Annotated in this window: 52 protein-coding genes and 1 tRNA gene (1 of these 53 cut by a window edge); 33 read left to right on the top strand and 20 right to left on the bottom strand. The window is 71.5% G+C overall.

What is annotated here, in order from left to right; genetic code table 11:
• Positions 1-614, bottom strand: the 5' portion of a protein-coding gene (locus ACFWRO_RS29925; protein ID WP_384515463.1) for a low temperature requirement protein A. Its footprint begins 577 nt before the window's first position; the window shows 614 of its 1,191 coding nt (coding positions 1-614); it begins with the start codon at positions 612-614; its stop codon lies off the left edge, out of view.
• Positions 611-1,363 (bottom strand): sirohydrochlorin chelatase, encoded by a 753-nt coding sequence (locus tag ACFWRO_RS29920; RefSeq protein WP_384515460.1) that lies wholly within the window; start codon positions 1,361-1,363, stop codon positions 611-613. The genes ACFWRO_RS29925 and ACFWRO_RS29920 overlap by 4 nt, the downstream gene beginning before the upstream one ends.
• A 226-nt stretch (positions 1,364-1,589) precedes the next feature.
• Between ACFWRO_RS29920 and nirB the strand changes: the two genes are divergently transcribed.
• The 10 genes from nirB to ACFWRO_RS29870 all read left to right on the top strand — a co-directional run bounded on the left by nirB (position 1,590) and on the right by ACFWRO_RS29870 (position 14,878).
• On the top strand, positions 1,590-4,361 hold the full coding sequence (gene nirB / locus ACFWRO_RS29915) for a nitrite reductase large subunit NirB (protein ID WP_384515458.1): 2,772 nt from the start codon (positions 1,590-1,592) through the stop codon (positions 4,359-4,361).
• 148 nt (positions 4,362-4,509) lie between these two features.
• Positions 4,510-5,934 carry a NarK family nitrate/nitrite MFS transporter gene (locus ACFWRO_RS29910; protein WP_384515455.1) on the top strand — a complete coding sequence of 475 codons (1,425 nt, stop codon included), beginning with the start codon at positions 4,510-4,512 and terminating at the stop codon, positions 5,932-5,934.
• A gap of 187 nt (positions 5,935-6,121) precedes the next feature.
• Positions 6,122-8,401, top strand: coding sequence for a formate C-acetyltransferase (gene pflB / locus ACFWRO_RS29905; RefSeq protein WP_384515453.1), 2,280 nt, complete (start codon positions 6,122-6,124; stop codon positions 8,399-8,401).
• A gap of 92 nt (positions 8,402-8,493) precedes the next feature.
• The gene (pflA, locus tag ACFWRO_RS29900) at positions 8,494-9,360 is read left to right on the top strand and encodes a pyruvate formate-lyase-activating protein (RefSeq protein WP_384515451.1); all 867 of its coding nucleotides are present in this window, start codon (positions 8,494-8,496) and stop codon (positions 9,358-9,360) included.
• A 160-nt stretch (positions 9,361-9,520) separates the two neighbouring features.
• Positions 9,521-10,543, top strand: a complete 1,023-nt coding sequence (locus tag ACFWRO_RS29895) for an MFS transporter (RefSeq protein WP_384515506.1) — start codon at positions 9,521-9,523, stop codon at positions 10,541-10,543.
• The gene (locus ACFWRO_RS29890; protein WP_384515448.1) at positions 10,540-12,858 is read left to right on the top strand and encodes a molybdopterin oxidoreductase family protein; all 2,319 of its coding nucleotides are present in this window, start codon (positions 10,540-10,542) and stop codon (positions 12,856-12,858) included. The genes ACFWRO_RS29895 and ACFWRO_RS29890 overlap by 4 nt, the downstream gene beginning before the upstream one ends.
• 8 nt (positions 12,859-12,866) lie before the next feature.
• Positions 12,867-13,466, top strand: coding sequence for a 4Fe-4S dicluster domain-containing protein (locus ACFWRO_RS29885; protein WP_384515446.1), 600 nt, complete (start codon positions 12,867-12,869; stop codon positions 13,464-13,466).
• The gene (locus tag ACFWRO_RS29880) at positions 13,463-14,119 is read left to right on the top strand and encodes a ubiquinol-cytochrome c reductase iron-sulfur subunit (protein WP_384515443.1); all 657 of its coding nucleotides are present in this window, start codon (positions 13,463-13,465) and stop codon (positions 14,117-14,119) included. Before ACFWRO_RS29885 ends, ACFWRO_RS29880 begins: the two co-directional genes overlap by 4 nt.
• Positions 14,116-14,613 (top strand): hypothetical protein, encoded by a 498-nt coding sequence (locus ACFWRO_RS29875; protein WP_384515440.1) that lies wholly within the window; start codon positions 14,116-14,118, stop codon positions 14,611-14,613. The genes ACFWRO_RS29880 and ACFWRO_RS29875 overlap by 4 nt, the downstream gene beginning before the upstream one ends.
• Before the next feature lie 43 nt (positions 14,614-14,656).
• Complete coding sequence (locus ACFWRO_RS29870; protein WP_384515437.1) at positions 14,657-14,878, top strand: hypothetical protein; 222 nt, start codon at positions 14,657-14,659, stop codon at positions 14,876-14,878.
• A 19-nt stretch (positions 14,879-14,897) separates the two neighbouring features.
• On the opposite strand, the gene mscL is transcribed toward ACFWRO_RS29870, so the two are convergent.
• The 6 genes from mscL to ACFWRO_RS29840 all read right to left on the bottom strand — a co-directional run bounded on the left by mscL (position 14,898) and on the right by ACFWRO_RS29840 (position 20,757).
• Complete coding sequence (gene mscL, locus ACFWRO_RS29865; RefSeq protein WP_384515435.1) at positions 14,898-15,425, bottom strand: large conductance mechanosensitive channel protein MscL; 528 nt, start codon at positions 15,423-15,425, stop codon at positions 14,898-14,900.
• A 123-nt stretch (positions 15,426-15,548) separates the two neighbouring features.
• Positions 15,549-16,094 carry a hypothetical protein gene (locus tag ACFWRO_RS29860; protein WP_384515433.1) on the bottom strand — a complete coding sequence of 182 codons (546 nt, stop codon included), beginning with the start codon at positions 16,092-16,094 and terminating at the stop codon, positions 15,549-15,551.
• 155 nt (positions 16,095-16,249) lie between these two features.
• Positions 16,250-17,110: an S-methyl-5'-thioadenosine phosphorylase gene (locus ACFWRO_RS29855; RefSeq protein WP_384515430.1), complete on the bottom strand. Its 861-nt coding sequence runs from the start codon at positions 17,108-17,110 to the stop codon at positions 16,250-16,252.
• A gap of 89 nt (positions 17,111-17,199) precedes the next feature.
• Complete coding sequence (locus ACFWRO_RS29850; protein WP_384515428.1) at positions 17,200-17,544, bottom strand: FmdB family zinc ribbon protein; 345 nt, start codon at positions 17,542-17,544, stop codon at positions 17,200-17,202.
• 68 nt (positions 17,545-17,612) lie between these two features.
• A complete protein-coding gene (locus ACFWRO_RS29845; RefSeq protein ID WP_384515425.1) occupies positions 17,613-18,917 on the bottom strand; it encodes an MFS transporter in 1,305 nt (434 codons plus the stop codon).
• Between the two features lie 274 nt (positions 18,918-19,191).
• The gene (locus ACFWRO_RS29840; RefSeq protein WP_384515504.1) at positions 19,192-20,757 is read right to left on the bottom strand and encodes a potassium/proton antiporter; all 1,566 of its coding nucleotides are present in this window, start codon (positions 20,755-20,757) and stop codon (positions 19,192-19,194) included.
• A gap of 224 nt (positions 20,758-20,981) precedes the next feature.
• Here ACFWRO_RS29840 and ACFWRO_RS29835 point away from each other — a divergent pair, with 224 nt between their 5' ends.
• On the top strand, positions 20,982-23,750 hold the full coding sequence (locus ACFWRO_RS29835; protein ID WP_384515422.1) for a penicillin acylase family protein: 2,769 nt from the start codon (positions 20,982-20,984) through the stop codon (positions 23,748-23,750).
• 3 nt (positions 23,751-23,753) lie between these two features.
• Here ACFWRO_RS29835 and ACFWRO_RS29830 read toward each other — a convergent pair whose 3' ends face one another.
• Positions 23,754-24,341 carry a 5-formyltetrahydrofolate cyclo-ligase gene (locus ACFWRO_RS29830; RefSeq protein ID WP_384515501.1) on the bottom strand — a complete coding sequence of 196 codons (588 nt, stop codon included), beginning with the start codon at positions 24,339-24,341 and terminating at the stop codon, positions 23,754-23,756.
• A 116-nt stretch (positions 24,342-24,457) separates the two neighbouring features.
• Here ACFWRO_RS29830 and galU point away from each other — a divergent pair, with 116 nt between their 5' ends.
• From galU to ACFWRO_RS29795, 7 genes are all read left to right on the top strand, one after another.
• Positions 24,458-25,360, top strand: a complete 903-nt coding sequence (gene galU, locus ACFWRO_RS29825; protein WP_384515419.1) for a UTP--glucose-1-phosphate uridylyltransferase GalU — start codon at positions 24,458-24,460, stop codon at positions 25,358-25,360.
• Between the two features lie 133 nt (positions 25,361-25,493).
• A complete protein-coding gene (gene glp, locus ACFWRO_RS29820; protein WP_384515498.1) occupies positions 25,494-26,774 on the top strand; it encodes a gephyrin-like molybdotransferase Glp in 1,281 nt (426 codons plus the stop codon).
• 57 nt (positions 26,775-26,831) lie between these two features.
• Positions 26,832-27,317 carry a cyclic pyranopterin monophosphate synthase MoaC gene (gene moaC, locus ACFWRO_RS29815; RefSeq protein ID WP_384515417.1) on the top strand — a complete coding sequence of 162 codons (486 nt, stop codon included), beginning with the start codon at positions 26,832-26,834 and terminating at the stop codon, positions 27,315-27,317.
• Between the two features lie 71 nt (positions 27,318-27,388).
• Complete coding sequence (locus ACFWRO_RS29810; protein ID WP_384515495.1) at positions 27,389-28,012, top strand: molybdenum cofactor biosynthesis protein B; 624 nt, start codon at positions 27,389-27,391, stop codon at positions 28,010-28,012.
• Positions 28,009-28,632 (top strand): GNAT family N-acetyltransferase, encoded by a 624-nt coding sequence (locus ACFWRO_RS29805; protein ID WP_384515414.1) that lies wholly within the window; start codon positions 28,009-28,011, stop codon positions 28,630-28,632. The genes ACFWRO_RS29810 and ACFWRO_RS29805 overlap by 4 nt, the downstream gene beginning before the upstream one ends.
• Before the next feature lie 142 nt (positions 28,633-28,774).
• A complete protein-coding gene (locus ACFWRO_RS29800; protein ID WP_384515411.1) occupies positions 28,775-29,854 on the top strand; it encodes a hypothetical protein in 1,080 nt (359 codons plus the stop codon).
• 96 nt (positions 29,855-29,950) lie between these two features.
• A tRNA-Ala gene (locus ACFWRO_RS29795) sits at positions 29,951-30,024 on the top strand.
• Between the two features lie 382 nt (positions 30,025-30,406).
• Here the strand turns inward: ACFWRO_RS29795 and ACFWRO_RS29790 are convergent.
• Positions 30,407-30,892, bottom strand: coding sequence for a GNAT family N-acetyltransferase (locus ACFWRO_RS29790; protein WP_384515409.1), 486 nt, complete (start codon positions 30,890-30,892; stop codon positions 30,407-30,409).
• A gap of 49 nt (positions 30,893-30,941) precedes the next feature.
• Here ACFWRO_RS29790 and ACFWRO_RS29785 point away from each other — a divergent pair, with 49 nt between their 5' ends.
• From ACFWRO_RS29785 to ACFWRO_RS29775, 3 genes are all read left to right on the top strand, one after another.
• Entirely contained in the window at positions 30,942-31,739 is a 798-nt protein-coding gene (locus ACFWRO_RS29785; RefSeq protein ID WP_384515406.1) for an exodeoxyribonuclease III, read from the top strand.
• A gap of 95 nt (positions 31,740-31,834) precedes the next feature.
• A complete protein-coding gene (locus tag ACFWRO_RS29780) occupies positions 31,835-32,551 on the top strand; it encodes a response regulator transcription factor (protein WP_384515403.1) in 717 nt (238 codons plus the stop codon).
• Positions 32,548-34,212, top strand: a complete 1,665-nt coding sequence (locus ACFWRO_RS29775) for a sensor histidine kinase (RefSeq protein WP_384515400.1) — start codon at positions 32,548-32,550, stop codon at positions 34,210-34,212. Before ACFWRO_RS29780 ends, ACFWRO_RS29775 begins: the two co-directional genes overlap by 4 nt.
• A gap of 55 nt (positions 34,213-34,267) precedes the next feature.
• On the opposite strand, the gene ACFWRO_RS29770 is transcribed toward ACFWRO_RS29775, so the two are convergent.
• The 6 genes from ACFWRO_RS29770 to ACFWRO_RS29745 all read right to left on the bottom strand — a co-directional run bounded on the left by ACFWRO_RS29770 (position 34,268) and on the right by ACFWRO_RS29745 (position 39,567).
• Complete coding sequence (locus ACFWRO_RS29770) at positions 34,268-34,630, bottom strand: hypothetical protein (protein ID WP_384515397.1); 363 nt, start codon at positions 34,628-34,630, stop codon at positions 34,268-34,270.
• 380 nt (positions 34,631-35,010) lie between these two features.
• Entirely contained in the window at positions 35,011-36,228 is a 1,218-nt protein-coding gene (locus ACFWRO_RS29765; protein WP_384515395.1) for an ABC transporter permease, read from the bottom strand.
• The gene (locus ACFWRO_RS29760; RefSeq protein WP_384515392.1) at positions 36,225-36,935 is read right to left on the bottom strand and encodes an ABC transporter ATP-binding protein; all 711 of its coding nucleotides are present in this window, start codon (positions 36,933-36,935) and stop codon (positions 36,225-36,227) included. Before ACFWRO_RS29760 ends, ACFWRO_RS29765 begins: the two co-directional genes overlap by 4 nt.
• Positions 36,932-38,278: a peptidoglycan-binding protein gene (locus ACFWRO_RS29755; protein WP_384515389.1), complete on the bottom strand. Its 1,347-nt coding sequence runs from the start codon at positions 38,276-38,278 to the stop codon at positions 36,932-36,934. The genes ACFWRO_RS29760 and ACFWRO_RS29755 overlap by 4 nt, the downstream gene beginning before the upstream one ends.
• A gap of 5 nt (positions 38,279-38,283) precedes the next feature.
• Positions 38,284-38,862, bottom strand: coding sequence for a hypothetical protein (locus tag ACFWRO_RS29750; RefSeq protein WP_384515386.1), 579 nt, complete (start codon positions 38,860-38,862; stop codon positions 38,284-38,286).
• Positions 38,863-38,946: 84 nt separating this feature from the next.
• Positions 38,947-39,567, bottom strand: coding sequence for a MerR family transcriptional regulator (locus ACFWRO_RS29745; RefSeq protein ID WP_384515492.1), 621 nt, complete (start codon positions 39,565-39,567; stop codon positions 38,947-38,949).
• Positions 39,568-39,850: 283 nt separating this feature from the next.
• On the opposite strand from ACFWRO_RS29745, the gene ACFWRO_RS29740 reads away from it, so the two are divergent.
• The 5 genes from ACFWRO_RS29740 (at position 39,851) to ACFWRO_RS29720 (ending at position 44,173) form a co-directional block, all read left to right on the top strand.
• Positions 39,851-41,389 (top strand): flavin-containing monooxygenase, encoded by a 1,539-nt coding sequence (locus tag ACFWRO_RS29740; RefSeq protein WP_384515383.1) that lies wholly within the window; start codon positions 39,851-39,853, stop codon positions 41,387-41,389.
• Positions 41,386-42,324, top strand: coding sequence for an alpha/beta fold hydrolase (locus tag ACFWRO_RS29735; RefSeq protein ID WP_384515381.1), 939 nt, complete (start codon positions 41,386-41,388; stop codon positions 42,322-42,324). Before ACFWRO_RS29740 ends, ACFWRO_RS29735 begins: the two co-directional genes overlap by 4 nt.
• Positions 42,321-43,202, top strand: a complete 882-nt coding sequence (locus tag ACFWRO_RS29730; protein ID WP_384515378.1) for an SDR family oxidoreductase — start codon at positions 42,321-42,323, stop codon at positions 43,200-43,202. The genes ACFWRO_RS29735 and ACFWRO_RS29730 overlap by 4 nt, the downstream gene beginning before the upstream one ends.
• Before the next feature lie 93 nt (positions 43,203-43,295).
• Positions 43,296-43,484 (top strand): hypothetical protein, encoded by a 189-nt coding sequence (locus ACFWRO_RS29725; protein WP_384515375.1) that lies wholly within the window; start codon positions 43,296-43,298, stop codon positions 43,482-43,484.
• A 146-nt stretch (positions 43,485-43,630) separates the two neighbouring features.
• Entirely contained in the window at positions 43,631-44,173 is a 543-nt protein-coding gene (locus ACFWRO_RS29720) for a GNAT family N-acetyltransferase (protein WP_384515372.1), read from the top strand.
• Here ACFWRO_RS29720 and ACFWRO_RS29715 read toward each other — a convergent pair.
• Positions 44,119-47,418, bottom strand: a complete 3,300-nt coding sequence (locus ACFWRO_RS29715) for a S41 family peptidase (protein ID WP_384515370.1) — start codon at positions 47,416-47,418, stop codon at positions 44,119-44,121. The two genes, ACFWRO_RS29720 and ACFWRO_RS29715, sit on opposite strands and share 55 nt — an antisense overlap.
• A gap of 187 nt (positions 47,419-47,605) precedes the next feature.
• Between ACFWRO_RS29715 and ACFWRO_RS29710 the strand changes: the two genes are divergently transcribed.
• Both ACFWRO_RS29710 and ACFWRO_RS29705 read left to right on the top strand, forming a co-directional pair.
• A complete protein-coding gene (locus tag ACFWRO_RS29710) occupies positions 47,606-48,178 on the top strand; it encodes a TetR/AcrR family transcriptional regulator (protein WP_384515368.1) in 573 nt (190 codons plus the stop codon).
• A 118-nt stretch (positions 48,179-48,296) separates the two neighbouring features.
• Entirely contained in the window at positions 48,297-50,510 is a 2,214-nt protein-coding gene (locus ACFWRO_RS29705) for an MMPL family transporter (protein WP_384515365.1), read from the top strand.
• A 210-nt stretch (positions 50,511-50,720) separates the two neighbouring features.
• Here ACFWRO_RS29705 and ACFWRO_RS29700 read toward each other — a convergent pair whose 3' ends face one another.
• Both ACFWRO_RS29700 and ACFWRO_RS29695 read right to left on the bottom strand, forming a co-directional pair.
• Entirely contained in the window at positions 50,721-51,677 is a 957-nt protein-coding gene (locus ACFWRO_RS29700; protein WP_384515363.1) for an endonuclease/exonuclease/phosphatase family protein, read from the bottom strand.
• Between the two features lie 41 nt (positions 51,678-51,718).
• Positions 51,719-52,078, bottom strand: a complete 360-nt coding sequence (locus tag ACFWRO_RS29695; protein ID WP_384515360.1) for an SsgA family sporulation/cell division regulator — start codon at positions 52,076-52,078, stop codon at positions 51,719-51,721.
• A gap of 133 nt (positions 52,079-52,211) precedes the next feature.
• Between ACFWRO_RS29695 and ACFWRO_RS29690 the strand changes: the two genes are divergently transcribed.
• The 4 genes from ACFWRO_RS29690 to ACFWRO_RS29675 all read left to right on the top strand — a co-directional run bounded on the left by ACFWRO_RS29690 (position 52,212) and on the right by ACFWRO_RS29675 (position 56,051).
• Positions 52,212-53,249: an energy-coupling factor ABC transporter permease gene (locus ACFWRO_RS29690; protein ID WP_384515358.1), complete on the top strand. Its 1,038-nt coding sequence runs from the start codon at positions 52,212-52,214 to the stop codon at positions 53,247-53,249.
• Position 53,250: 1 nt separating this feature from the next.
• Complete coding sequence (cbiQ, locus tag ACFWRO_RS29685) at positions 53,251-54,015, top strand: cobalt ECF transporter T component CbiQ (protein ID WP_384515355.1); 765 nt, start codon at positions 53,251-53,253, stop codon at positions 54,013-54,015.
• Positions 54,000-54,758, top strand: a complete 759-nt coding sequence (locus ACFWRO_RS29680; protein ID WP_384515353.1) for an energy-coupling factor ABC transporter ATP-binding protein — start codon at positions 54,000-54,002, stop codon at positions 54,756-54,758. The genes cbiQ and ACFWRO_RS29680 overlap by 16 nt, the downstream gene beginning before the upstream one ends.
• Before the next feature lie 117 nt (positions 54,759-54,875).
• Positions 54,876-56,051 carry a serine hydrolase domain-containing protein gene (locus ACFWRO_RS29675; RefSeq protein ID WP_384515350.1) on the top strand — a complete coding sequence of 392 codons (1,176 nt, stop codon included), beginning with the start codon at positions 54,876-54,878 and terminating at the stop codon, positions 56,049-56,051.
• On the opposite strand, the gene ACFWRO_RS29670 is transcribed toward ACFWRO_RS29675, so the two are convergent.
• Entirely contained in the window at positions 56,023-56,313 is a 291-nt protein-coding gene (locus ACFWRO_RS29670) for a hypothetical protein (protein WP_384515348.1), read from the bottom strand. The genes ACFWRO_RS29675 and ACFWRO_RS29670 overlap by 29 nt on opposite strands.
• Positions 56,314-56,514: 201 nt before the next feature.
• Here ACFWRO_RS29670 and ACFWRO_RS29665 point away from each other — a divergent pair, with 201 nt between their 5' ends.
• The gene (locus ACFWRO_RS29665) at positions 56,515-57,030 is read left to right on the top strand and encodes a DinB family protein (protein WP_384515345.1); all 516 of its coding nucleotides are present in this window, start codon (positions 56,515-56,517) and stop codon (positions 57,028-57,030) included.
• Positions 57,031-57,205 lie beyond the last annotated feature (175 nt).

Below are 57,205 nucleotides of genomic sequence, written 5' to 3'. Positions count from 1 at the left end.
CGCTCGGAGACGTGGTGCGGGTGCCATTGGCTGCTGACGTCCTTCTCCGCGAACGCGGGGACGGCCAGCTCGGCGACGACCCCGGCCAGGAAGATCCAGGGCTGGGCGGATTCGGGTGCCCAGAGGAAGGCGATCCAGCCGAGCTGGACGAGCAGCACCCCGCCCGCGTACCGGCGGCACATCCTGCGCTCGCCGGGGTCCGTGGCGTGGTGGGCGGCGCGGAGCCACTGGGAGGCGAGGGCGATCCGCATCACGATGTAGCCGAGGACGGCGACGGAGAAGTCGTCCTCGAAGACCCGGGAGATACCGGCGGCGAGGATCAGGACGCCGGCGATCTGGATGAGCGTGACGACGCGGTAGAGGACGTCGTCGTTGTCGTACGCGGAGGCGAACCAGGTGAAGTTCATCCAGGCCCACCAGATCGCGAAGAAGACCATCGCGTAGTGGGCGATCCCGTCGGCGGCGTGGTGCTCGGCGATCGCGTGCACGAGCTCGGCACCGGCCTGGGAGACGGCGACGACGAAGCAGAGGTCGAAGAAGAGCTCGAGCGGCGTGGCGGAGCGGTGCGCCTCGTCGCGCGACCGCGCGGTGAGCGGCAGGAACGGTTGCGTCATGCGCCCCAGGACACCAGAGCGGGAGCCCGGCCGGGGCGATTGGCACGCGGACCGGCTTCCGGGACCGGCGGGGAGCCGTCCGCCGCGAGGGTACGCGCCTCGCGGTACCGCCAGGCCACCGTGTGGGCCAGGCCCGGGTGGGCGCCCAGGGGAGCCGCGACCGTCCAGGCGCCCGGCACGGCGGCGAGCGCGTGCGTGAAGCGGCCGGGGGCCAGCAGGTGCGTCGCGATCGCCACGCGCGCGTGGCCGGCCGCCCGCAGCCCCGCCACCGCGTCCCGCACCGACGGCTCCGAGGCCGAGCAGTACGCCGTCACCACCGGCACCCCCACCCGTCGGGCAAGGAGTCGCGCCGCCGCCTCCGTACCGCCGTTGCCGCCCGGGCGGGATGAGCCGGCCCCCGCCACCACCACCGCGTCCCCGGGCCCGCCCGCCTCCACGAGGCGGTCGTGCAGGGCGAGGCCCACGGCGGGGACGCCGCTGAGCCCGGGCGTGACCACGCAGTCGTGGCGGCGGGCGACCGCCGGGATGTCCACGGTCCGGTGGTAGCCGTCGCCCAGGAGCAGTGGGACGACCACCGCACCCGGGCAGGAGGCGAGCACCTCCGCCAGCGAAGGCGCCTGGTGGCCGAGGTCGCCGAGGTGTCCGACCACGACCCGCGTGCCCGTGAGCCGCCGCACCGACTCCGCGAGCCGCTCGATCGTCGCCCCCGCCTCGGGGACCGCGCTGCCGTGCACGGCGAGGACCAGCATCCGTACGCACCTCCAAGAAGGTCGGGGCCGTGGCCGGCGGTGTCGTACGCCCCACGGCCCCCACCCGTTCACGCTAAGCCGGGCCGCCCCTCCGGGAGCACCGCCATCGGTCCCGCTCCGACGGGCCACAAGTCCCCTCTGCTCGGGCCCTTCACGGCCCCGAACCGCCCCCCGGGCCCGCCTACGGTCGGAGACGGACATCCCTCTACCGCTCGGAGAGCCCGCCATGGCCACCCCCACCCAGACCCTCGTGCTGATCGGCCACGGCATGGTCGGCCACCGTCTCCTGGAGGCGCTCGCCGAGCGTGGCGCGCTCGCCGACCCCGCCGACCCGGGCGCGCCCGGCTGGCAGGTCGTCGTGCTCGCCGAGGAGGACGTCCCGGCCTACGACCGGGTCCACCTCTCGTCCGTCTTCACGGGCACGGACCCGAACCAACTCGGTCTCGCCGACGCCGAGTTCCTCGAAGCGCACGGCATCGACCTGCGCCTGGGCGACCCCGCCGAGCAGATCGACACGGCCGCCCGCACGGTCACCACCACCTCCGGCGCAGTCGTCGCGTACGACGCGCTGGTCCTGGCCACCGGCTCGTACCCCTTCGTCCCGCCCATCCCCGGCGCCGACGCGCCCGGCTGCTTCACGTACCGCACGCTCTACGACGTCGAGGCCCTCACCTCGTACGCCGAGAACCGCCGCGCCGAAGGCCGCCGTACCGGCGTCGTGGTCGGCGGCGGGCTCCTCGGCCTGGAGGCGGCGGGCGCGCTGAGGACCCTCGGACTGACCACGCACGTGGTCGAGTTCGCGCCCCGGCTCATGCCGCTCCAGGTAGACGACGGCGGGGCCGCCGCGCTGCGGGCCACCATCGAGTCGATGGGCGTCGCCGTGCACACGGGCGTCGGCGCCGCCGAGATCGAGACGGACGCGGACGGGCGGACGCGCAGCCTGAAGCTCTCCGACGGCAACCGCGTCCCCGCCGACCTGGTCGTCTTCTCGGCCGGTGTACGGCCGAGGGACCGGCTCGCGCGGGAGTCGGGGCTCGCGGTCGGCGACCGCGGGGGCGTGGCCGTCGACGAGCACTGCCGCACCACGGACCCGTACGTCTACGCGATCGGCGAGTGCGCCCAGACCTGCGACGGGCGGGTCTACGGGCTTGTGGCGCCCGGCTACCAGATGGCCGAGACGGTCGCGGACCGGCTCGGGGGGGAGGGCGACCTCGTCTTCACCGGCGCCGACACGTCCACCAAGCTGAAGCTCCTCGGCGCGGACGTGGCCTCCTTCGGCGACCCTTTCGCCGCCGGGCCGCAGGCCACCGAGATCGTCTTCTCGGACGGCCGTGAGGGCGTGTACAAGAAGCTGCTGCTCGGCCCCGACGGGCAGTTGCTCGGCGGCATCCTGGTCGGTGACGCGGAGGCGTACGGTTCGCTGATGCCGCACGCCGGGCGGCAGCTCCCGGCTCCTCCGGAGGCGTTCCTGCTGCCCGCGGGCGGTGGCGGCGAGCTGCCCGGCGCGGACAGCCTGCCCGACGACGCCGTCGTCTGCTCGTGCCACAACGTCACCAAGGGCGCGGTGCGCGCCGCCGTCGCCGAGCACGGCCTGACCGACGTCGGCGGAGTCAAGCGCTGTACGAAGGCGGGCACGGGCTGCGGCGGCTGCGTGAACACCCTCCAGGCCGTCCTCGACGCCGCCGGGGTCGAGAAGCCGCGCGGGCTCTGCGAGCACTTCCCCGACCTCTCCCGGTCGGAGCTCTACGCGCGCGTGCGGGACGAACACATCCGGTCCTTCAGCGAGCTGATCGAGAAGTACGGGAAGGGTGAGGGGTGCGTCGTCTGCAAGCCGGTCGTCGCGAACGTCCTCGGCACGCTCGGCCCCGAGCTCGGGCTGCCGCACATCCTCCACGGCGAGCAGGCCGCGCTGCAGGACTCCAATGACCTCTTTCTCGCCAATCTCCAGAAGGACGGCACGTATTCGGTCGTGCCGCGCGTTCCTGGCGGTGAGATCACCGCCGAGCAGCTGATCGTCATCGGTGAGATCGCCCGCGATCACGGCCTGTACACGAAGATCACCGGCGGCCAGCGGATCGACCTCTTCGGTGCGCGGAAGGCCGAACTCCCCGGTATCTGGCGGAGGTTGATCGACGCGGGCTTCGAGTCGGGGCACGCGTACGGCAAGTCCCTGCGGACGGTGAAGTCCTGCGTCGGGTCGAAGTTCTGCCGCTTCGGGCAGGGCGACTCGGTGCAGCTCGCCATCGACCTGGAGCTGCGCTACCGGGGGCTGCGCGCCCCGCACAAGATCAAGGGCGGGGTGTCGGGCTGTCTGCGCGAGTGCGCGGAGGCGCGCGGCAAGGACATCGGCGTGATCGCCACCGCCGGCGGCTGGAACCTGTACGTCTGCGGCAACGGCGGTACGAGCCCCCGCCACGCCGATCTGCTCGCCTCCGACCTGTCGGCGGCCGAACTCTTCGCGCTGATCGACCGGTTCCTCATGTACTACGTACGGACCGGGGAGCGTCTGGAGCGTACGTCGGCGTGGCTGGAGCGGCTCGAAGGCGGCCTCGACCATCTGCGGGAGGTGCTCGTCGAGGACCGGCTCGGGATCGGCGCGGAGCTCGAGGCCCAGATGGAGCGGCACGTGGCGGCCTACCGCGACGAGTGGCGCGCGGTCCTCGACGACCCGGCGGCGCTGGCCCGCTTCGGCCCGTACGGCGATGGGGTCGAGTTCCTGGAGCCGGGGCGCGGGCGGACGGCGGTGCTGGAGGACGGCAGCGAGGCGGCGCTCTTCAAGGACGGGACGGGTGAGGTGTACGCGGTGGGCAACCGCGACCCGTTCTCCGGGGCGGACGTGCTCGCCGACGGGATCATGGGGACGCGGGACGGGGAGCCGGTGGTGGCCTCGCCGATGCTCAAGCAGGAGTTCTCCCTGCGGACCGGCGTCTGCCTGGACGACCCGTCGGTCGCGCTGCCGGTGCACGAGGCCGGGGCGGTGCGTACGGCCCGCGACTGACGGGGCCCGCGACTGACAGGAGACCCGTGACTGACGGGACCTCCGCCCGCTCAGGTCGCGACCATGGCCTCTGACCTACCCCTGATGCGGGAGCGCACGGTGGAGGAGCAAGGAAAATCCGGAAAGTCCCCACCCCCATGGAAGCGCCATGAGTTCCGTAGTCCAGGACAGCAGAGCGGCGACGAGCGGGCCGGCACCCTCGTACGACGCGGAGCAGTACCGCCCCGGCAGGCCGATCAACGACTGGGAGCCCGAGAACGAGCTCTTCTGGAAGTCGATCGGCAAGCGCGTCGCCAACCGCAACCTGTGGATCGCGGTCCCGGCGCTCCTGGTGGCCTTCGTCGTCTGGCAGGTGTGGAGCGTCACCGCCACCAACCTGAAGGACGTCGGCTTCGGCTTCTCGACCTCGCAGCTGTTCTGGCTGACGGCGATCCCCGGTCTGACCGGCGGCACCGCCCGGATCTTCTACACCTTCCTCGGCCCGCGCATCGGCCAGCGCCGCTTCACGGCGCTGTCGACGGTCGTGCTGATCGTGCCGCTGATCTGGCTGGGCATCGCGATCCAGAACCCGTCGACCCCGTACACCGTGATGGTCGCCATCGCCGCCCTGTGCGGCATCGGCGGCGCCAACTTCGCCTCCTCGCTCGCCAACATCGGCTTCTTCTTCCCGAAGTCGAAGAAGGGCAGCGCGACCGGCATCAACGGCGGCCTGGGCAACCTGGGCGTCTCGGTGGTCCAGCTGCTCACGCCGATCGTCATCACCTTCTCGACCATCGCGATCGGCTCGGCCCAGCACAAGGCCGACGGAACCCCGGTCTACCTGCAGAACGCGGCCTTCATCTGGGTCCCGGTGCTGCTGGTCCTCGCGGCGATCGCCTGGTTCGGCCAGAACGACCTGAAGGTCGCCTCCACCCCGTTCAGCAAGCAGAAGGTCATCTTCAAGCGCAAGCACAACTGGGTGATGACCTGGCTGTACGTCGGCACCTTCGGCTCCTTCATCGGCTTCGCCGCCGCGCTGCCGATGCTGATCAAGACCACCTTCCCGGACTACTCCGTCGCCACCTACGCCTGGATGGGTCCCGCGGTCGGTGCCCTGGCCCGGTGGGCGGGCGGCTGGGTCGCGGACAAGCTGGGCGGCGCCCGGGTGACGATCCTGTCCTACGTGGGCATGGCCGCCTCGATCATCGGCGTCATCACCTTCCTGCCGTCCGGGTCTGACGCGGGCAGCTTCTACGGCTTCTTCTTCTGCTTCCTCGCCGCGTTCTTCTTCTCGGGCCTCGGCAACGGCTCGACCTTCCGCCAGATCCCGGTGATCTTCCGCTCGACCCATCTGAAGGGGCTCACGGAGGGCACGCCGGAGTACACGAAGGCGCTGAAGCAGTCGGAGATGGAGTCCGGCGCCGTCACCGGCTTCACCTCGGCCATCGCCGCCTACGGCTTCTTCTTCATCCCGGCCCTCTTCGGCTCGGTGGCCGTGACCAGCGCGATGTGGGGCTTCGTCGCCTTCTACGCCAGCTGCATGGTTGTGACCTGGTGGTTCTACGCCCGCAAGGGCGCGGAGGCGCCCAGCTGACCGGCGTAACCCCCAGCTGACAGGCTGCTGATCCGCTCGCGAAAGGCCCCGCTCACGCGGGGTCTTTCCGCATGCCCGGAGCGGGACCAATGGCCGTCGACTGGTGACCAATGCCGAGCCTTTTGATCGATCAAAAGGCGTGCAATGGAGGTAGGCAACGACGCGATCGAATGATTCGAAGAAGGCGGTGCGGGCAGTGACTGCGACCCCTGCTGAGGCAACGGTGGACGAGCGGGCCTGGAAGGGCTTCAAGGGCGGGCTGTGGCGCGATGCCGTCGACGTCCGCGACTTCATCCAGCAGAACTACACGCCGTACGAGGGCGACGACACCTTCCTCGCCGGCCCCACCGAGCGGACCACCGCCGTGTGGAAGGCCATCACCGACCGCTTCCCGGAGGAGCGCGCCAAGGGCGTGTACGACGTCGCCCACGACATCCCCTCCACCATCACCTCCCACGCCCCCGGCTGGATCGACCGCGACAAGGACCTGATCGTCGGCCTGCAGACCGACGCCCCGCTCAAGCGCGCGATCATGCCGAACGGCGGCTGGCGCATGGTCGCCGGCGCCCTGGAGACCTACGGCTACCCGGTCTCGGCCGAGCTGGAGCAGGTCTTCACCGAGTACCGCAAGACGCACAACGCCGGTGTCTTCGACGCCTACACCCCCGAGATCCGCGCCGCCCGCAAGGCCGGCATCGTCACCGGTCTCCCCGACGCCTACGGCCGCGGCCGCATCATCGGCGACTACCGCCGTGTCGCCCTCTACGGCGTCGACCGCCTGATCGCGGTCAAGCAGGAGGAGAAGGAGGGGCTCAACTCCCTTCCCGCCGAGCGCCGTTCGCTGGAGGAGACCATCCGGCTGCGCGAGGAGCTCGCCGAGCAGATCCGCGCGCTCGGCGAACTGAAGACGATGGCCGCCGCCTACGGGTACGACATCTCCGGCCCGGCGACCACCGGCCGCGAGGCCGTCCAGTGGCTGTACTTCGCCTATCTCGCCGCCGTGAAGGAGCAGAACGGCGCGGCGATGTCGCTCGGCCGCACCTCCACCTTCGTGGACGTCTATCTCCAGCGCGACATCGAGGCCGGGCTCCTCACCGAGGAGCAGGCCCAGGAACTGGTCGACGACTTCATCATCAAGCTCCGCATCGTCCGCTTCCTGCGCACCCCCGAGTACGACGAGCTGTTCTCCGGCGACCCGACGTGGGTCACCGAGTCCATCGCGGGGATGGGCGAGGACGGCCGTCCGCTGGTCACCAGGACCTCCTTCCGCTACCTCCAGACCCTCTACAACCTCGGCCCGGCGCCCGAGCCGAACATGACCGTCTTCTGGTCGCCCCGGCTGCCCCAGGGCTTCAAGGAGTTCTGCGCCAGGGTCTCGATCGACACCTCCTCCGTGCAGTACGAGTCGGACGAGCTGATGCGGCCGCGCTTCGGCGACGACACCGCGATCGCCTGCTGTGTCTCGGCGATGCCCGTCGGCAAGCAGATGCAGTTCTTCGGCGCCCGCGTGAACGTCGCCAAGACCCTCCTGTACGCGATCAACGGCGGCCGGGACGAGAAGTCCGGCGCGCAGGTCGGCCCGGCGACCGGCGCGATCACCTCGGAGGTCCTGGAGTACGACGAGGTCCTCGCCCGGTTCGACGAGCAGATGGAGTGGCTCGCGAGCGTCTACGTCCACGCCCTGAACGTCATCCACTACATGCACGACAAGTACGCCTACGAGCGCATCGAGATGGCGCTCCACGACCGCGACGTGCGCCGCACCATGGCCTGCGGCATCGCCGGCCTGTCCGTTGCCGCCGACTCGCTGGCCGCCGTCAAGTACGCCAAGGTCACCCCGGTCCGGGACGAGACCGGTCTCGCGACCGACTACGTGATCGAGGGCGAGTACCCGGCGTTCGGCAACAACGACGAGCGGGCCGACGAGATCGCGGTCTGGCTGGTCGAGGAGTTCATGAAGAAGGTGCGCAAGCACCCGACCTACCGGAACGCCGAACACACCCAGTCCGTCCTGACCATCACCTCCAACGTCGTCTACGGGAAGAAGACCGGCAACACCCCCGACGGGCGCCGCGCCGGTGAGCCGTTCTCGCCGGGCGCCAACCCGATGAACGGCCGCGACACCCACGGCTACGTCGCCTCGGCCCTGTCGGTCGCCAAGCTCCCGTACGAGGACGCCGAGGACGGCATCTCGCTGACCAACACGGTCACCCCCGACGGCCTGGGCCGCACCCCCGAGGAGCGGATCAGGAACCTGGCCGGTGTCCTGGACGGCTACATGGCCAGCGACGGCTTCCACATGAACGTCAACGTCCTCAACCGGGATGTGCTGATGGACGCCATGGAGCACCCGGAGAGCTACCCGCAGCTGACCATCCGGGTCTCCGGATACGCGGTCAACTTCGTCCGGCTCACCCGCGACCAGCAGCTCGACGTCCTCAACCGCACCTTCCACGGCGCGCTGTAGCCGCCGGCGCGCCCCCGATCGCGCCCCCAGGGCCGGACCTACCCTCACCTCGGCCCCGGGGCCGCTCCCCTTCGGAACGGAGAGGTCCTGCCATGACCACGACGACCACGACGCCCGTCACAGCGCCGACGATGCCGCTCGCCGCCACCACACCCGGCACCACACCCGCCACCACACCCGGCACCACACCCGGTCCCGCGACGCCGGCCGCCGCGGCGACCCGCCGTCCTTCCGAGGGCTCGGTGCACTCCTGGGACCTGTCGACCGGCGTCGACGGCCCCGGCACCCGCTTCGTCACCTTCCTCTCCGGCTGCCCGCTGACCTGTCTCTACTGCCACAACCCCGACACCTGGCGGATGCGCGGCGGCACCCGCACCTCCGCCGACGCCGTGATCGCCGAAGCCGCGAAGTGCACCCGCTTCATCCAGGCGTCCGGCGGCGGGGCCACCGTCTCCGGCGGCGAACCCCTCCTCCAGCCCGTCTTCACCGGCGAGCTGCTCCACCGGATGAAGCACGAGCTCGGCTTCCACACCGCCCTCGACACCTCCGGCTTCCTGGGCGTACGCGCCACCGACGCCCTGCTGCGCGACACCGACCTCGTCCTCCTCGACATCAAGTCCTGGGACCCGGACACGTACAAAAAGGTCACCGGCCGGCCGCTGCGGCCGACCCTGGACTTCGCCCGCCGCCTCGCCGACCTCGGCCAGGAGGTCCACGTCCGCTTCGTGCTCGTCCCGGGCCTCACCGACGACCCCGACAACATCGAGGGGGTCGCCGCCTTCGCCGCCGGCCTCGGCAATGTCTCGCGCGTCGACATCCTCCCCTTCCACAAGCTCGGCGAAGCGAAGTGGCAAGCACTCGCCATGCCGTTCGCGCTCCACGACACCCCCTCCCCGACCCCCGACGAGGTCGCCCGGGCCCGCGCCCTCTTCCGGTCCCACGGCCTGAACGCCATCTGAGCGAAACGTTCACCCGCCCGACGCGGAGAACATGCCCATATGGGGCATACCGGCCTACCGTGTGCGCGTGACCGAGCCACCCGAAGGCCCCGAGACCGCCGTCCAGACGTCTTCCGTCGTCCAGACGGCGCCCGACGTCCGCCGCCAGACCCCGGCCGACGTGCGCCGCCGGGCCGCGCTCGCCGGAACCGTCGTCTCCGCCCTGCTGATCGTCGCGATCGTGCTCGGCAGCCGGCTCCTGCGCGACTTCGACTCGGCTCTCCTCCCGTACGCCGTCGCCACCGTCTTCCTCGCCTTCGGCGTCGCCTACCGCTACACCGTGTGGATCTCCGCGCCCGGCGCCCGCCGCCTCTTCAAGCAGGGCTGGCGCTCCTTCTTCTCGGCCGCCAACTTCCGCAAGGCACCCACCGCGCTGCCGAAGATGATCGCCACCTACCTCGGCTTCCAGAAGTTCCTCGGCGCCCGCTCGCACGCCCGCTGGGCCGCCCACCAGATGATCTTCTGGGGCTGCATCCTGGCCGCCCTGATCACCTTCCCGCTCACCTGGGGCTGGTTCACCTTCACCTCGTCCACCGGCTCCGGACCCGGGTACGAGATGCGGATCTGGGGCTTCAAGGTCCTCGGTTTCGACGCGCTGAACATCGTCGGCTGGCTGATGTTCCACGGCCTCGACATCGCCGCCGTCCTCGTCATCCCCGGCGCGTCCTACTTCCTGTGGCGCCGGATGAAGGACCGCGGCGCCATCACCGGCCAGCGGTTCGCCTACGACCTGGTGCCGCTGATCGCCCTCATCGTCATCGCCGTGACCGGGCTCCTGCTCACCTTCTCGTCGATCTTCCTGCATGGCGGCGGCTACGAGTTCCTGGCGATCCTGCACATGGTGTCGGTGGTCTTCACGCTCATCTACATCCCGTTCGGGAAGTTCTTCCACATCGTGCAGCGGCCGGCCGCCGTCGGCATGCAGCTCTTCAAGTACACCTCCCGCAAGAAGGACGGCGACGGGGTCCTCGCCTGCCGCCGCTGCGGGGAGCCCATCGACGCGGCCCCGTACGTCGAGAACCTCCAGGGCACCATGCGCGACCTCGACCTCGGCTTCGCCGAAGGACCCACGTACTGCCCCCGCTGCAAGCGCGTGATGCGCGGCAACGCCTACCTCACCCACGTCAAGAAGGGCTTCAAGTGACCCAGCCGAACGTGGGCCGGTCCACCCCCCTCCCGCTCGACCCCTCCATCGCCCCGCCCGGCACGCGCAACTTCCGCGACGCGGGCGGCATCCCCGCCGACCGCTGGCACGCCGACCAGGAGGGCGAGACGCTCGTCCCCACCCACTGCTGCTTCTGCGGCGTGCAGTGCGGCATGTACCTGCGGGTCGACCGCGGCGGCAAGGTCTTCGGCGTCGAGCCCCGCAACCACGACATCAACCGGATGCGGCTCTGCCCCAAGGGCATCAACGCCTACCAGCAGGTCAACCACCCCGACCGGCTCACCGCCCCGCTCATGCGCCGCAACCGCGACGAGGAGTTCCGCGAGGCCAGCTGGGAGGAGGCGCTCGACTTCACGGTCGCCGAGATCCGCCGTATCCAGGACGAGTACGGCAACGACTCCTTCGGCCTGCTCGGCGGAGCCAGCCTCTACTCCGAGAAGACGTATCTCGTCGGCAAGTTCGCCCGCGTCGCCCTCAAGTCCCGGCACGTCGACTACAACGGCCGCCTGTGCATGGTCTCCGCCGCCGGCGCCAACAAGCTGGCCTTCGGCATCGACCGCGCCGGCAACCCGTTCTCCGACATCCTCCTCACCGACTGCCTCCTCATCGCCGGCTCCAACGTCGGCGAGTGCTTCCCGGTGATGACCCAGTACCTCTGGGGAGCCCGGGACCGCGGTGCCAGCCTGATCGTCATCGACCCCCGCGAGACGGCCATCGCCCGCACCGCCGACCTCCACGTCGCCCTCAAGCCCGGCACCGACTCCGCGTTCTTCAGCGCCGTCCTGAACGTGGTCGTCGCCGAGGGCCTCACCGACGAGGCCTACCTCGCCGCCCACACCACCGGCTGGGACGAGGTGAAGCGGACCGTCGCCGCGTACCCGCCCTCCCGCGCCGCCGAGATCTGCGGCGTCCCCGAGGAGCAGATCGTCCGGACGGCCCGGATGTTCGCCGGCGCGGACAAGGCCATGGCCTGGCACGCCCGCGGCGTCGAACACCACTCCCAGGGCGTGGAGAACTGCCTGACGATCATCAACCTGTGCGCCGCCACCGGGAACATCGGCAAGCCCGGCGCCGGCTACGGCACCATCACCGGGCAGGGCAACGGTCAGGGCGGCCGCGAGCACGGCCAGAAGTCCGACCTGCTGCCCGGCGGCCGCTCGATCACCAACCCCGAGCACCGCCGGCAGATCTGCGAGATCTGGGGCATCGACGAGTCCGAACTCCCGCCCGCCGGCACCTCCATGATGGAGATGGTCTGGCAGATGCAGCGCGAGGAGATCCGCGGCCTGATCGGCATCTGCAACAACCCCTTCGTCTCCCTCCCCAACTACGCGACCGTCAAGAACGGCTACGACACCCTCCAGTTCCACGCCCAGTTCGACTTCTTCCTCTCCGAGACGGCCACCAACGCGCACGTCGTCTTCCCCGTCACCGTCTGGGCCGAGGACGAGGGCGTGATGGCCAACGCGGAGGCCCGGGTCGTCAAGCACAACAAGGCCCAGGAACCGCCCGCCGGGGTCCGCACCGACACCTGGGTGATCTGCGAACTCGCCAAGCGCCTCGGCGCCGGCGACAAGTTCGACTTCCCCGACTCCCGCTCCGTCTTCGAGGAACTGCGCATCGCCTCGGCCGGCACGGTCAACGACTACTACGGCATCACCTACGAGCGCCTCGAGGAGACCGGCGGCATCGCCTGGCCCTGCCCCAGCACCGACCACCCGGGCACCCCCCGCCTCTTCGAGGACGGCAGGACCTACCACCCGGACGGCAAGATCCATATGCAGGTCGTCGAATGGCACCCGCCCATGGACCCGTACAGCGAGGAGTACCCCCTCTCGCTCACCACCGGCCGCACCGTCGCCCACTTCCTCTCCGGCAACCAGACCCGCCGCCTGGGCGGCCTCGTCGAACAGACCCCGCGGCCCTGGGTCGAGGTCCACCCCTCCCACGGCTTCCGCAACGGCGACCCCGTCCGCGTCGTCACCCGCCGGGGCAGCGAGGTCTTCCCCGCCCTGGTGACCGAGGCGATCAGGCCCGACACCGTCTTCGTGCCGTACCACTGGCCGGTCCCCACCGCCGCCAACGCCCTCACCATCGACGCCCTCGACCCCCGCTCCAAGATCCCCGAGTACAAGGTCTGCGCGGCCCGCATCGAAGGCGCCGAAACCATCGACGAGGTCCCCGCGCCCCCGACCGCCCCCGGGCAGCTCGCCTACCCGGAGGCCCAGGTCTCCCGTACCGACCCCCTGCCACCCACGTCCCCGCAGGGCCGTGGCACATCGGAGAGGAGCTGACGCCGCTCATGATGGGCCGCACGATCTTCATCGACCCCGGGCGCTGCATCGGCTGCCAGGCGTGCGTCTCGGCCTGCCGCGAGTGCGACTCGCACCGCGGCAAGTCGATGATCCACCTCGACTACCCCGACGAGGGGCACTCCGTCGCCTCCCTCCCCACGGTCTGCATGCACTGCGAGGACCCGGTCGCCCCCTGCGCCGAGGTCTGCCCCGCCGACGCCATCCTCGTCACCGCCGACGGCGTGGTGCAGCAGGCCGACACCACCCGCTGCATCGGCTGCGCCAACTGCGTCAACGCCTGCCCCTTCGGCGTCCCGAAGATCGACCTCCAGGCGAAGCTGCAGATGAAGTGCAACCTCTGCTACGACCGCACCGCCTACGGTCTCGCCCCCATGTGCGCGACCGTCTGCCCCACCGGCGCCCTCTTCTACGGGACGCTCGAAGAGCTCCAGGCCGAGCGGCCCGGCGTCCAGGTCGCCGACTCCTTCACCTTCGGCACGACCACCGTCTCCACCGGAGTGGCGATGGTCGTCCCCGCCGACAAGGTCCAATGGCCGGTTCCCGGCGGCCTGCCCGTCGTGGAGATCAACGGGGTGGATGTCCGATGAGCGTCACCGAGCAGCCGCCGGCCGAGGGTCCCGGCGGGACCGACGCCGCCCAGGAGGCGCTGCACGACCGCATCGCCGCCGACTCGCTCACCACCCGGCGCGACTACCTGCGGATCGTGGCCACCGTCTCCGGCGGCCTGGCCCTCGGCGGCATCGGCGTCGCCTCCGGCATCCTGCACCGCCACGGCGACTCCGAGGGCGCACCCGAGGTGAGGAAGATCGCCGACCAGCTGCTGCCCGGCGAGTCCCTCGCCTTCCGCTACCCCGAGGAGGCGGACCGGGCGGTCGCCATCCGCATGGAGGACGGCACCCTCGCCGGCTACTCGGCCGTCTGCACCCACCTCGCCTGCGCGGTCCTGTGGCGCAAGGACCGGGGCAGCGAGGGCGAGCTGTACTGCCCCTGCCACGAGGGGATCTTCGACGCCCGTACGGGAGCGGTGACGGCCGGCCCGCCACCCCGGGCGCTGCCCAAGGTGCTCCTGGTGGAGGAGGTCGACGGCAGTATCTGGGCCGTCGGCACGACCCGCTCCGGCGAGAGCGTCCAGGAAGGTCTGTGCCGCCAGCTCGGCGAGGAGCGGCCCGGCCTTGCCGAGCGCCTCGGCTGTCCGGGGGTCTCGGCAGGGGGAGCGGCCACGAGGAGCGAGCGCACATGAGCGACACCCCCTTCCCCCGAGACCCGGAGGTCCCCGACCCGTCCCCGCGCACCCCGGGCACCCCCGGCGGAGGGCCCGGCGCGGGTCCCGCCGAAGGCCCGGGCGGCGGGTCCGCCGAAGGCCCCGGCGGCGGCGCCGCGTATCCGCCGCGCCCCGCCTACACCCCCGGGAGCGCGCAGCCCCGCCTCAACCGCCCCGTCCAGGAGCGCTACCCGCAGATCCGCCCCACCAGCGGCTACGGCGACCCCCGGGTCCGTCACACAGGACCGGGCCCCGGCGCCGGTACGGAGCAGGAGCCCGAGCGCTCCTCGAAACTGAGCGCGCGCCTGGCCCTGGCCCTCACGGTCGTCATCGGTCAGCTGTGGGGGCTGACGATCGTGGTCGACGAGTGGATGGCGGGCGACACCGGCACGGCCTGGTGGGGGGCCGGCTTCCTCGTCCTGTCCTTCCTCGTCGTGCTCGGTCTCTGGCTGCTCGACCCGAAAGACCGCTGATCGGAGCGGGTCCACGGCCGAATACCCGGCGTACCCTGGAGGTATGAGCACCGCCCCCGCCCACGGTCCGCGAGACGCGAAGCAGCCCGGCAACCAGTCAACCCCCGAGAACACCACGAAGCCGAAGCTGATCTTCGACGATCCACTGGACCAGCAGTCCGCGGACGATACGGACCGCGGGTGGGGCGAGCGGCCTCCCGGCGGCGGCGACAGCTCCGCCGATCTCGCGCGGTTCCTCGAAGAGAAGCCGCCGCACCACCTCTGACGCCGGTGCGAGTCGCCGGCTAGGGGGTGGGGTGCGACCCCGTACCGCCCGTACCCGTACCCCCCGTACCGGTACCCCCCGTGCCGGCGCCCGAGCTCGGGCCGCGCTGGGTGACGAGCGCGTCGCGGATCTCCTTGAGGACCTCCAGCTCGCTGATCTCCATCGTCTCCTGGACGCCTTCCTTCGCCTTGTCGTGCGCGGCCCGCCTGGCCAGGTACTTCGCCATGGGCAGCACCATCAGGAAGTACACGACGGCGGCCGTGATCAGGAAGCTGAGGACGGCGCTGAGCACCAGGCCCCACTGGAGCTCGATGCCCTGCACCTCCCCGTTCACCACCTGGCACGAGTCCTTGATGCAGCTCTTGTAGCTCTCCAGGTTCTTCGTGCCGAAGGCTCCGACCACCGGGTTGATGATGCCCTTCACCACCGAGTTCACGATGTTGGTGAACGCGGCACCGATCACGACCGCCACAGCCAGGTCGATCACATTGCCGCGTGTGAGGAAGGCCTTGAAGCCTGCCATCACGCTTTCGTTCTTCGGGCTCACCCGGATGCCTTTCGTCGCGTGTGCAGTTACGTGTGCGGTTAGCGCAGCCATTACGCCGCGAACAGCGCAGAGCCGTCCAATCCGTACACACGGGACGGTGACTTGACAGACAGTCCGTGCGAATCAGCACAGTGTCACCGCCAGTTGACCCGTGACACCCGCACCGGCCAGAGCCGTCGCCGTCGACCGTGGCACGGAGAGGACGATCAAGGCCCCTCCGTCCGAACGAGTCTCGCCCGAGCGCGGAACTTCGGCCACTCGGGCGCCCGTAGCGACCACGCGCGCCTCACCGGCCTCGCCCATCGGCGAGTTGGGCGCGGCGATCACGTCCACCCGGTCCCCGGGCCTCAACAGCCGCACGGTCTCCGCGTCGGCGATCCGCACCGGCGCCGACACCAGCCGCACCACGGGCGCCCGGCGCTGCTCCGACGTCACCGCCGCGGCCGGGGGCGGCGGGCCCGCGGAGACCTTGCCCCCGGCCGCCACCGCCAGGGCGGCCGCGCTCATCACCAGGATCGCGGCCGGTGCCCGCCCCCTGCGCCGCAGCACCCGTCGCCACCGCTGGCGCCCGCTCCGTACCCGCAGCGGCTCGAACGGCGGGACGCCGAGCGGCGCGGGAACGGGGGAGTGGTCGTGGCAGGAAGGAGGGAGAGCGTGAGAGGTCGTCATCGTGGACACCGCCTGTCGGGAGTCGAGTCGGAGAACCGAACCGCTCCCACCATCCCGCCCCGCCGGAAATCCCGCTCCAGCCTGTGGATCAACCGCCGCCTGTGGACAACTCCCTCACTCCTCAGGGGGATTCACAGGGCGGTCCACAGCTGCAGTCACGGCAGCTCGATCCCCAGGTCCCAGCCGTCGTGCGCCCGGGTGCACAGGCAGTCCCGGTCCGCCGTGTCCGGCAGCGCGCCCACCGCGTCGAAGAGGACCTCCCGCAGCCGCCCGAGGTTCGCGCGGAAGACCCGCATGACCTCGGTGTGCGAGACGCCCTCGCCCGTCTCCGTGCCCGCGTCCAGGTCGGTGACGAGCGCGAGCGAGGTGTAGCAGAGCCCCAGTTCGCGGGCGAGGATCGCCTCGGGGTGCCCGGTCATCCCGACCACCGACCAGCCGGCCGCCGCGTGCCAGCGCGACTCCGCGCGCGTGGAGAAGCGCGGCCCCTCGACGACGACCATGGTGCCGCCGTCCACCGCGTCCCAGCCCTTCCCCCGGGCCGCCTTCATCGCCACCCGCCGGCCGTCCGGGCAGTACGGGTCGGCGAAGGTGGTGTGCACGACGTTCGGCACGGCCCCGCCCCAGGCCTCCGGCAGCGGCTCCCCGTCGAAGTACGTCTGCACGCGCGTCTTCGTACGGTCGACCAGCTGGTCCGGTACGACGAGGGTCCCTGGCCCGTACTCCTCGCGCAGCCCGCCCACGGCGCACGGCCCGAGGACCTGCCGTACGCCCACCGAGCGCAGCGCCCACAGGTTGGCGCGGTAGTTGATCCGGTGCGGCGGCACGGTGTGGCCCCGGCCGTGCCGGGGCAGGAAGGCGACCCTCCGCCCCGCGACCTCGCCCAGGAGGAGCACGTCGCTGGGGCTGCCGTACGGGGTGTCCACGGACACCTCCGTCACGTCCTCCAGGAAGGAGTAGAACCCCGATCCGCCGATAACACCGATGTCCGCGTACGCGTGCGTCGCCTTGGTCGCCATGGCGGTCAGATTAACGGCCGGAGAAACGCCGGAAGCCCTACCGCGCACAGCGGTAGGGCTTCCGTAAGAACGTCGGTCGGGCGCCTGGATCAGGCTGCCGAGCTGGAGCTCGACGAGCTCGACGTGCTCGAAGAGCTGGACGTCGAGGACGAGCTCGACGAGGCGGCCGGCTTCGCGTCCGAGGAGGACGACGAAGACGACGAGGACGTGGAAGAAGCCGTGGAGGACTTCGACGCGGGGGCGCTGGAACTCGACGAGCCGCGGCTGTCGTTCCGGTAGAAGCCGGAACCCTTGAAGACGATGCCGACCGCCGAGAACACCTTCTTCAGGCGTCCCTTGCAGCTCGGGCACTCCGTCAGCGCGTCATCGGTGAACTTCTGCACCGCCTCGAGGCCCTCGCCGCACTCGGTGCACTGGTACTGGTAGGTCGGCACTTGTCTTCCTCCTGGCACTCACACTCATCGAGTGCTAACGACGATCCATAGTGACGTATTCCGCCGGATCAGTCCACCGTCACCGGCACTCGGTGACCGATACCACGCGCCGCCACGCGCCCCGGAGCCCGGGGGCTCAGGTGCGAGCGCAGTGCGAGGAGCGTGGCGAGCGCGAGCGCCGTGCCCACCAGCGGCACCAGGAATCCGGTGCTCGCGCCGTGCTCGTCGGCGAGCCGTCCCGCGACCGTCACGGCGCCCGCCTGGCCCAGCGCCACGGCGCCGGTCAGCCAGGTGAAGGCCTCGGTCCGGGAGGAGGCCGGGACCAGGGTCTCGACGATGGTGTACCCGGTGATCAGGGCGGGGGCGATGCACAGACCCACGACCAGGCCGAGGGCGCCGAGCACCAGCACGGAGTGGGCGGACCAGAGCAGCGAGGCGGCCACGGTCAGTCCGGCGTAGCCCAGGATCAGGCGCTTGCGCGGGCCGATCTTCCAGGCGATGGCGCCGCACGCGATGCCCGCGAGCATGTTGCCCGCGGCGAACGTGCCGTACAGCAGGCCGTTGGCGCCGGGGTTGCCGATCTCCTCGCTGAACGCGGTCAGCGAGACCTGCATGCCGCCGAAGACCGAGCCGATGCCCAGGAAGGCGATGGCCAGGACGCGGACGCCGGGGATGGAGAGCGCGGAGGCGCGCGCCTTGCCGGAGGCCGCCGCGACCAGGCCGTGGACCGGCTGGGTGCGCCGCTGGGCGGCGAAGAACAGGCCGCCGAAGAGCGTCAGGGCCGCCTCGGCGATCAGACCGGCCGCGGGGTGCACGCCGGTGGAGAGCGCGGTGGCGAGGACCGGGCCGACGACGAAGGTGAACTCGTCCGTGACGGACTCGAAGGCCGCGGCCGTCGGCATCAGCGGGGAGTTCTCCAGCTTCGCCGCCCAGCGGGCGCGGACCATCGGCCCGATCTGCGGGACGGAGGCGCCGGCCGGTACGGCCGCGAGGAACAGGGCCCACATCGGGGCGCCCGTGAGCGCGAGGACGACGAGCAGGGAGACGGCGGCGGAGTGGATGAGCACGCCGGGGACCAGGACGGCGCGCTGGCCGAAGCGGTCGGCGAGCTTGCCGCTCTGCGGGGCGAAGAGCGCCATCGAGACGCCGGTGGCGGCGGCGACGGCACCGGCACTGCCGTACGAGCCGGTGGTGTGCTGGACGAGCAGGACGATGCCGATCGTCAGCATCGCGAACGGCTGCCGGGCGGCGAACCCGGGGATCAGGAACGACAGCGCGCCGGGCGTCCGGAGCAGCTGCCCGTATCCGGCACGCTTGCGGGCCTTGGGGGGCTTCCCACCCTTGCCCTTGCGGGGCTCGCCCAGAGCCTTCACAGGCGTGTCAGAAGTGACCGTGGACACCACGGTCCTTGCCTTTCTGCCGCCTGGTAGCGCGCCCCTGCACGGTGGTGCGGGCGTAGCCGAGAGCTGTCCTCTTGCGCGGAACTGCGGTAGATACCAAGCCCCTGCGGAGGGCGTCTCGGCCGCCATACGGTCGCGCCAGCTCTGCGTCAGGCAGAGTTGGTTCGATCTAGTGTGCCTTCATGCTACAGGGAAGGGCGTCTCCCCGCCTGGGAAAGCGCCCTTCTTGACGAATCTATGCCTGTGATTAACCGGACGTTCGCTTGGTGAAGGGCAGATTCGGCCAGTGCGAGTGCGGTCCCTTGGGCTGGGTGACCGCCGTAGAGCCGCCCGTTCCCAGCCAGCCGGCCAGCTTTCCGCCCTGTCCGACGGCCCGCAGCCGCCGCTCGGTGGCGTCCCGTACGGGGTCGGTGGCGACGACCAGGAGCTCGTCCCCGCGCCGCAGCACGGTCGCCGGACCCGGTACGAAGCTCTTCTCCTCCCGTACGACGAGGGTGACCGCCGCTCCCGGCGGCAGCCGCAGCTCCGCGACCTCCACGCCGTGCATCTTCGAGCCCTCCGGGATGGCGACGGACAGCAGGTGCCCGCGCAGCCGCTCAAGAGGGGCCGACTCGACGCCGAGGTCAGCCGCGCCGGAGGAGTCGCCGAGCCGGAGCGCCTTCGCCAGCCAGGGCAGGGTCGGGCCCTGGACGAGGGTGTAGACGACGACGAGCACGAAGACGATGTTGAAGACGCGTTCGCTGCCCTCGATCCCGGAGACCATCGGGATCGTGGCCAGAATGATGGGGACGGCTCCGCGCAGGCCGGCCCAGGACATCAGGGCCTGTTCCTGCCAGGGGATACGGAAGGGCAGCAGGCTGACCCAGACCTCCATGGGCCGCGCCACCACCGTCAGGACCAGGCCGATGATCACCGCCGGCCAGAAGTCGTCGCCCAGCTTGGACGGGGTCACCAGCAGGCCGAGCAGGACGAACATGCCGATCTGGGCGATCCAGCCGAGCCCCTCGGCGAAGCCGCGGTTGGCCGGGGCGTGCGGCAGCTTGGCGTTGCCGAGGACCATCGCGGCCAGGTAGACGGCGAGGAAGCCGGAGCCGTGGGCCAGGGCGCCCGCCGCGTACGCGGTGACCGCGATGGCCATGACGGCGATCGGGTAGAGGCCGGAGGCGGGCAGGGCGACGTGCCGGAGCCCGAAGGAGCCGAGGAAGCCGACCCCGAGGCCGACGGCGGCGCCGATGGCCAGCTCCATGGCGATGGTGCCGACGAGGACGTACCAGCTGTCGATCGGGCCGACCGTCGAGAAGGCGACGACGAGGATGACGACCGGGGCGTCGTTGAAGCCGGACTCGGCCTCCAGGACACCGGTCACCCGGGAGGGCAGCGGGACCTTGCGCAGGACGGAGAAGACGGCGGCGGCGTCCGTCGAGGAGACGACCGCGCCGATGATCAGGGCCTGCTGCCAGTCCAGGCCGACCAGGTAGTGGGCGGCGGCCGCCGTGATGCCCACGCTCACCGCGACGCCGACGGTCGACAGCACGACCGCCGCGGGCAACGCGGGTTTGATCTCCTTCCACTTGGTGCCCAGGCCACCCTCGGCCAGGATCACCACCAGTGCGGCATAGCCGATCACCTGCGTCAGCTCGGCGTTGTCGAACTCGACGTTGCCGATGCCGTCCTGCCCTATCGCGATCCCGATCCCCAGGTACAGGAGCAGGCTGGGGAGCCCGCTCCGGGACGAGATCCGCACCGCCGCGACGGCGATGAGCAGCACGAGTGAGCAGATGAGCAGGAGTTCATTGAGCTCGTGGACAGACAGTGACCCGTTCCTTCCCCTCACGTGCGGCCGGATCGTTCCTCCAGCAGCCGGTACTTCGTTACCTTACCTAATCTTTAACGTTTCCTTGACGCGCTCCTTGCTTCTCCTCGATCGCCAGTGCGATCTTGGGCGGCCTCCATGGGACACCGCGTCCGGGCCGTCCGGACGCTGCGCCTAAGGTTGCTCCCGTACTCCAGGACCACCCTGCCCCTCGAAGGACAGCGATGCCCTCCAACACGACCGCGCCCCCCGCCAAGAAGAAGGGGCGGCGTGCCCGCCTGATCGTCCTCGTCCTGGCCCTCGCACTGGTCGCGGGCGTCGGCTTCGGCGGGTACTGGGGCGTCAGCACCGTCCGCGCCTCGTTCCCGCAGACGACGGGCGAGCTCCGGCTCGACAGCCTGTCCGGCGAGGTCGAGGTGAAGCGCGACGCCTACGGGGTGCCGCAGATCTACGCCGACACCGAGGCCGACCTCTTCCGCGCCCAGGGCTACGTCCAGGCGCAGGACCGCTTCTACGAGATGGACGTGCGCCGTCACATGACGGCGGGCCGCCTCTCGGAGATGTTCGGCAAGAGCCAGGTCGACACCGACGCCTTCCTGCGGACGCTGGGCTGGCGCCAGGTCGCGCAGCAGGAGTACGACAAGGTCCTGTCGGCGGAGACGAAGAAGAACCTCCAGGCATATGCCGAGGGTGTCAACGCCTATCTCAAGGGCCGGGACGCGTCCGACATCTCCGTCGAGTACGCGGCGCTCGCCTTCACGGGTGACTATACGATCGAGCCCTGGACGCCGGTCGACTCGGTGGCCTGGCTCAAGGCGATGGCCTGGGACCTGCGCGGCAACATGCAGGACGAGATCGACCGCTCCCTGATGACGAGCCGGCTGAGCGCGGCGCAGATCAAGCAGCTCTACCCGGGATACCCGACCGACCTGCACCAGCCGATCGTCCCGTCCGGCGCGGTCGACAAGGAGTCGGGCAAGTTCGACCCGAAGGCCGACGCGTCGAAGAACGACGACGAGGGCGACGGTACGGGGACTGGTACCGGCACGGGCACTGGTACCGGTACCGGCTCCGGTTCCGGCAGCGCGCTCGGGGGCGTGCAGTCCCAGCTGGGCGCGCTCTCCGAGGCCCTCGACGAGATCCCGGCCCTGCTCGGCCCGAACGGCAACGGCATCGGCTCGAACTCGTGGGTCGTCTCCGGCCAGTACACGACCTCCGGCAAGCCGCTGCTCGCGAACGACCCGCACCTCGCCCCGATGCTGCCGTCCCTCTGGTACCAGATGGGCCTGCACTGCCGCTCCGTCTCGGCCACCTGCCGCTACGACGTCTCGGGCTACACCTTCTCCGGCACCCCCGGCGTGATCATCGGCCACAACGACACCGTCGCCTGGGGCCTCACCAACCTGGGCGCCGACGTCACCGACCTGTACCTGGAGAAGGTCTCGGACACGGGCTATGTGGTGGACGGCAAGGTCAAGCCGTTCACGGTCCGCGACGAGGTCATCAAGGTCGCAGGCGGCGGCGACCGGAAGATCACGATCCGTTCGACCGAGCATGGCCCCCTGGTCTCCGACCGCTCCTCCGAACTTGAGAAGGTCGGCCAGAAGGCCCCCGTCGGCAACGCGGCCCCCGACCGGGGCAACGGCTACGCCGTCTCCCTCCAGTGGACCGCCCTGCAGCCCGGCAAGTCCATGGACGCGATCTTCCAGCTCAACCGCGCCAAGAACTTCAAGGACTTCCGCGCCGCGGCCAAGAACTTCGAGGTCCCCTCCCAGAACCTGATCTACGCCGACGCCGAGAACATCGGCTACCAGGCGCCCGGCAAGATCCCGGTGCGCGCCAAGGGCGACGGAACCGTACCGGCGCCCGGCTGGGACTCCCGGTACAAGTGGAAGGGCTACATCCCGTACGACGAGCTGCCGTACGAGCTGAACCCCGACCGCGGCTACATCGTCACCGCCAACCAGGCCGTCGTCGACAAGAAGAAGTACCCCTACCTCCTTACGGAGGACTGGGGCTACGGCTCGCGCAGCCAGCGGATCAACGACCTCGTCGAGTCGAAGATCAAGGACGGCGGGAAGATCTCGCCCGACGACATGCGGACCATGCAGATGGACAACCGCAGCGAGATCGCGACCCTGCTCAACCCGCTCCTCCTGAAGATCGACATCTCGGACCCGTACGTCCGCGAGGCGCAGAAGCTGCTCGAAGGCTGGGACTACACCCAGGAGCCCGACTCGGCCGCCGCCGCGTACTTCAACGCGGTCTGGCGCAACGTCCTCAAGCTCGCCTTCGGCGACAAGCTGCCGAAGGAGCTGCGGGCCGAGGACGACTGCATCAGCGTCCGCCCGGCGGACCTGACCGGTCTCCCGGTCGACGAGCAGAACAAGCGCGTACGGGAGTGCGGCGAGCGCGACGGGGACACGGCGCAGCCGGACGGCGGCGACCGCTGGTACGAGGTGGTCCGCCCGCTGCTCAAGCAGGAGAACAGCGAGTGGTGGAAGACCGAGGCCAACCGCATGGACCAGGCCACCGAGACCCGTGACCAGCTGCTCGCCCGCGCCATGGAGGACGCCCGCTGGGAGCTGACCGCCAAGCTCGGCAAGGACGTCTCCACCTGGAGCTGGGGCCGGCTGCACCAGCTGACCCTGCAGAACCAGACCCTCGGCACGGCCGGACCGGGCTTCGTCCAGTCCCTGCTGAACCGCGGCCCGTGGAACCTGGGCGGCGGCGAGGCGGCCGTCAACGCGACCGGCTGGAACGCGGCCGGCGGCTACGGAGTCGTCTGGGTCCCGTCGATGCGCATGGTCGTGAACGTCGGCGACTGGGACCGGTCCCGCTGGATAAACCTGTCGGGTGCCTCGGGCCACGCGTACCACGACAACTACACCGACCAGACCGACAAGTGGGTCAAGGGCGAGCTGCTCGACTGGCCCTTCGGCAAGGCGGCGGTCGACGCCTCGACGAAGGACACGCTGCTCCTGAAGCCGTAGGGGCTAAGGGGACGGGCTGAAGCGGACGACCCCCTCCGGGGTCACCACCGCGTGCACGGGGTGGTCGTGCGGTTCCTCCGGGACCCGGGCGACCACCTCGTTCGCGTGCAGGAGGACGACGAGCGCCGGGTCCGCGCCCGCCCGGGCGAGCCGGGCGAGGACCCGGTCGTACGAGCCGCCGCCCCGCCCGAGCCGCATCCCGCGCGCGTCGACCGCGAGGCCGGGCAGCAGGACCACGTCCGCCGCGCACACGGCCTCGGGGCCGAGTCGCGGACCGGTCGGCTCCAGGAGCCCCCGGCCGGCCTTCGCCAGGCCCTCGGACCCCTCGTACTCCGCCCAGTCGAGGTCGTTGTCGGGCAGCAGTACGGGGAGCAGGACGCGGACGCCCCGGGCGCGCAGAACGTCCAGCAACGCGCGCGTGCCCGGTTCGCGGCCCACCGACACGTAGGCGGCCACGGTCGAGGCCTCGGCCAGCTCGGAGAGCTCCCGCGCACCCCGCGCGAGCAGCTCGGCGGCCGATTCGACATCATGGCTGGTCAGCTGGGCGCGGGCGGCGAGGAGTTGGCGGCGCAAGGCGGCCTTTTCGGTCATGTCGGCCGTCACCGGGACATCGCGTGGCTTCACTAACCTCTCGTAACTGTCTTTATGCACAGGAAGTTAATCGGAGCCCCATCTTCCTCTCATACCGAGCGGCTATGGTGCTCCGCATGACTCAGTCGCCTCCCAGGATCAGCAAGGCTGTCATCCCGGCCGCCGGTCTCGGCACGCGGTTCCTCCCGGCCACCAAGGCCACCCCCAAGGAAATGCTGCCGGTCGTCGACAAGCCCGCGATCCAGTACGTCGTCGAGGAGGCCGTCGCGGCCGGACTCTCCGACGTCCTCATGATCACCGGTCGGAACAAGCGTCCCCTCGAGGACCACTTCGACCGGAACTACGAACTGGAGGAGGCGCTGGCCCGCAAGGGCGACGAGGAACGCCTCTCCAAGGTGCAGGAGTCCAGCGACCTGGCCACCATGCACTACGTGCGTCAGGGCGCCCCGCGCGGCCTCGGCCACGCCGTGCTCTGCGCGGCCCCGCACGTCGGCGACCAGCCCTTCGCCGTACTGCTCGGCGACGACCTGATCGACCCGCGCGACCCGCTGCTCTCGCGGATGGTGGACATCCAGGAGCGCGAGGGTGGCAGCGTGATCGCGCTCATGGAGGTCGAGCCCTCGCAGATCCACCTCTACGGCTGCGCGGCGGTCGAGGCGACGGTCGACTCCGACGTCGTGAAGGTGACGGACCTGGTCGAGAAGCCGGACGTGGACGAGGCGCCGAGCAACTACGCGATCATCGGCCGTTATGTACTGGATCCGGCCATCTTCGGGATACTGCGGGAGACCGAGCCGGGCCGCGGCAACGAGATCCAGCTGACCGACGCCCTGCAGAAACTCGCCAAGGACGAAAAGATCGGCGGCCCGGTCCATGGTGTGGTCTTCAAGGGCCGGCGCTATGACACCGGTGACCGCGGGGACTATCTGCGTGCCATTGTCAGACTGGCGTGCGAACGTGAAGACCTGGGACCGGACTTCCGGACCTGGCTCCGCAAGTACGTCAGCGAGGAGATGTAGCACCTTGAGCAGCAGCACGGCACCGGTGCCAGGCGACCCGGCGGAGGACAAGGCGGAGGCGTCGTCCCAGGAGGCGTCCGTCGGCGACGCGTCCGAGGGTTCCGGCGATCCCTGCGCGGGGCCGTCCCGGGGCCTGTGGTCGGTGGACGAGCACCTGGCGGACGTCCTCGGGGCGATCACCCCGCTCGAACCGATCGAGCTGCAACTGCCCGACGCCCAGGGCTGTGTCCTCGTCGAGGACGTCACGGTGCCGGTCGCGCTGCCCCCGTTCGACAACAGCTCCATGGACGGTTACGCGGTCCGGGTCGCCGATGTCGCCGGTGCCACCGAGGAGTTCCCCGCGGTCCTGACCGTGATCGGTGACGTGGCGGCGGGCGCGGGCGGCCTCCCGGTCGTCGGCCCCGGCGAGGCCGCCCGCATCATGACCGGCGCCCCGCTGCCGCCCGGCGCCGAGGCCGTGGTGCCGGTCGAGTGGACCGACGGCGGTACGGGCGGGGGAGCGGCCAGCGGGATGCGCGCCGCGAGCGCCGCCCCCGAGGGCGCGCGCGGCGAGGTCCGCGTCCACCGGTCCGCCGAGGCCCGCGCGCACGTCCGCGCGCGCGGCAGCGACGTCCAGGCCGGCGACCTCGCGCTGGAGGCGGGCACGGTCCTCGGCCCGCCGCAGATCGGGCTGCTCGCGGCCATCGGCCGCGCCACCGTGCGCGTACGCCCCCGCCCCCGGGTGGTCGTGATCTCTACCGGCAGCGAACTGGCACAGCCCGGCGAGGAGTTGGCCGAGGGCCAGATCTACGACTCGAACAGCTTCGCGCTCGCCGCGGCCGCGCGCGACGCCGGGGCGATCGCGTACCGGGTCGGCGCCGTCACCGACGAGGCCGAGACGCTGCGCGCCACCATCGAGGACCAGCTGATCCGGGCCGACCTCCTCGTCACCACGGGCGGGGTGAGCGTCGGCGCGTACGACGTGGTCAAGGAGGCGCTGACGACGGCCGGCCAGTTCGAGGGCCAGGTCGACTTCCGCAAGCTCGCGATGCAGCCGGGCAAGCCGCAGGGGTTCGGGACGATCGGCCCGGAGCACACGCCGCTGCTCGCCCTGCCGGGCAACCCGGTCTCCTCGTACGTCTCCTTCGAGCTCTTCGTCCGTCCCGCGATCCGGGCGCTCATGGGCCTGGAGGAGCTCCACCGGCCGACGGTCAGGGCCGTGCTCGCCGCCGACAAGCCGCTGTCGTCCCCGGCCGGCCGCCGCCAGTTCCTGCGCGGGACGTACGACGCCGAGACCGGCACCGTCACTCCCGTGGGCGGAGCGGGCTCGCATCTGATCGCCGCGCTCGCGCACGCGAACGCCCTGCTCGTCGTACCGGAGGACAATACGGAGGTGGCGCCCGGCGCCGAGCTGGACGTGGTCCTTCTCGGCTGAGGAGGCCCTGGTGGCGGTACCGTGGCGTCCCACACAGCGACCGGGAGTGTCACGGCCATGAGCACGCAGCAAGGACTCACCCACATCGACGAGGCGGGGGCGGCCCGCATGGTCGACGTCTCGGGGAAGGACGTCACGGCGCGGACCGCGCGCGCCAGCGGCCGTGTCCTCGTCTCGCCGCGCGTGATCGAGCTGCTGCGCGGCGAGGGCGTCCCGAAGGGCGACGCGCTCGCCACCGCCCGTATCGCCGGGATCATGGGCGCCAAGAAGACCCCGGACCTGATCCCCCTCTGCCACCCCCTCGCGGTCTCGGGCGTGACCCTCGACCTCACCGTCGCCGACGACGCGGTCGAGATCCTGGCGACCGTGAAGACGACGGACCGCACGGGCGTCGAGATGGAGGCCCTGACGGCGGTCTCGGTGGCGGCGCTGACGGTGGTCGACATGATCAAGGCGGTCGACAAGGGCGCGGTCATCTCCGACGTACGGGTGGAGGAGAAGACGGGCGGCAAGTCGGGCACGTGGACGAGGACCGAGTCATGACGACGGACGCGACCGCGACGGACGCGACCGCGACGGACGCGACCGCGACGGACGCGACCGCGACGGCCGAGCTGCACGCGCAGGCGCGCGCCGGACGGGTCGGCGGGACGACGCACGGCCACGAGGGCCATGCGGCTGACTCGGACGGGGCGGCCGACGGGACGGCATCCGAACCCCAGCCCTCCTCGGGCGCCGGCGCCGCCCTCGCCTCCCCCTACTCGGCGCTCGTCGTCACCGCCTCCAACCGGGCCGCGGCCGGGGTGTACGAGGACAAGGGCGGCCCGCTGATCGCGGAGGGCCTGACGCGGCTCGGCTTCGCGGTCGACGGCCCGCAGGTCGTGCCGGACGGCGCGCCCGTCGAGGCGGCGCTGCGGGCCGGGATCGAGGCCGGGTACGACGTCATCCTCACCACCGGCGGTACGGGCATCTCGCCGACCGACGCCACGCCCGAGGTCACCCGCCGGGTCCTCGACCGGGAGATCCCGGGGATCCCCGAGGCGATCCGCGCGTACGGCCGGGACAAGGTGCCGACGGCGGCGCTGTCGCGGGGCCTCGCGGGGGTCGCGCGCGGGACGCTGATCGTGAACCTGCCGGGTTCCTCGGGCGGGGTCCGCGACGGCCTCGCCGTCCTGGAGCACCTCCTCGTCCACGCCGTCGACCAGATCCGCGGCGGCGACCACCCGAGACCGTCATGATCCCGTCCTGGCCCGTGATCCTCGCCGACGGCGATGTCGTGCTGCGGCCGATAAAGCTGCGCGATCAGCGGGCCTGGCGCGAGGTGAACCGGCGCAACCGGGACTGGCTGCGCCCCTGGGAGGCGACCATCCCGCCGGCGGCGCCCGGCGCCCCGGTCGCGCAGCGGCCGACGTACCGGCAGATGGTCCGCCATCTGCGGGGCGAGGCGAACGCGGGCCGGATGCTGCCGTTCGTGATCGAGTTCCGGGGGCAGCTGGTCGGTCAGCTGACGGTCGCGGGGATCACGTGGGGCTCGATGTGCTCGGGCCACGTGGGGTACTGGGTGGACAGCGGGGTGGCGGGCCGGGGCGTCATGCCGACGGCGGTCGCGCTCGTGGTCGACCACTGCTTCCGCAACGTGGGGCTGCACCGGATCGAGGTCTGCATTCGCCCGGAGAACCTGCCCTCGCGGCGGGTCGTGGAGAAATTGGGATTCCGGGAGGAGGGGCTGCGCCCCCGCTACCTCCACATCGACGGGGCGTGGCGGGACCATCTGGTCTTCGCGCTCACGGCCGAGGAAGTCCCCGAGGGGCTGGTGCGGCGCTGGCACCAGGCGAGACCCTCGCACCCCGCACAATGAAATAAACGTTCGAATTCAATCAGCGGTTGATCGCCAATCGATCTGAACAATCACAAAAAAGTTCAGTGATATCAGCCAGATCGTGCGACACACCGGGCCAATTGGCCGATGCCCTCCCGCGAACCCCTCTACGGTGTGAGGCGTGAGCAGCAGCGGCCTCATCTACGCAGTCATTGTCGGGGCCTGGGCCGCCTACTTGGTGCCGATGTGGCTCCGCAGGCAGGACGAGCTCAACGAGGCCCGTCCGACGGAACGCTTCAGCACCGCCATCCGGCTTCTGTCCGGACGGGCGGGTATGGAGCGTCGGTACGCCAAGGAGCTGAAGGACCGGGAGCCCGGCGTCGACCCGGACGTGGAGACCGAGCATCTGAGCTCGGTCGACGTCCGGGCCTTTTCCGCGCCCGCGTCCAGGACGGAAGCCCGGCTGGAGGTCCCGGAACAGGCTCCCGCGCCCGCCCCGGCGGCCCCGGTGCGGCGGCCCTCGAAGGCGCCCTCGAAGGCGTCCGTCGAACGGGCCCGGCGCAGCAAGGTCCTCGCCCGGCGCCGCCGGACCACGGTCGTCCTCTTCCTCGCCTTCACCCTCGGCGCGGTCGTCGCGGCGGTCGGCGGCCTGGCGTTCCTGTGGGCGCCGGCGGTCCCGGCGGTGCTGCTGAGCGCGTACATCGTGCATCTGCGGACGAAGGAGCGCCGGCGGTTCGTGTACGTGATGGACCGTCGGCGCGCGGAGGCGGCGGCGGCCCGGCTGCGGGAGAACCGCCCGCGCCGCCCGGCGGCGCCCGCCGAGCCGGAGGACGAGCCGGCCCGACCCGAACCGGAACCGGCTCCCGAGGTCTCCCCGCAGGAGGCCGGCCGCCGCGCGCTCGTCGAGCAGACGGACCACGCGGAATGGGTGGACCAGCAGCGCGAACGCGGCCCGGCCCGGGGCGACAGCTGGGACCCGGTCCCGGTCCCGCTCCCCACGTACGTCACCGCTCCGGTCGCCCCGCGCGCCACGAGCGGCATCGACATCACGGACCCGGAGACCTGGAGCTCGGCCCGCTCCTCCACGGCGGCCCCCGACGCACCCACGGCCACCCCCGCCCCGAACGCGAACCCGAACCCGAATCCGAACCCGGCCCCGCGCCAGCGCACAACCCCGCCCCGCTCCCGCCGCGACCACGGCCGCACCCCGCTCTTCGACCAGTACGCGGACGACGACCGCCCCCGCGCGGCCAACGAATGACCCCCGCCCGCCGGCTCCCGGCAGCCCTCGGCTGACCTGCGGGGGAACGGATTTCCATGCACCCCGATCGGGATGCTAATGTTTCTCACGTCGCAAGGGCCTGTGGCGCAGTCTGGTAGCGCACCTCGTTCGCATCGAGGGGGTCTGGGGTTCAAATCCCCACAGGTCCACAAACGACAGTTCTTGAGTAGCTCTCAGGAACGGTGACGAGATCCCGTCCGATCGCAAGATCGGACGGGATCTTCGTCGTTTCGGGGGCCGTTCGATGCCTGTCCGGGGTGGTGGATGCCGACGGGGGCGGGCCGGCGGCGTGTGCAACCGCCTGATGGCGAGCGGGCAGGGAGGGGCTTTTTGCCGGACGCGGAGTTCTTCGAGTGCATCGAGTCCCGGGGCTATCGGGCTGGTAGGCCCGGAGAGGAAGTCCAGGATGCCGCACTGGAGTTCCTGCGTTGCAGTCGGAATGCTCGCTCATGAGCTTGCGCGGACCGGATCGAGCCGCTCAAGCCGGCTCCGGTCGGTGGCGCACGTGCCTCACTTCTTCCGGCCCTTGAGTCAGGCCTCTTGCAGCGGCTTGGCGAAGCAGCGGCTGTTGTCGTAGTCGCGGTAGTGGCCGAACTTCGGGCACGGGGCGTAGCCGCTGGAGGTGTAGAGGGCGATCGCCTCCGGTTGGGCCGTGCCCGTTTCCAGGACCATGCGGGTGCGGCCCGCCGCGCGGGCGTCGTTCTCCAGGGCTGCCAGGATGCGGCGGGCCAGGCCCAGGCCGCGGGCCTCGGGGATCACGTACATGCGCTTGAGCTCGGCGTCGCCGTCCGCGTAGCCATGGTCGTTCGCGTCCTGGGCGCGCCAGGCGCCGGACGCGACCGGGCGGCCCTCGTCGTCGTACGCGAGGAGGTAGAGGCCGTGCGGCGGGACGAACATCCCCGGGTCGAGCGGTGTGGCGTCGCCCTCACCGCCGTAGCGGATGACGTACTCCTGCATCACCTCGTCCTGGAGCTTCACCGCGTCAGGGTGGTCGTAGGTGGTGGGGCGTATGTTCATGGTGGGGAGTGTATAGGTATGCGGTCAGCTTGGTCGGTACTCTCCTTGGATGTTCATTGTCACCTCCGCCAATGTCAACGGTCTCCGTGCCGCCGCCAAGAAGGGCTTCGTGGAGTGGCTCGCCGAGACCTCCGCCGACGCCGTCTGCCTGCAGGAAGTCCGCGCCGAGGAGTCCCAGCTGCCCGCCGAGGTGCGCGCGCCCGAGGGCTGGTTCACCGCGCACGCGCCCGCCGCCGCCAAGGGGCGCGCCGGCGTCTCCCTCTACACCCGGCGTGAGCCCGACGCCGTTCGCGTGGGGTTCGGGTCGAGCGAGTTCGACTCCAGTGGGCGGTACATCGAGGCCGATCTGCCCGGTGTCACCGTCGCCAGCCTCTACCTGCCCAGTGGTGAGGTCGGTACCGAGCGGCAGGACGAGAAGGTTCGGTTCATGGACGAGTTCCTGCCATACCTGAAGGAGCTCAAGGAGCGCGCCGCCGCCGACGGGCGTGAGGTCGTCGTCTGCGGCGACTGGAACATCGCCCACCGCGAGGCCGACCTCAAGAACTGGAAGGCCAACCAGAAGAACGCCGGCTTCCTCCCCGAGGAGCGGGCCTGGCTCGGGCGGGTCTTCGAGGAGGGTGAGTACGTCGACGTCGTGCGCGCGCTCCACCCTGATCAGGACGGGCCCTACTCCTGGTGGTCCTACCGCGGCCGCGCCTTCGACAACGACAGCGGCTGGCGCATCGACTACCAGGTCGCCACCCCCGGCCTCGCCGCCAAGGCCGTGAAGGCCTTCGTCGAGCGGGCCGCCACCCATGCGGAGCGGTGGAGCGACCACGCGCCCGTCACGGCTGTGTATGAGATGTAGCCGGGCCGTGGCAGCTCGGTGTTCTGGAATTCTGGGTTTTGGGGTTGCTCCTGTGCGTTAGTTTGCTTGGGAATTCCGTCGGGCCTGGGGGAACGTTGAGCGGTCGCATTCTCGTCGCCGAAGACGACTCGAAACAGTCGCGGCTCATTCGCGTCTATCTGGAACGCGAAGGCCACGCCGTTCAGGTCGTCGCCGACGGGCGCGCCGCGCTCGAAAAGGCCCGTTCCAGCCGGCCCGATCTGATCGTGCTCGACGTGATGCTTCCGTACGTCGACGGCCTCGACGTCTGCCGCATTCTGCGCGCCGAGGCCTCCGACGTACCCATCCTGCTGCTCACCGCCCGCTCCACCGAGGAGGACATGCTCCTCGGGCTCGACCTCGGCGCCGACGACTACCTCACCAAGCCCTACAGCCCCCGCGAGCTCACCGCCCGCGTCCGGGCCCTGCTCCGCCGGTCCGGGCGGGGTGCGGGTGCCGCCGGGGACGTGCTGCTGCGGGTCGGCGAGGTCGAGTTGGACACCGCGCGGTTCGAGGTGCGCGTGGCCGGGCGGCCCGTGGCGCTGACCTCGAAGGAGTTCTCCATCCTGGAGACCCTGGCCCGCGAACCGGGCCGGGTCTTCACCCGGGCCCAGATCATCGAGCGCGTCTTCGGCTTCGACCGCGACGTCCTGGAGCGGACCGTCGACGTGCACATGCGCAACCTGCGCCTCAAGGTGGAGGCCGAGCCGACCCGGCCGCGGTATCTGGAGACCGTGTACGGGCGGGGGTATCGGTTCGCCGATGCCGACGGGGGCCTGGGTGGTGGGTCGTGAGCTTTCGGGTGCGGGTGCTCGGGCTCGTGCTGCTCGTCGCCGTCGCCGCCACCGCCGCGACCGCCTGGCTGACCCTGCGGCAGGCCACCAGCCAGCTCCGAGAGTCGGCTGCCGCCGACCGCCAGGTCGCCGCCCGGATCACCGGTGAACTCCTCCGGTACGGGCAGACCCACGGCACCTGGGACGGTGTCGCCGAGGTCGTCCGTACCCTCGCCCTCGACACCGGTCAGCGCATCCGGATCAGTACGGCCAACCAGGGTCAGATCGCCGACTCCGACACCGTCCTCGGCCACCGACCGCGCCCCGGCGGCACCGCGCCGCCCCTCCTTGTCGATCCACGGCCCACGCTGCGGCTGCCGGGCTGGGAGTACTTTCCCTCCGTCGCCAAGGTGGCCGCCGGCGCCATCGACTCGTACGCGAACGGCGTGACCTACGCCGCCTGCCTGACCCGCGCCGGGCACACCGTCACCACCCGCCCCGGCGACACCGGCGTCCCCGTCTTCACCGACGCCGGGGCGGCCGGAGCGGAGACGGGCCGGGGCGCCTCCTGCGTCAAGCAGGAGCGGGTACGGGCCGGCGGCACCGACCTCGACGCCGTCCTCACCTGCGAGGTCGTCCGGGACGGCGCGCGCACCGCCTGCCTGCAGCGGGTGTTCCACGAGCGGACCGCGAGCGTCGCGCCCCAGCCCCTCAGCGTCCACCTCGGCGCCCTGGACGACACCGGGGGCGGCGGCACGCTCGCCGTCGGCCCCACCGCTGCCGTCGCCGCGGGCGTCGCCACCGCGGCCGTCGTCTGCGCGCTGCTCCTGAGCCGGGCGGTCCTGCGGCCGGTACGGGCCCTCACCGCCGCCTCCCGTGGCCTCGGCGAGGGCGACCTGGCGCGGCGCGTCCCCGGCGCGGGCCGGGACGAGATCGCCGAACTCGGACGGTCCTTCAACCGCATGGCCGACTCGCTCCAGGAGAGCGAGGAGCGCCAGCGGCGCCTCGTCGGGGACATCGCCCACGAGCTGCGCACCCCGCTGGCCAACCTCCGGGGCTATCTGGAGGCGCTGCGCGACGGGGTCCTGGAGCCCGACGCCGAGCTGCTCGACTCGCTCCACGAGGAGGTCCTGCTCCAGCAGCGGATCGTCGACGACCTCCAGGACCTCGCCCTCGCGGAGGCGGGCGCCCTCACGTACCACCGGGGCGACCTCGACGCGCGCGAGCTCGTGGAGACCTGTCGTACCGCGCACAGCGCCCTGGCGTCCGCGGCCGGGGTGCGGATCACGACCGACACCGCCGGTCCCGTGCCGCTGTACGGCGATCCCGGGCGGCTGCGCCAGGCGCTGAGCAACCTGGTCGGCAACGCGGTGCGGCATACGGCTCCCGGGGGCGGCGTCCGGCTGGAACTGGCCGAGCGCGACGAGATGGTCCGGATCGCGGTCCGGGACACGGGCAGCGGGATTCCGGCGGACCAGCTGCCCCGCCTCTTCGACCGCTTCTGGCGGGCGGACGCGGCGCGCGGGCGGGCCACCGGGGGCAGCGGGCTCGGTCTGTCGATCGCCCGGCAGATCGTGGCCGACCATCACGGGGCCATCGAGGTGAGCAGCGAGGTGGGTGTCGGCTCGGTGTTCACGATCGTGCTGCCGGCGGCGCCGAAGCGGGCGCCGGGCGTCGGCTGAGCCGGGGTGGCCCCCTGCCCGCCCGTCCGGGCGGGCAGGGGGCCGTCTTGCCGGGTCAGCACCTGCTCGGGGCGCCGTTGTTGTTGAGCAGGCTGTCCTTGATCCAGCCCGAGACGCCGGTGCTGTTGTCCCGTACGTGGGACCACGTGCCGCTCTGGCCGCTCACCCAACAGTGCAGGGTGAGGCTGTGGCCCATCTGCGCCTGACCGTGCGACACGCACTCGGTCGTGGGGCCGGAGCGGATGTTCACGGCGTTCGAGTTCGTGCTGCCCGCCGCGTTGTCCTTGTTCGACCAGCCGGGCTGGGTGCACGCGGCGGCGCCGGTGGGCGCCGCGACGGCGGTGGTGGGCAGGACAAGGCCACCGGTGGCCACGACGGCACCTACGGCCACCGCGGCGAGCTTCGTCCGAAGACGCATCAATCTCTCCTGAACTCTGGGGAATTCCCGCTCGGTCCGAGCGGGACCGGTTCGTTCGTTCGAGTGCGGAGAAAGAATTGCGTCACCGGGTACGGCAGTTCAATGGCCCACAGCTTCCTCGGCCGCTTTTGTGCGGTGGGGTGTACGGGGATTCCGGGGGCGCTCTTGAGTAATTCTGTGCTGTTGCGTGATCGTTCTTCGGATGGCCTTGGAATTCCGGTCGGGGGTATTCCGCGTTCCTCGTCTGCGGGGGCTGTCGGGGGTCCTTCCGTCCGGTCCCGCCGGAGGCTCCCGTACCGCGTCGGTGGAAAGCGGCCAAGCCGTCCAGGGGGTTCCGGATACTCAGGTTGGCCGTTTTCTGTCGGTCCGTCAGGTCGCGCTCACGTGCCCGCCAGGGCCTCCGTCGGGGACAGGCGGCTCGCGCGGACGGCCGGGTAGAGGCCGGCGATCACGCCGATCAGGAGCGTGGACCCCACCCCCGCGGCGCTCGCCCAGACCGGGACGACCGTGGGCCAGCCCCGGGACGTCGCGTACACGGCGGTGATCAGCGTGCCGAGCACGGTGCCGCCCAGGCCGCCGATCACGGAGAGGAGCAGGGACTCCGTCACGAACTGGGTGCGGATCTGGCCCCGGGTGGCGCCCAGCGCGCGGCGCAGGCCGATCTCCGGGCGGCGCTCCAGGACCGAGATGACCATGGTGTTGCCGACCCCGACCCCGCCGACGAGCAGGGCGACGCCGCCGAGGCCGAGGAGGAGCCCGGTGAGGGCCGACTCCGTGGCCTCGCGGGCCGCGAGTGCGTCCGAGGGGCGGGAGATCTGCACCTCGCCGGGCTTCTCGGGGAAGGCGGTGGCGGCCAGGACGGACCGTACGGCGGAGACCTGGCTGTCCTCGGTCCGTACGTAGACGGTCGACGGATGCCCGCCGAAGCGGAGGTACGTCCGGGCCGCCGGCCAGCCGACGAGCGCGGCGTTGTCCAGCTCCGGGGCGAGGGGGACCGGATCCAGGACGCCGACCAGGGAGAACCAGCGGCCGCCGAGCCAGACCCGGGTGCCGGGCGTGTACACGTCCAGGCGCTGGGCGGCGGCGGAGCCGAGCACCACGGCCGGGTACGTCTCGGTCGCCGCGTCCAGCCAGCGGCCCCGGTGGAGCCGGCCGCCGACGGCGGGCAGCAGCTCGCGGCCCGCCGCGAGGACGTCGAGGGAGCCGGTACGGCCGACGGCGATGCGCTCGTTGCGGTAGACGTGGGCGGTGGTCGCGCCGGTCGCGGCGACCTGGCGCACGGGCGGGATGCGGTCGATCATGGTCACGGATTCGGCGGGCAGTTGGGCCTTGCCGCCTTCGAGGGTGTTGCCCGGGGCGACCCGGAGCAGGTTGGTCCCGAGCGCGTCGAGCCTGCGGTCCACCTCCGCCCGGCCCGAGCCGGAGATGCCGACGACCGCGATCATGGCGGCGACGCCGATCGCGATGCCGAGCGCGGAGAGGAAGACGCGCAGGGGGCGGGTGCGCAGGCCGGTGCCACCGAGCCGGACGATGTCGGCGGGGCGTAGGCGGGGGGCGCGGAGGGGAGGCCTTTCCCGCTCGCCCAGTCTGCCGGTCATCTGACGGCCTCCGTCGTCGCCGTGTCCGCGACCACGTGGCCGTCGCGCATCTCGATGCGGCGGGGGAGTGCGGCGGCGATGTCGCGGTCGTGGGTGATGATCACGACCGTCGTGCCGGACGCGTGGAGTTCGCGGAGCAGGCCCAGGACCGCCGAGCCCGACGCGGAGTCCAGGTTGCCGGTCGGCTCGTCCGCCAGCAGGACCGCCGGTTCGCCGACGACCGCGCGGGCCACCGCCACCCGCTGGCGTTCGCCGCCGGAGAGCTGGTGGGGCAGGTGGTGGACGCGGTGGCTGAGGCCGACCCGGGCCAGGGCGGCCGCCGCGCGGGCCCGCCGCCGGCGCAGCGGCGCCCCGGCGTAGAGCAGGCCGTCGGCGACCGAGTCCAGGACCGGTACGCCGACCGCCAGGTGGAACTGCTGGAAAACGAAGCCGATCCGGGTGGCCCGGAGCGCCGAGACCTCGCGGTCGGTCAGCGCCGCCACGTCGTGGCCGTCGACCAGGACCCGGCCCGCGGAGGGCCGGTCCAGGCTGCCCATCAGGTTGAGCATGCTCGACTTGCCCGAGCCCGACGGGCCGACGATCGCGACCAGTTCGCCCCGTCCCACGCGCAGACTGACGTCCCGTACCGCCGCGACGCCTCCCGGGTACGTCTTAGAGACCGCCTCGAACTCCACGACCGCAGCCCCCGAAGCCGGAGAAACCGTCACTGCGGAACCCTCACCTTCAGGCCTTCGCGGACCGCGGTGCCGCTCACCTCGACCCGGCCGTCCGCGAAGAGCCCGGTCTTCACGGCCACGAACGTGCCCTCCGAGGTCTCCAGGCCGTGCCCGCCCTCCGCGAGGGCGACGAGCGCGGCGACCGGGACGGTCAGGACGTCCTTGCGCTCCCGGCCCACGTACTCGACCGTGACGGGGCCGCTCTCCAGGCGCCCGATCGCCCGTTGGCCCGCGATCGTGATCGTCACCGGAACGGTCGCGGCCGCCCCGCCCGCGCCGCTGCCGCCGCCGTCCCCGCCGCCGCTGCCCTCGGGGGCGGTCGCGCGGTTCCCCACGGACGTCACCTTCCCCTCGACCGGGCGCCCGTCGGGCAGGTGCACGGTGACCTCGGTGTCCCGTACGGCCCAGGTCGCCTCCAGGGCCGAGGCGTCGACGACGACCTTCCGGGACGTGCCCGTGTACGTCAGGGCGTTCTCGGAGACCGCCGCGCCGAGGCGCACGCCCGCGTGGCCGATCCGTACCGTCCCGGAGGCGTAGACGACGTCACCGACGCCGATCCGGCCGGTCTGGGGCAGCCCGAGCGACTTCTGCCAGCGCTTGACCGCGCCGACGGTGCCGGAGGTGTACTTCTCGTCCACCGTGAAGCCCTTGAAGCCGAGCGCGGCGAGGTTCGACTCGAACTGCAGGACGTCCATGCCGCGCATGGGTACGGGCGCCGACCGGTTCGGTGTCGGCGTCCCCTTCCCGGGTGTCCCCGAGTTACCGGGTGTCCCCGAGTCCGGCCCGTCCGGGGCACCGGCGCCCCCCGGCGTCGGTGCCCCGGAGGGCCGGACGTTCTCGTTCTCCCCGAGACCCGGCTCCGGCGCCGCTTCCGGCCCCGGCCCCAGCCCCAGTTCGCGGTACATCGGCAGGGTTCCGTACAGCAGCACCACGGGCCGGTCGTCCACCCGCAGCAGCTCGTCCCCGCGCTCGACGCGCGCGCCCGGCTCGGGGAGCCAGGTGACGGTGCCGGTCGCCTTGACCGGCAACGGTATCTCCGCCCCGTACCCCAACTGCCCCTCCACCTTGGTCCGTTCGACGAGGGTGGCGCGGGTGACCGCGACCGTGGACTCCGTCCGCGGGGGCGCGGCCGGGTTCTCCGCACCGCCGCCGCCGAGGCCGAGCGCACCCCCTATGGCGACCGCCGTCACCACCACGAACCCCGAGGCCACGAGCAGCGTCCGCGCACGGCGTCGCCGCGTCGGCGCGGGGGCCTCGGTGACGGGTTCGGTCTCCTCCATGCCGTACGTCTCCGTGCCGGTCGTCTCTGTGCCGGTCGTCTCCGTGCCCGTCATGTCGGTCAGCCCTTGCCCGGGCCCGGGTCGACGGGGTCGCCGATGATCGGCGCGCACGTGCGGGTGGCCCGCTTGGCGCCGGCCGACGTCTGGTCCCACTCGGTGTCGGAGCCGTACCCGTCGGGTCCGGGCTCGGGGAAGTCGGGTGCGCCGTTCTTCTGCATGCACTCCGCGTAGTCGAGCCGGATCTTGATCTGCTCGGGGGTGAGCTTCGGCTGGAAGCTCTTCTCCAGGCTCTCCGGCACGGGCGGGTTGAGCGCGGCGCACTCCTGCGAGGCCTTCAGGTACGTCGGGTTCTTCTTGAGCGCCGCGTTGTCCCCGAGGTCGATCTGGCCCTTGGCGTCGGGGTCGGGCGCGTCGATGCCGTTCTCCCGCAGGCACTTCACGAAGGCGCGCTTGCCGTCGATGTACGCGGCGAGCTCACCGCCGCCGCCGCTGCCGTCAGCGCTCCCGCTCGCCTTCGACGTGCTGGAGCCCCCGGCCGTCGGCACCTTCGCGCCGCCGTCGTCGCTGCCGCAGGCGGCCAGCGCCAGGGCCATGGCCGACGCGGCGGCGGCCATCAGTACTCGGTTGGTCGTCCTCATGGGCCGACCGTAGGGAGGGGGTGATGAAGAACCTTTGAAGAACCTGTCACGCGATCATGAGGAAGGAGGAAGACCGGGACAGGATCAGGGCTGCTCGCGAAGTCGCCGGTCCAGGGCCATCGACAGTTCCGCCTCCACCACGCTCTTCGCGAGCGGGCGCAGCCGCTGGATGTCCTTCTCCTCCGCGTGCTCCCGCAGGAGTTCGGTGAAGAGCGCGGCCAGCGCGTCCGCGTGCTCGCGCACCGCACGCCCCGTCTCCAGGACGGCGGCGAGCGGGACGCCCTCCTTCACCAGGGCGGCGGAGACGTCGAGCAGGCGGCGGCTGATGTGGACGATCGTGTCGCCGTCGGTGGCGAGGTAGCCGAGGTCGAGGGCGGCCAGCAGGTTCTCGGGGGTGACCTCGCCCGCGAAGTAGTCGGCGAGCTCCTGGGGGGTGAGCCGTACCGGCTCCTCCTCGGTCGGTTCGCCGAGGCCGAGGACCTCGCTGACGTCCTTGCCGCTCTCGAAGGCGGTGTTGAGGTCGGCGATGCCGTTGAGGGTGTGGCCGCGTTCGAGGAGGGCGGCGATCGTGCGGAGTTTGGCCAGGTGGTGGTCGTCGTACCAGGCGATCCGGCCCTCGCGGCGGGGCGGCGCGATCAGTCCGCGCTCGCGGTAGAAGCGCAGGGTGCGCACGGTGATGCCGGCCTCGGCGGCGAGCTCGTCCATGCGGTACTCGCGTATGCCCGTCGCGCCGGCCCTCCCGCCCGCCTTCGCACCGGCCCTCCCGCCCGCCTTCCCAGCTGCCTTCGCGTCCGCCTTCCCGTCCGCCGTCCCCTCTGCCTTCCCGTCCGTCATCACGTCTTCCGATCGATCAGCCACGCCCGCCAGCCTATGTTGTACCGCCGGTAACTTTCCCTCGCGCGCCCCCTACCGCTCGGTATGCCGCTGCTCTACAGTCCCGATTGTGCCAGTGATTGCTGGCGGGATTGTGTGGCGCGCGGGAGGCGGCATGGCGAAGCACGAGCACGTACGAGTGGCGGTGATCGGATCGGGGTTCGGTGGACTCGGGGCCGCCGTCCGGCTGCGCCGCGAGGGGATCACCGACTTCGTCGTCCTGGAGCGGGCCGACTCCGTCGGCGGCACCTGGCGCGACAACAGCTATCCCGGCTGCGCCTGCGACGTCCCGTCGCACCTCTACTCCTTCTCCTTCGCGCCCAACCCGGACTGGCCCCGCACCTTCTCCGGCCAGCGCCACATCCGCGCCTACCTGGAGCACGTCACCGACACCTTCCGGCTCCGCCCGCACCTGCGCCTCGACCACGAGGTGACGCGGATGCGCTGGGACGGCGACGAACTGCGCTGGGAGATCGAGACCAGCCAGGGCTCCTTCACCGCCGATGTGATCGTCTCGGCGACCGGCCCGCTCTCCGACCCGAAGATCCCCGACATCCCGGGCCTCGCCGACTTCCCCGGCAAGGTCTTCCACTCCGCGCAGTGGGACCACGACTACGACCTCACCGGCAAGCGCGTCGCCATGGTCGGCACCGGCGCCTCCGCCATCCAGATCGTGCCCGCGATCCAGCCCCAGGTCGGCAAGCTCACGCTCTTCCAGCGGACGCCCCCGTGGGTGATGCCGCGCATGGACCGGGCCATCACCAGTGCCGAGCGCTGGCTCCACCGCACGCTCCCCTTCACCGGCACCGCGCGCCGAGGGCTGCTCTGGGGCATCCGCGAACTCCAGGTGAGCGCCTTCACCAAGCGCCCCGGCGAGCTGGGCCTCGTCGAGTCGCTCGCCAAGTCCAACATGGCCAAGTCGATCAAGGACCCGGCGCTGCGGGCCAAGCTGACCCCCTCGTACCGCATCGGCTGCAAGCGCATCCTGCTCTCCAACGCGTACTACCCGGCGCTCGCGCGGCCCAACGTCGACGTCGTCGCCTCGGGCCTTCGCGAGGTGCGCGGCTCGACCGTCGTGGCCGCCGACGGGACGGAGACCGAGGTCGACGCGATCGTCTTCGGTACGGGATTCCACGTCACCGACATGCCGATCGCCGACCGGGTGGTGGGCGCGGACGGCGTCGCGCTGTCCGAGGCCTGGAAGGGCGGGGTCCAGTCGCTGCGCGGCGCGACCGTCGACGGCTTCCCCAACTGGATGACGATCATCGGGCCCAACACGGGCCTCGGGAACTCCTCCATGATCCTGATGATCGAGTCCCAGCTGAACTACATGGCCGACTATCTGCGCCAGCTCGACGTCCTCGGCGGGCGCGCGGCCCTCGCCGCCCGGCCGTCCGCCGTCGGCGCCTGGAACCGCCGGGTGCAGGACCGGATGGAGCGGACCGTGTGGAAGTCGGGCGGCTGCGACAGCTGGTACCTCGACGCCAACGGCCGCAACACCACGCTGTGGCCGGGTACGACAGCCGAGTTCCGGCGCGAGACCCGACGGGTGGACCTCGCGGAGTACGAGGTGCTGAGGCCGAAGGAGAAGCCGGAGGGAGAGACCGCCCCGGTCGCCCGCCGTGCCTCCAAGAAGAAGGAGACGGTCAAGTGAGCCGGCTCTTCGGGTCCCGTACGGGATCGCTGCCCCACCCGCAGGAGGTGATCGCCGTCTCCGCCGACGGCGCCCGCGTCCATGTCGAGGTGTACGGGCCCGAGGGCGCCCCGGCCGTGGTCCTGGCCCACGGCTGGACCTGCTCGATCGCCTTCTGGTCCGAGCAGATCCGCGACCTCGCCCGCGACCACCGAGTCATCGCCTACGACCAGCGCGGTCACGGCCGCACCCCCGCCCCCGCGGACCCGTCCGGCTATTCGACCCGGGCGCTCGCCGACGACCTGGAGGCCGTGCTCGCCGCGACCCTCGCCCCGGGCGAGCGCGCGGTCCTGGCCGGGCACTCCATGGGCGGCATGACGCTGATGGCCGCCGCCACGCGCCCCGCCTTCCGGGAGCGCGCGGCCGCCGTGCTGCTCTGCTCCACCGGGCCGTCCCGGCTCGTCGCCGAGTCCCTCGTCCTGCCGCTGCCGCCGGGCGGGGTACGGACCCGGCTGACCAAGTCGGTCCTCGGTGCTCGGGCGCCGCTCGGGCCCGTCAACGCGCTGTCCCGGAAGATCCTCAAGTACGCGACGATGGGCCCCGGTTCGGCGCCCGAGCGGGTCGACGCGTGCGCCCGGATCGTGCACGCCTGCCCGCGCCGCCCGCGGGTGGCCTGGTCCCGGGTCCTCGCGGAGCTCGATCTCGACGCGGACGTACGGGAGTTGGACCTGCCCGTGGCCGTGATCGCGGGCGCGGCCGACCGGCTCACGCCGCCGGTGCACTCCCGAGGCATGGCGGGCGCGCTGCCGCAGTGCGTGGGCCTCGAGGAACTGGCGGGTATGGGTCATATGACGCCGGTGGAGGCGCCGGAGGCGGTGACGGCACGGATACGTGCGCTCGTCACCTCGTACTTGCCCGTGGAGCAGCAGCAGGAGCAGAAGGAGGAAGTGGCATGAGCAGGGTCAGCCTGGAAGGCCAGGTCGCCGTCGTCACCGGAGCGGCCCGCGGTGTCGGCGAACTCCTCGCCCGCAAGCTCTCGGCGCGCGGCGCCAAGCTCGCCCTCGTCGGCCTGGAGCCGGAGGAGCTGAAGCAGGTCGCGAGCCGGCTGCACACCGAGGCGGACTGGTGGCACGCCGACGTCACCGACCACGAGGCGATGGCCCGGGTGGCCCAGGAGGTCAAGGAGCGCTTCGGGAAGGTCGACATCGTCGTCGCCAACGCGGGCGTCGCGTCGGGCGGCCCGTTCGTGGACTCCGACCCGGTCGCCTGGCGGCGGGTCATCGAGGTCAACCTGATCGGCGGGGCCGTGACGGGACGCGCGTTCCTGCCCGTCCTGATGGAGTCGCGCGGCTACTTCCTGCAGATCGCCTCGCTCGCCGCCATGACCCCGGCGCCGATGATGACGGCGTACTGCGCCTCCAAGTCGGGCGTCGAGGCCTTCGCGCACAGCCTGCGCGCCGAGGTCGGCTACAAGGGCGTGAAGGTCGGCGTCGGCTACCTCTCCTGGACCGACACGGACATGGTGCGGGGCGCGGACCAGGACGACGTGATGAAGGAGCTGCGGCAGCGGCTGCCCTGGCCGTCGAACCGTACGTACCCGCTCGGTCCGGCCGTCGACCGGATCGTGGCCGGCATCGAGCGGCGCTCGCCGCACGTGTACGCCCAGTGGTGGCTGCGCGGGATGCAGGCGACGCGCGGCTACCTGCCGGGGATCATCGCGACGGTCGGCCGGCGCGAGATGGAGCGCTTCGAACCGCGTCTGGCCGGTGTCTCCAAGGGCCTCGTGGGCGCCGGAGGGGCGGCCGACGAGGCGGCGCGTACGGAGAGTATTTGATCGAAATGCGCGGAATGTTCCGCCGTGCCACGCTGGTCGAGGCCCAGGGGCGAGACGCCCCGATCCCCTCACACCCGTCTAGGAGTGACTTTCATGGGCACGAAGGACCAGTTCCAGGACAAGGCGAAGCAGGCCGCCGAGCAGGCGAAGCAGCGCATGGGCAACGCCCGCGAGGAAGCGTCCGAGCGCGCCTCCCAGGCCAAGGGCCGCCCCTCCGAGGAGGAGCAGCGCCGGGCCCAGCAGGAGGCCCAGGACCGCTTCGACCAGGACTACGACGCCTGACGTCTGTCCTACGAGGCCGTTGAGGCCTCCGAGAAGGCGCACCCGGGACGCCGGGTGCGCCTTCCGCGCGTGCGCCTTCCGTACGCCCCCCTGGGGGTGTCCTAAATCACGCGCCACGCGCCCGCCGTCCGCGTAGCGTGCGGACCATGTCCGAACTGCAGCTTCTCCGTGCCGACCACGCGCCCGCGCTCCTCGCGTTCGAGCGGGAGAACCGGGCGTACTTCGCCGCCCATGTGCCCGATCGGGGCGACGCGTACTTCGAGGAGTTCGACGTGCGGCACCAGGCGCTGCTCGACGAGCAGGCGACCGGGGCGGTGCGGATGCATGTGCTCGTGGGGGACGAGGGAGAGGTCCTCGGCCGCTTCAACCTCGTCGACCTGGTCGACGGGGGTGCCGAGCTCGGCTATCGGGTCGCCGAGAAGGCCACCGGGCGCGGGGTCGCCTCCGCCGGAGTGCGCGGGGTCTGCCGGCTCGCCGTGGAGGAGTACGGGCTGAGCCGGCTGACCGCCGCGACCACCGTGGACAACACCGGTTCACGGACCGTCCTTGGCCGTCTCGGCTTCGGAGCCGTCGGGAGCGTGACCCTCGACGGGCGCCCGGGCGTCGCCTACGAACTCGATCTCACGGCAGCCCGTCACCCCGACCTCGGCGGCAGCTTCGGCCGGGAGCGGTCCGGGACGTCCGCGTAGCCCGGCGGGGTCGCGGCCGGGGTCTTTGCGAGCAGCGACAGCGCCACGTCGACCGCGTCGTCCAGTTGGGCGTGCCGGCCCTCGGCCCAGTCCAGCGGGGTGCGCAGGATCGCGAGGTCCGGGTCCACGCCCTGGTTCTCGACGGACCAGCCGAACTCCGGGAACCAGGCCGCGTTCATGGGCACCGTGATCTGCGTGCCGTCGCCGAGCCGGTGGCGGCCGGTCATGCCGACCACCCCGCCCCACGTCCGCTGGCCCACCACAGGGCCGAGCCCGAGCAGCTTGAACGCGGCCGTGATCATGTCGCCGTCCGACGAGGTCGCCTCGTCGGCGAGGGCCACCACCGGGCCGCGCGGGGCGTTCGAGGCGTACGAGACCGGCTGGGCGTTCCGCGTCAGGTCCCAGCCCAGGATCCTGCGGGTCAGCTTCTCCACGACCAGCTCGCTGATGTGACCGCCCGCGTTGCCGCGCACGTCCACGATCAGGGCCGGCCGGGAGACCTCCATCCGCAGGTCGCGGTTGAACTGGGCCCAGCCCGAGCCGCCCATGTCGGGGATGTGCAGATAGCCGCACTTGCCGCCGCTGACCTCCCGTACCACCGCACGCCGTTTGGCCACCCAGTCCTGGTAGCGCAGCGGCCGTTCGTCGACCAGCGGCACGATCGCGACCCGGCGGGCGCGCCCCTCGCCCGCCGCCGGCTGGAAGGTCAGCTCGACCGTCGTACCGCCCGATGCGGACAGCAGCGGATACGGGCCGCTCACCGGATCCACCGGGCGGCCGTCGACATGGGTGAGGACCGCGCCCTCCCGGATGCCGGTGCCCGCGAGCGGTGAACGCGCCTTGGAGTCGGAGGAGTCGCCGGGCAGGATCCGCTTGACCATCCAACCGCCGTCCCGGGGAACGAGGTTGGCGCCGAGCAGCCCCATCGCCCGCTGGTAGTGCGGGGGTCCCTCGTTGCGCCGGGCGGGCGTCACGTACGCGTGCGAGGTGCCCAGCTCGCCCATGACCTCGCGGAGCAGATCGGCGAAGTCGTCGGGGGTCGCGACCCGTTCGAGGAGCGGGCGGTACTGGTCGAGGACGGCCGGCCAGTCCACGCCGCACATGTTCGGGTCCCAGAAGTACGAGCGGACGATCCGGCCCGCCTCCTCGTAGGCGCCCCGCCACTCCGCCTCCGGGTCGACGTCGTGCAGGATCCGCCGCAGGTCGATGTAGACGGTCGAGTCGCCGTCACCGGACTCCGTCGACGGCACCGCCCGCAGTTCACCCTCGTCCGCCACGACGAGCCGTGAGCCGTCCCCGCTGACCGCGAACCAGTCCAGGTGCTGCACCAGTTCGGTCTTGCGGGCCTTGGTGATGTTGAAGTACTCCAGGGTCGGCCGGCCCGTCGTGTCGGCCGGGTTGGCGAAGGTCTCGCCGAGCGCCCCGGAGATCGGCCAGCGCAGCCAGACGAGCCCGCCGCCGTTGACCGGGTGCAGTGCCGAGTACTTGGAGGCGGCCACCGGGAACGGGGTGACCCGGTCCGCGAGCCCCTCCACCTCCACGATGGTCGTACCCTCGGCGCCTTCCGGTTCCGTCTCGGCCGGGTCCATGCCGCCCGCCGCCGGGCGTCCGTCCGGCAGCAGCGCGAACGGCGACGGGGTCGCGGAGGAGAGCGGTACGAGGTAGGGGCGGCAGCCCAGCGGGAAGGAGAGGTCGCCGGTGTGCACGTCGTACACCGGGTCGAAGCCGCGCCAGGAGAGGAAGGCGAGGTAGCGGCCGTCGCGGGTGAAGACCGGATTCTCGTCCTCGAAGCGGCCGTTGGTGACGTCGACGATCGTCCGCGCGCCGGGACCCGAGATCCGAGCCATCTTGATCTGCCGCAGCGAACGGCCGATCCCCGGGTGCGCCCAGGTCAGCCAGGTCCCGTCGGGGGAGAAGGCCAGGTCGCGGACCGGGCCGTTGATCGACCGGATCAGCTCGGTCGCCTCGCCGTTGGACTCCTCCGTCGCGTCGATGAGCAGCAGCCGACCGTCGTTGGAGGCGATCGCGAGCCGCTCGCCGTCCGGGTCGGCGATCATCTCCTCCACCCGGCCGAGTTCGCCCATGGCGAGCCTGCGCGGCTCCCGGTCCCCGGTGGCGCGCGGCAGGTACGCGACCTCGATGGCGTCCTCGCCCTCGGCGTCCGTGACGTACGCGACCTGGCCGCCGCTGCCCAGCATCTCCGGCAGCCGGACCCGTACCCCCGGGGTGTCCGTGATCGTGCGGGCCGGGCCGTCGCGGTGGGTGAGCCAGTACAGGCTGCCGCGCACCGACACCGCGCTCGCCCGCCCGGTCTCGTCGACCGAGAGCGCGTCCACGTGGTTGGCCGCCGGGACCTGGTACGTGCGCCGTCCTGCGCGCGGGCCCCCGAGCCGGACCTCCAGCTTGCGCGGCGCGGAGTCGGGGACGGTCAGGTCTTCGACGATCCACAGGTCGCCCGCGCACTGGTAGACCACGCGCCGGCCGTCGCTGGAGGCGTGCCGGGCGTAGAAGGCGTCGTGGTCGGTGTGGCGGCGCAGGTCGGTGCCGTCGGGCAGGCAGGAGTAGAGGTTGCCGACGCCCTCGTGGTCGGAGAGGAACGCGATCCGGCCGCCCACGAACATCGGTGCGTCGAGATGGCCGCCGATGTCGGGCAGCAGCCGCTCCCCGTGCAGCCAGAGCCGGCCGGTGGCCCCGCCCCGGTACCGCTTCCAGGCGGCCGGCTCGTGCGGGGGCTTCCCGGTGAGGAGGAGCGTGCGCCGCTCGGTGCCGGGCTCGCCCTCGGTGCCTGACGGGCTCTCGATGTCGGCGACCGCGATGTCGGAGACCGGGCCCCAGGGCATCCGGCCGCCGGGGGAGCCGTCGGTGGGGACGGTGTAGGCCCAGGAGTAGTACGAGAACGGCTGGCCGTGCGAGGAGACGGCGAGGATGTCGCCGTCCGGGGACCAGGAGCAGACGCGGGTGTCGGTCGAGCCCCAGTAGGTGAGCCGCCGCGAGGGCCCGCCGTCGACCGGCGCGAGATGGATCTCGGGGTCGAGGCTGCGCCAGGTCGTGTACGCGAGATGGCGGCCGTCGGGCGAGAAGCGGGGGTGGCCGACCCGGGTCCGGTCGACGGTGACCCGCCAGGCCCGGCCGGGGCGGTGGCCCTCGGGCACGAGGGGCGCGACCCAGAGGTCGTCCTCGGCCGCGAAGCACAGCAGATCGTCGTGGAGGTGCGGGAAGCGGAGGTACGCGGCGTCTTCACTCACCTCCTCATGCTTTCCGCGGGGAGGGGGTGCGGCAACTCGTACTCACGTACGTGTACGCGGGGAGGCGTGGGGGAGGGGGTGCGGCGGCCCGTGTGGCCCAGGACACGTACGAAACGGTTTCGTTTCGTTGGAGGCTCGGGTATCTTCGTACTGTACGAAACCGTTTCGTTCGATTGGGAGGCCGGTCATGGCTCGCAGCAGGCTCACACCAGAGCGTGAGTCCGAGCTGTACGGAGCCGTGCTCGAGCTTCTGCGCGAGGTCGGTTACGACGCCCTCACCATGGACGCCGTCGCCGCCCGCACCCACTCCAGCAAGGCAACCCTCTACCGCCAGTGGGGGAGCAAGCCCGAGCTGGTCGCCAAGGCCATGCGCCACAACAAGCCCATCAAGCTCACCGAGATCGACACGGGCACCTTGCGTGGCGACTTCCAGGCCATCATGGAGCTGACCGACGACTGCCAGATGGAGAAGGACACCGCGCTGATGCGGGGTCTCGCCCAGGCGGTCCATGCCAACCCCGACCTGCACCAGGCGCTCCGCGAACTGCTCATCGAACCCGAGATGAGCAACCTGCGCGAAACCCTGGACCGAGCGGTGGCGCGGGGTGAGATCAGCGCCGACAACCCGGCGCTGAAGTATGTCCCGCACATGATCATCGGGGCGTTCGTCGCTCGTCCGCTGATCGACGATCAGCCGATCGACCACGCCTTCATCATCGACTACGTCAACGCCGTGGTGCTCCCCTCACTCGGCGTCTGACCTCCCCGCAACACCACCCGCACCACAGGCATCACCCGCACCACCTGACGTCGAACCGCTCACGCCGTCGGGCCGGCTCCCCATGCCCTGTCCCACCACGAATTGGGAGTACGCCCCCGTGGCCACGTTCCTCTACAAGCTGGGTCGCTCCGCCTTCCGGCGCCGACGGCTCGTCGCCCTCCTCTGGGTGGCGCTCCTCGCGCTCGCCGGAGTCGGCGCCGCCACCGCGCCCGCCGCGACCTCCTCCTCCTTCTCGATACCCGGTACCGAGGCCCAGAAGGCCTTCGACCTCCTTGAGCAGCGCTTCCCCGGCGGCAGCGCCGACGGGGGTACCGCCCGTGTCGTCTTCAAGGCCCCCGAGGGCGAGAAGATGACCGACCCGGCCAACAAGGCCAAGGTCCAGGACGTCGTCGCCGAGCTGAAGTCCGGCTCCGACCAGGTCGCCTCGGTCACCGACCCGTACACCGCGCAGGCGGTCTCCAAGGACGGTTCGACCGCCTACGTCTCCGTCAGCTACAAGGTCTCCGGCATGGAGCTGACGGAAGAGACCCGCGCGGCCCTGGAGAAGACCGGGCACGACGCGCAGGGCCAGGGGCTGACCGTCGAGATCGGCGGTGACGCGCTCCAGACCATGCCGGAGACCGGCGCGGGCGAGATCGTCGGCGTGGTCATCGCCGGCATCGTGCTCGTCATCACCTTCGGCTCGCTGGTCGCCGCCGGACTCCCGCTGCTGACCGCGATCATCGGCGTCGGCATCGGCGTCTCCACGATCACGGCGCTCGCGAACGTCCTCGACCTCGGCTCCACCACCTCCACCCTCGCGATGATGATCGGCCTCGCGGTCGGCATCGACTACGCCCTCTTCATCGTCTCCCGCTACCGCGCGGAGCTCGCCGAGGGCCGGGAGCGCGAGGAGGCCGTGGGCCGCGCGGTCGGCACGGCCGGTTCGGCCGTCGTCTTCGCCGGTCTGACCGTCGTCATCGCCCTTGTGGGCCTGGCCGTCGTCAACATCCCGATGCTGACGAAGATGGGCTTCGCGGCCGCCGGCACGGTCGTGATCGCGGTCCTGATCGCGCTGACCCTGATCCCGGCCCTGCTCGGGTTCGCGGGCGCCAGGGTGCTCGGCCGCAAGGACCGTAAGGGTCTGAAGCAGGACGAGGGTTCGACGAAGGCCGACGGTTCGAAGAAGGCCGACGGCAAGGCGGGCAAGCCCAACATGGGCACCCGCTGGGCCCGGTTCGTCATCCGCCGCCCGGTCATGGTCCTGCTCGCCGGTGTCCTCGGCCTCGGCGCGATCGCGCTGCCGGCCGCCTCCCTGGAGATGGGTCTGCCGGACGACGGGTCCAAGCCCGTCTCCGCCACCGAGCGCCGCGCGTACGACATGCTGTCCGACGGCTTCGGCCCCGGGTTCAACGGCCCGCTGATGGTCGTGGTCGACGGGGACAAGGCCGCCGCCGACTCCACCATGGAGACGATCAAGGGCCTGGACGGTGTCGTGGCGGTCATGCCGCCGACCCCGAACAAGGCCGGCGACACCGCGATGATCACGGTCATCCCGAAGGACCGCCCGTCCTCGGTGGAGACCGAGGAGCTCGTCCACGACATCCGTGGCGCGACCGGCGACAACGTCCTGGTCAGCGGCCAGACGGCGATGAACATCGACTTCTCGCAGAAGATGAACGACGCGCTCGTGCCGTACCTGGCGCTGGTGGTCGGACTCGCCTTCCTGCTCCTGATGGTGGTGTTCCGCTCGATCCTGGTCCCGCTGAAGGCGGCCCTCGGCTTCCTGCTCTCGGTGGTCGCCGCCCTCGGCGCGGTCGTCGCGGTCTTCCAGTGGGGCTGGCTCGGCTCGCTGTTCGGGGTCGAGCAGACCGGCCCGATCATGTCGATGATGCCGATCTTCATGGTGGGTGTCGTCTTCGGTCTCGCGATGGACTACGAGGTCTTCCTCGTCACCCGGATGCGCGAGGCGTACGTCCACGGAGAGCGGCCCGGCGAGGCGATCGTGACCGGCTTCCGGCACAGCGCCCGCGTGGTCACCGCCGCCGCCGTCATCATGATCGCCGTCTTCTCCGGCTTCATCGGGATGACCGACCAGATGATCAAGATGATCGGCTTCGGTCTCGCCGTGGCCGTCCTCTTCGACGCCTTCGTGGTCCGCATGGCCATCGTCCCCGCGGTGCTCGCACTGCTCGGTCACAAGGCGTGGTGGCTGCCGAAGTGGCTGGACCGCGCGCTGCCGAACGTGGACGTGGAGGGCGAGGGCCTGGTCACCGAGAAGGACGTGGACGGGCCGCAGAGCGGCCAGGACCGCGAACTGGTGAAGGTCTGAGCCTCCGCCGAATGAACCCCGGGGCGGCCGCTTGAGCGGAGCGGTACGCCCCGGACCGGGCACGGCTCCTTGAGCGGAGGAGTACGCCCCGGATCGCGCCGGAACCTGTGGGGACGGGGAGCCGACGCGGCCCTGCGCCGCCTTCGTGTCGTACGCGACACGGGGGCGGCGCAGGTGCGTTTCAGCTAGCTGTCGTGGGTCACTTGTCGATCACGCCGCCGGCGGCGTGATCACCATGCTCTCGACGAGCACGTGGTGGTCCGAGCGCTCGGTGTCGGCGACGACACACCACCGCCGGGCCTCGCTGCTGAAGAGGTAGTCGATCTTCCAGCCTCCGTTGCTGGTGGCCCGGCCCGTACGGGCCGTCCCCTGCTGGTCGCACTCCTGGTAGCCAGGGGTGCCCGGGCCCTGGGAGTAGAGCCCGGCCGGCCAGATCCATGCGTCCTTGTTGCCCGCAGGCCAGTCCGGCGGGCTCGCGTTGAAGTCGCCGCCGAAGACGACCTTCGGGAAGCCCGAGACGACCTGCTTGATCTCGGCGAGCTGGTCGTCCCGGTAGTCCCAGTCCGGGTGCTCCGGGTTCGTGTCCTTCGTCGACACGTGCACCGTGCACAGCCGTACGCCGAAGTACGTCGCCGTCGCGCAGTGGAACGGCCGGTTGAGCCCGGTCCACGGCTGGGTCGTCGGGTACTGCTGGGCGTCCGCGAGGCCGGCCTTGACGACGATCGCCGTACCGACGAGGTCGTTCGGGTCGGAACCGGCGCCGGTGGCGCAGGGGCTCGGGGTTTTCACGCCCTTCTGCGACCAGTGGTACGGCGCGAAGCTCTTGCTCCAGCCCGGGCCGAGCTTGGCCATCAGGGCGTCGAGGCCGCTCGCGCAGACCTCCTGGAGCAGGGCGGCCTGTACGTAGTTGCTCTGCACGTACTGCTTGACCACGTCGGCCTTCTCGTCGCCGGTGCCGGTGCCCGTGCACCCCCACCGCTCGACGCCGCACATGTTCCAGCTCATGACCTGCAGGTTCGTCCCGGGCGGCGGGGCCAGCGGGGCGGCCTTGGCCGCGGCGGCGACCGATGTCGCCGGTGGCGTGGCCTGTGCCGTGGCCCCGTACAGGGCTCCCGACAGGGCCAGCAGGCCGGCGCCGAGCGCGCCGAACAGTCTCTTCTTCTTCACGTAGCTCCCCCGGAGTGTTCTGTCGTGATCTTGACAGCACTCTAGGGGGTGATCGACGCGGTCTCCGCGTACGTGTGTTTGAGGAAGCGGAGCAGGGCCGTGGTGTCGAACTGCACGACCGCCACCCCGTCGTCCGTGTGGAACTCGACCACGGTCTGCACCCGCCCGCAGGGCCAGACGCCTATGTCGCCGCGGCGCGTCGGTGCGCGCAGGCCCGTTTCGAGGAGGGCACGGGGGAAGGACCACTCGATGTTGCCGGGGAAGACGAAGCGGACGGTGGCGGGGGTGAAGTCGGGGTCGTAACGGAGCGCGACCGGGACGGGGCGGGAGAGGGGGGCGTCGCTGATGATCCGGCCTTTGGCGTGATCCTCGACCTCATGGCCGTCCGCGGTGGGGGACATGGAACCACTCCTCACACTCGCCTTCTTTATCCCCTAATGTCCCATATTTTGCGGCGTGTGCAGAGCGAGCGCTGCCTTTCTGTGATGTGTGCGCTCTTGCAAGTGGTTTGCAGCAGCACTCATCATTCGGGACGTGCATGTACCTGACGGATTCATCAACGCCCCTGTATCGGTCGCCGCCGGTGTCGTCGCCGCCGGCGCCGTCGCCGTCAGCCTGCGTGGAGCGCGCAAGGAGCTGGACGAGCGGGCGGCCCCGCTGGCCGGGCTCGTGGCGGCCTTCATCTTCGCCGTGCAGATGCTGAACTTCCCGGTCGCGGCCGGCACCAGCGGCCATCTACTGGGCGGCGCGCTTGCCGCGATCCTGGTGGGGCCGTACACCGGAGTCCTCGTGATCTCCGTGGTCCTGCTGATGCAGGGCATCCTCTTCGCGGACGGCGGACTCACCGCGCTCGGCGTGAACATCACCGTCATGGGCGTGGTCACGGTCGTCGTCGCGTACGGGCTCTTCCGCGGCCTCGTCCTGGTCCTGCCCCGCACCCGCCGCTCGGTGACCGTGGCCTCCTTCGCCGCCGCGCTGGTCTCCGTACCGGCCGCGGCCGCCGCCTTCACCCTCGTGTACGCGATCGGCGGCACCACGCACGTACCGCTCGGCAAGGTGTTCACCGCGATGGTCGGCGTGCACACCCTGATCGGCATCGGCGAGGCCGCGATCACCATGCTGACCGTCGGCGCGGTCATCGCCGTCCGCCCCGACCTCGTGTACGGCGCCCGTGGCCTGACCGCGCCGCTCAAGCTGCGCGTGAACGGGGAACTGGTCGACGCGGAGCCGGCCCGCGACTTCGCGCCCGTCGCCGCCCGCTCCCCGAAGAAGGTCTGGATCGGCGGCCTCGTCGCCGCCCTGGTCCTGGCCGGCTTCGTCTCCTTCTACGCCTCCGCCAGCCCGGACGGCCTGGAGAAGGTCGCCGCCGACAAGGGCTTCGACAAGAACGTCGAGGAGCACGCGGCGGCCGGCTCCCCGCTCGCCGACTACGGCGTCGAGGGCATCGAGGCGGCCCGCCTCTCCGGCGGTCTCGCGGGCGTGATCGGCGTCGGCGCGACCCTCGCCGTCGGCACGGGCGCCTTCTGGCTGGTCCGCCGCCGCCGTACGGAATCGACCGGGGCCCAGGTCTGACATGGGTGCGGGGCACGCGCACAAGCTGTACCGGCAAGGGAACTCGCCGGTCCACGCGCTGCCCCCGCACACCAAGATCGCCGCCGTCCTCGCCTTCGTGGTGGTCGTGGTCTCCACGCCCCGCGAGGCGATCTGGGCCTTCGGCGGCTACGCGCTGCTCCTCGCGCTCGTCGCTGCGCGGGCCGGGATCCCGGCCGGGTTCCTGCTGCGCCGCCTCCTGATCGAGGTCCCGTTCGTGGCCTTCGCGGTCCTCATGCCCTTCGTGGTGCCGGGCGAGCGGACGGAGGTCCTCGGGATCTCCCTCTCCGTCCCCGGCCTGTGGGGCGCCTGGAACGTCCTCGCCAAGGGCACCCTCGGCGTCGCCGCCTCCGCGCTCCTGGCCTCCACCACCGAGCTCCGCGAGCTGCTCCTCGGCCTCCAGCGGCTGAAGCTCCCGCCGCTCCTCGTCCAGATCGCCTCCTTCATGATCCGGTACGGCGATGTGATCACGGACGAGATGCGCCGGATGTCGATCGCCCGCCGCTCGCGCGGCTTCGAGGCGCGGGGCGTCCGGCACTGGGGCGTCCTCGCCAAGTCCGCGGGCGCGCTGTTCATCCGCTCGTACGAGCGCGGTGAACGCGTCCATCTCGCGATGGTCAGCCGGGGGTACGCGGGCTCCATGCCGGTCATCGACGAGGTCAGGGCGGACCGGGCCCAGTGGCTCCGGGCGGCCTCCCTGCCGCTCACCGCACTGCTGATCTGCCTCCTGGGATGGACCCTCCGATGACCACTGCCCCGTCTCTGGAAGTCCGCGGACTCGCCTACGCCTACCCCGACGGCCACCAGGCCCTCTTCGGCGTCGACCTGACCGTCGGGCGGGGCGAGCGGGTAGCGCTGCTCGGCCCCAACGGCGCGGGCAAGACCACCCTCGTCCTCCACCTCAACGGCATCCTCACCGGCGGCGCGGGTACGGTCACGGTCGCCGGGCTGCCGGTGGAGAAGCGGAACCTGGCCGAGATCCGGCGCCGGGTCGGGATCGTCTTCCAGGACCCGGACGACCAGCTGTTCATGCCGACGGTCCGAGAGGACGTCGCCTTCGGCCCGGCGGCGGCCGGGCTGCGCGGGGCGGACCTCGAGGCCGTGGTGGCGAAGGCCCTCGCCCGGGTCGGCATGGCGGAGTACGCGGACAGGCCGCCGCACCACCTGTCGTTCGGGCAGCGGCGGCGGGTGGCGGTCGCGACCGTCCTCGCGATGGAGCCGGAGATCCTCGTCCTGGACGAGCCCTCGTCCAACCTGGACCCGGCCTCGCGCCGCGAGCTCGCGGACGTGCTGCGCTCGCTGGACGTGACCGTCCTGATGGTCACCCATGACCTCCCGTACGCCCTGGAGCTCTGCCCGCGCTCGGTGATCCTCAGCGAGGGCGTCATCGCGGGCGACGGACCCACGGCGGACGTCCTCGCGGACGAGGGCTTGATGGCGCGGAACCGGCTTGAGCTCCCGTACGGCTTCGTGCCGGGCTCGGTGGCCTGACCGTCCCGACTTCCTCGACTGTCCCCGACCGTTCCCGACCGTTCCCGACCCCGGAATCGGAGCCTTCGGGCCGACGTTGCACCATGGGGGCAGGCGAGCGGGAAGGGGTGTGGGGACGTGGACGTCCGGGGCACGGTGGCGGCGGGGTTCGAGCCGGTCAGGGACGCGTTCCTGCGCAACTTCGAGCACCGGGGCGAGCGGGGCGCGGCGGTCGCCGTCTACCGCGACGGGACGAAGGTCGTCGACCTGTGGGCAGGGACCCGCGACGTCGACGGACAGGTCCCGTGGGCCGTGGACACCGCGCAGGTGGTCCGCTCGGCGACCAAGGGCGTCGCGGCCGCCGTACCGCTGCTGCTCCACCAGCGCGGCCAGCTCGACCTGGACGCGCCGGTCGGCACGTACTGGCCCGAGTTCAAGGCGGCCGGCAAGGAGCGGGTGAGCGTACGGCAGCTGCTCGCGCACCAGGCCGGGGTGCCGGTCCTCGACCACCCGCTGACCCTCGCCGAGGCCGTCGACCCGGCGGTCGCCCAGCGGGCGATCGCCGCGCAGGCGCCGGTCTGGGAGCCGGGAACTGCCCACGGCTACCACGCGCACACCTTCAGCTGGCTGCTCTCCGGCCTGGTCCACCGGGTCACCGGCCGTACGATCGGGCGCTGGGTCGCCGAGGAGATCGCCCGCCCGCTGGGCCTGGACCTCTGGATAGGCCTGCCGGCCGACGAGGCGCACCGGGTCGGCCGCCTCGGTGCGATCGAGGAGCTCGAACCGGCGGACAGCGGCGCGCTGAAGCTCCGCCCCAAGCGCTCGGTCACCGAGGCGTACCGGGACCCGAACTCGCTGACGCGGCGCGCCTTCGGGGTGATCGACCCCAAGCCGGACGAGAACGACCCGGTCTACCGCGCGGCCGAACTCCCGGGCTCGGGCGGTGTCTCGACGGCCCGCGCCCTCGCCCGCTTCTACGCCTCGACCCTCGGCCCGGTCGACGGCGGCCCCCGCCTCTTCGCCCCGGCGACGCTCACCCTGGCCCGTACGGAGGAGTCCGCGGGCCCCGACCGCGTGCTGATGGTCGGCACCCGCTTCGGCCTGGGCCACATGCTCCACGGCCCGGCGTCCCCGCTCCTCGGCCCCACCTCCTTCGGCCACCCGGGCCGGGGCGGCTCCCTGGCCTTCGCGGACCCGGAGTCGTCGATCGCCCTCGGCTACGTCACGAACGGCATGCGCAAGACGGTGACGGCGGACCCGCGTGCACAGGCGCTGGTGCGCGCGGTCAGGTCGAGCCTGGACGCGGGCGCGTGAACGGGCCCCGCCTCAGCGTGGGGTGAGGCGTACTCGCGTGAGTTGCCCGGGGTTCTCGGCCAGCCGATGGACGGCGTCGCAGATGTTCGGCGGGCGGGGTGGAGCTCTTCACCAACAGCTGGGTGTCCACCGCGAGTTGCTTGCGGGCCTGCTCGTCGGCGAGGCCGTACGGCTCGCGGATGACGGTCACGGGCAGCTGGAAGGCGAAGGTGTCGCGCATGCCAACGACGGTGCCCGGCTTGGTGGCGGCGAGGTCGGTCACGGGAACGCTCCTGGGGACCGACGACGGGGCACGGCGGGGAGACCGCGCACGCACCGCATTGTCGAACGCCCTCCGCTGGCGACCGCACTCAGAAGCCCCAACCAGCCCCCGACGAGAGCCCTTTGCTACCCAATCGTGCAAGCCTATGGACGGCCCATATCCATTCGACACGCCCCCTGAGCGGGCTGCACACTTCCCGCGATGACTCAACGAACCGATACGCCTCCCGCCTGGGACGAGCGCACGCAGCTGAACACCTTCCTCGACTACGCCCGTGACACGGCACGCGCCAAGTGCGAGGGCGCGTCCCCGGAGGACGCCCGCAGGTCCCCGCTCCCCGGCTCGCCGCTGATGACGCTGTGCGGCCTGATCAGCCATCTGCGCTGGGTGGAGAACTACTGGGTGGACGTGGTCTTCCTGGGCCAGGAGCAAGAGGGCCCGCTCACCGAGGCGACGGAGGAGGACCCCGACCCGGAGATGCGGACGGCGGCCGACATCCCGCTGCCCCAACTCCTCGCCGAGTACGACGAACAGAGCGCCCGCTACCGCACCCTCCTGGCGGACCACGACCTCGACGCGACGGCCAAGCGCGCCATCCGCGACGGCCGCCACGTGGACCTTCGCTGGATCTACCTCCACCTCATCGAGGAGACCTCCCGCCACAACGGCCACCTCGACATCGTCCGCGAACTCCTCGACGGCCGGACGGGCTCGTAGCGGGAGCAGGAGCAGGAGCAGGAGCAGGAGCGGGAGCGGGCACGGTCACGGGGCGCGCCGGTCGGCGCGCCCCGCAGGCGCTAGCTGTATTGACCCGCAGGGTTGTTGACGCGGCTGATGGGCGGGTGTCCGTCGAGTGCGGTGTGGCAGCGGTGGTGGTTGTAGGTGTGGAGGA

This window comes from Streptomyces sp. NPDC058579, from assembly GCF_042718575.1.
In the GTDB taxonomy this organism is placed as follows: domain Bacteria; phylum Actinomycetota; class Actinomycetes; order Streptomycetales; family Streptomycetaceae; genus Streptomyces.
This window is presented reverse-complemented; position numbering and strand designations above follow the sequence as displayed.

Bases quoted from the DNA above. Each gene is read 5' to 3' on its own strand.
- ACFWRO_RS29725 (WP_384515375.1), top strand. From the start codon at position 43,296: ATGGGCACGAAGGACCAGTTCCAGGACAAGGCGAAGCAGGCCGCCGAG.
- ACFWRO_RS29695 (WP_384515360.1), bottom strand. From the start codon at position 52,078: ATGTCCCCCACCGCGGACGGCCATGAGGTCGAGGATCACGCCAAAGGC.
- ACFWRO_RS29920 (WP_384515460.1), bottom strand. From the start codon at position 1,363: ATGCTGGTCCTCGCCGTGCACGGCAGCGCGGTCCCCGAGGCGGGGGCG.
- pflA (WP_384515451.1), top strand. From the start codon at position 8,494: ATGACCACGACGACCACGACGCCCGTCACAGCGCCGACGATGCCGCTC.
- ACFWRO_RS29875 (WP_384515440.1), top strand. From the start codon at position 14,116: ATGAGCGACACCCCCTTCCCCCGAGACCCGGAGGTCCCCGACCCGTCC.
- ACFWRO_RS29910 (WP_384515455.1), top strand. From the start codon at position 4,510: ATGAGTTCCGTAGTCCAGGACAGCAGAGCGGCGACGAGCGGGCCGGCA.
- ACFWRO_RS29870 (WP_384515437.1), top strand. From the start codon at position 14,657: ATGAGCACCGCCCCCGCCCACGGTCCGCGAGACGCGAAGCAGCCCGGC.
- ACFWRO_RS29665 (WP_384515345.1), top strand. From the start codon at position 56,515: ATGACTCAACGAACCGATACGCCTCCCGCCTGGGACGAGCGCACGCAG.
- ACFWRO_RS29750 (WP_384515386.1), bottom strand. From the start codon at position 38,862: ATGAGGACGACCAACCGAGTACTGATGGCCGCCGCCGCGTCGGCCATG.
- ACFWRO_RS29680 (WP_384515353.1), top strand. From the start codon at position 54,000: ATGGACCCTCCGATGACCACTGCCCCGTCTCTGGAAGTCCGCGGACTC.
- ACFWRO_RS29855 (WP_384515430.1), bottom strand. From the start codon at position 17,110: ATGGCGACCAAGGCGACGCACGCGTACGCGGACATCGGTGTTATCGGC.
- ACFWRO_RS29755 (WP_384515389.1), bottom strand. From the start codon at position 38,278: ATGACGGGCACGGAGACGACCGGCACAGAGACGACCGGCACGGAGACG.
- ACFWRO_RS29785 (WP_384515406.1), top strand. From the start codon at position 30,942: ATGTTCATTGTCACCTCCGCCAATGTCAACGGTCTCCGTGCCGCCGCC.
- ACFWRO_RS29710 (WP_384515368.1), top strand. From the start codon at position 47,606: ATGGCTCGCAGCAGGCTCACACCAGAGCGTGAGTCCGAGCTGTACGGA.
- ACFWRO_RS29790 (WP_384515409.1), bottom strand. From the start codon at position 30,892: ATGAACATACGCCCCACCACCTACGACCACCCTGACGCGGTGAAGCTC.
- ACFWRO_RS29765 (WP_384515395.1), bottom strand. From the start codon at position 36,228: ATGACCGGCAGACTGGGCGAGCGGGAAAGGCCTCCCCTCCGCGCCCCC.
- ACFWRO_RS29885 (WP_384515446.1), top strand. From the start codon at position 12,867: ATGATGGGCCGCACGATCTTCATCGACCCCGGGCGCTGCATCGGCTGC.
- nirB (WP_384515458.1), top strand. From the start codon at position 1,590: ATGGCCACCCCCACCCAGACCCTCGTGCTGATCGGCCACGGCATGGTC.
- ACFWRO_RS29835 (WP_384515422.1), top strand. From the start codon at position 20,982: ATGCCCTCCAACACGACCGCGCCCCCCGCCAAGAAGAAGGGGCGGCGT.
- galU (WP_384515419.1), top strand. From the start codon at position 24,458: ATGACTCAGTCGCCTCCCAGGATCAGCAAGGCTGTCATCCCGGCCGCC.
- ACFWRO_RS29740 (WP_384515383.1), top strand. From the start codon at position 39,851: ATGGCGAAGCACGAGCACGTACGAGTGGCGGTGATCGGATCGGGGTTC.
- ACFWRO_RS29805 (WP_384515414.1), top strand. From the start codon at position 28,009: ATGATCCCGTCCTGGCCCGTGATCCTCGCCGACGGCGATGTCGTGCTG.
- ACFWRO_RS29730 (WP_384515378.1), top strand. From the start codon at position 42,321: ATGAGCAGGGTCAGCCTGGAAGGCCAGGTCGCCGTCGTCACCGGAGCG.
- moaC (WP_384515417.1), top strand. From the start codon at position 26,832: ATGAGCACGCAGCAAGGACTCACCCACATCGACGAGGCGGGGGCGGCC.
- ACFWRO_RS29770 (WP_384515397.1), bottom strand. From the start codon at position 34,630: ATGCGTCTTCGGACGAAGCTCGCCGCGGTGGCCGTAGGTGCCGTCGTG.
- ACFWRO_RS29830 (WP_384515501.1), bottom strand. From the start codon at position 24,341: ATGACCGAAAAGGCCGCCTTGCGCCGCCAACTCCTCGCCGCCCGCGCC.
- cbiQ (WP_384515355.1), top strand. From the start codon at position 53,251: ATGGGTGCGGGGCACGCGCACAAGCTGTACCGGCAAGGGAACTCGCCG.
- ACFWRO_RS29720 (WP_384515372.1), top strand. From the start codon at position 43,631: ATGTCCGAACTGCAGCTTCTCCGTGCCGACCACGCGCCCGCGCTCCTC.
- ACFWRO_RS29880 (WP_384515443.1), top strand. From the start codon at position 13,463: ATGAGCGTCACCGAGCAGCCGCCGGCCGAGGGTCCCGGCGGGACCGAC.
- ACFWRO_RS29745 (WP_384515492.1), bottom strand. From the start codon at position 39,567: ATGGACGAGCTCGCCGCCGAGGCCGGCATCACCGTGCGCACCCTGCGC.
- ACFWRO_RS29860 (WP_384515433.1), bottom strand. From the start codon at position 16,094: ATGACGACCTCTCACGCTCTCCCTCCTTCCTGCCACGACCACTCCCCC.